This window comes from Cryobacterium sp. M96 (assembly GCF_002929845.1).
GTDB lineage: Bacteria > Actinomycetota > Actinomycetes > Actinomycetales > Microbacteriaceae > Cryobacterium > Cryobacterium sandaracinum.
In genome coordinates this window covers 1-57102 of record NZ_PJJS01000038.1, presented here as the reverse complement: position 1 = coordinate 57102, position 57102 = coordinate 1, and the positions used below count along the sequence as shown (strand labels likewise).

General features: G+C 69.0%; 49 protein-coding genes, 2 tRNA genes and 1 pseudogene (1 of these 52 only partly in view). 24 read left to right on the top strand and 28 right to left on the bottom strand.

The genetic code is table 11. The features are described from left to right. The 4 genes from CXY79_RS04395 to CXY79_RS04380 form a co-directional block, all read right to left on the bottom strand. Nucleotides 1-644, bottom strand: the 5' portion of a protein-coding gene (locus CXY79_RS04395; protein WP_104099930.1) for an ABC transporter permease. Its footprint begins 199 nt before the window's first position; the window shows 644 of its 843 coding nt (coding positions 1-644); it begins with the start codon at nt 642-644; its stop codon lies off the left edge, out of view. Next, nucleotides 641-1561: an ABC transporter ATP-binding protein gene (locus tag CXY79_RS04390; protein ID WP_104099929.1), complete on the bottom strand. Its 921-nt coding sequence runs from the start codon at nt 1559-1561 to the stop codon at nt 641-643. Before CXY79_RS04390 ends, CXY79_RS04395 begins: the two co-directional genes overlap by 4 nt. Before the next feature lie 84 nt (nt 1562-1645). Next, complete coding sequence (locus CXY79_RS04385) at nt 1646-2860, bottom strand: cysteine desulfurase-like protein (protein ID WP_104099928.1); 1215 nt, start codon at nt 2858-2860, stop codon at nt 1646-1648. Between the two features lie 79 nt (nt 2861-2939). Next, complete coding sequence (locus tag CXY79_RS04380; RefSeq protein WP_104099927.1) at nt 2940-3866, bottom strand: rhodanese-related sulfurtransferase; 927 nt, start codon at nt 3864-3866, stop codon at nt 2940-2942. Between the two features lie 119 nt (nt 3867-3985). Between CXY79_RS04380 and CXY79_RS04375 the strand changes: the two genes are divergently transcribed. The 3 genes and pseudogenes from CXY79_RS04375 to CXY79_RS04370 all read left to right on the top strand — a co-directional run bounded on the left by CXY79_RS04375 (nt 3986) and on the right by CXY79_RS04370 (nt 5164). Continuing rightward, a complete protein-coding gene (locus CXY79_RS04375) occupies nt 3986-4531 on the top strand; it encodes a YbhB/YbcL family Raf kinase inhibitor-like protein (protein ID WP_104099926.1) in 546 nt (181 codons plus the stop codon). A 77-nt stretch (nt 4532-4608) separates the two neighbouring features. Beyond that, nucleotides 4609-4686, top strand: a pseudogene (locus CXY79_RS16880) (hypothetical protein); the annotation flags it as partial. Between the two features lie 82 nt (nt 4687-4768). Beyond that, on the top strand, nt 4769-5164 hold the full coding sequence (locus tag CXY79_RS04370) for an alpha/beta hydrolase (protein ID WP_104099925.1): 396 nt from the start codon (nt 4769-4771) through the stop codon (nt 5162-5164). Between the two features lie 177 nt (nt 5165-5341). On the opposite strand, the gene CXY79_RS04365 is transcribed toward CXY79_RS04370, so the two are convergent. Then, a complete protein-coding gene (locus tag CXY79_RS04365; protein WP_104099924.1) occupies nt 5342-5980 on the bottom strand; it encodes a LysE family translocator in 639 nt (212 codons plus the stop codon). 202 nt (nt 5981-6182) lie between these two features. On the opposite strand from CXY79_RS04365, the gene CXY79_RS04360 reads away from it, so the two are divergent. Beyond that, nucleotides 6183-6746 (top strand): thioesterase family protein, encoded by a 564-nt coding sequence (locus CXY79_RS04360; protein WP_104099923.1) that lies wholly within the window; start codon nt 6183-6185, stop codon nt 6744-6746. A gap of 273 nt (nt 6747-7019) precedes the next feature. On the opposite strand, the gene CXY79_RS04355 is transcribed toward CXY79_RS04360, so the two are convergent. From CXY79_RS04355 to CXY79_RS04345, 4 genes are all read right to left on the bottom strand, one after another. Next, nucleotides 7020-7532: a hypothetical protein gene (locus CXY79_RS04355; protein ID WP_104099922.1), complete on the bottom strand. Its 513-nt coding sequence runs from the start codon at nt 7530-7532 to the stop codon at nt 7020-7022. Nucleotides 7533-7631: 99 nt separating this feature from the next. Then, nucleotides 7632-9254: an NAD(P)/FAD-dependent oxidoreductase gene (locus tag CXY79_RS04350; RefSeq protein ID WP_104099921.1), complete on the bottom strand. Its 1623-nt coding sequence runs from the start codon at nt 9252-9254 to the stop codon at nt 7632-7634. Nucleotides 9255-9325: 71 nt separating this feature from the next. Then, a complete protein-coding gene (locus CXY79_RS15890; RefSeq protein WP_158250222.1) occupies nt 9326-9484 on the bottom strand; it encodes a hypothetical protein in 159 nt (52 codons plus the stop codon). A gap of 72 nt (nt 9485-9556) precedes the next feature. Further along, nucleotides 9557-10471 (bottom strand): LysR family transcriptional regulator, encoded by a 915-nt coding sequence (locus CXY79_RS04345; RefSeq protein WP_104099920.1) that lies wholly within the window; start codon nt 10469-10471, stop codon nt 9557-9559. A 141-nt stretch (nt 10472-10612) separates the two neighbouring features. Between CXY79_RS04345 and CXY79_RS04340 the strand changes: the two genes are divergently transcribed. From CXY79_RS04340 to CXY79_RS04320, 5 genes are all read left to right on the top strand, one after another. Then, a complete protein-coding gene (locus tag CXY79_RS04340) occupies nt 10613-14233 on the top strand; it encodes a bifunctional proline dehydrogenase/L-glutamate gamma-semialdehyde dehydrogenase (RefSeq protein ID WP_104099962.1) in 3621 nt (1206 codons plus the stop codon). 173 nt (nt 14234-14406) lie between these two features. Beyond that, complete coding sequence (locus CXY79_RS04335) at nt 14407-15429, top strand: 3-oxoacyl-ACP synthase III (RefSeq protein WP_104099919.1); 1023 nt, start codon at nt 14407-14409, stop codon at nt 15427-15429. Beyond that, complete coding sequence (locus CXY79_RS04330; protein WP_233191236.1) at nt 15426-18239, top strand: alpha/beta fold hydrolase; 2814 nt, start codon at nt 15426-15428, stop codon at nt 18237-18239. Before CXY79_RS04335 ends, CXY79_RS04330 begins: the two co-directional genes overlap by 4 nt. A gap of 103 nt (nt 18240-18342) precedes the next feature. Beyond that, a complete protein-coding gene (locus CXY79_RS04325) occupies nt 18343-19311 on the top strand; it encodes an NAD(P)-dependent oxidoreductase (protein ID WP_104099918.1) in 969 nt (322 codons plus the stop codon). A gap of 146 nt (nt 19312-19457) precedes the next feature. Continuing rightward, entirely contained in the window at nt 19458-20231 is a 774-nt protein-coding gene (locus tag CXY79_RS04320; protein WP_174720184.1) for an ABC transporter permease, read from the top strand. A 62-nt stretch (nt 20232-20293) separates the two neighbouring features. On the opposite strand, the gene CXY79_RS04315 is transcribed toward CXY79_RS04320, so the two are convergent. Next, complete coding sequence (locus CXY79_RS04315) at nt 20294-20731, bottom strand: Lrp/AsnC family transcriptional regulator (protein ID WP_104099917.1); 438 nt, start codon at nt 20729-20731, stop codon at nt 20294-20296. A gap of 347 nt (nt 20732-21078) precedes the next feature. Here CXY79_RS04315 and ddaH point away from each other — a divergent pair, with 347 nt between their 5' ends. Both ddaH and rocD read left to right on the top strand, forming a co-directional pair. Then, nucleotides 21079-21957, top strand: coding sequence for a dimethylargininase (ddaH, locus tag CXY79_RS04310; RefSeq protein ID WP_104099959.1), 879 nt, complete (start codon nt 21079-21081; stop codon nt 21955-21957). An 8-nt stretch (nt 21958-21965) separates the two neighbouring features. Next, a complete protein-coding gene (gene rocD / locus CXY79_RS04305; protein ID WP_104099958.1) occupies nt 21966-23210 on the top strand; it encodes an ornithine--oxo-acid transaminase in 1245 nt (414 codons plus the stop codon). 108 nt (nt 23211-23318) lie between these two features. On the opposite strand, the gene CXY79_RS04300 is transcribed toward rocD, so the two are convergent. The 4 genes from CXY79_RS04300 to CXY79_RS04285 all read right to left on the bottom strand — a co-directional run bounded on the left by CXY79_RS04300 (nt 23319) and on the right by CXY79_RS04285 (nt 26624). After that, the gene (locus CXY79_RS04300) at nt 23319-24578 is read right to left on the bottom strand and encodes an alpha-hydroxy acid oxidase (protein WP_104099916.1); all 1260 of its coding nucleotides are present in this window, start codon (nt 24576-24578) and stop codon (nt 23319-23321) included. A 16-nt stretch (nt 24579-24594) separates the two neighbouring features. Next, on the bottom strand, nt 24595-25395 hold the full coding sequence (locus CXY79_RS04295; protein WP_104099915.1) for a FadR/GntR family transcriptional regulator: 801 nt from the start codon (nt 25393-25395) through the stop codon (nt 24595-24597). Between the two features lie 322 nt (nt 25396-25717). Further along, nucleotides 25718-26077, bottom strand: coding sequence for a glycerophosphodiester phosphodiesterase family protein (locus tag CXY79_RS16385; protein WP_233191235.1), 360 nt, complete (start codon nt 26075-26077; stop codon nt 25718-25720). Between the two features lie 151 nt (nt 26078-26228). Beyond that, complete coding sequence (locus CXY79_RS04285) at nt 26229-26624, bottom strand: sortase (protein ID WP_104099914.1); 396 nt, start codon at nt 26622-26624, stop codon at nt 26229-26231. A 116-nt stretch (nt 26625-26740) separates the two neighbouring features. Here CXY79_RS04285 and CXY79_RS04280 point away from each other — a divergent pair, with 116 nt between their 5' ends. Next, the gene (locus CXY79_RS04280; protein WP_104099913.1) at nt 26741-28207 is read left to right on the top strand and encodes a peptide MFS transporter; all 1467 of its coding nucleotides are present in this window, start codon (nt 26741-26743) and stop codon (nt 28205-28207) included. Between the two features lie 241 nt (nt 28208-28448). On the opposite strand, the gene CXY79_RS04275 is transcribed toward CXY79_RS04280, so the two are convergent. Together CXY79_RS04275 and CXY79_RS04270 are read right to left on the bottom strand one after the other, a co-directional pair. Beyond that, nucleotides 28449-29762 carry an MFS transporter gene (locus CXY79_RS04275; RefSeq protein WP_104099956.1) on the bottom strand — a complete coding sequence of 438 codons (1314 nt, stop codon included), beginning with the start codon at nt 29760-29762 and terminating at the stop codon, nt 28449-28451. Between the two features lie 5 nt (nt 29763-29767). Continuing rightward, nucleotides 29768-30172: a MarR family winged helix-turn-helix transcriptional regulator gene (locus CXY79_RS04270; RefSeq protein ID WP_233191233.1), complete on the bottom strand. Its 405-nt coding sequence runs from the start codon at nt 30170-30172 to the stop codon at nt 29768-29770. Nucleotides 30173-30364: 192 nt separating this feature from the next. Between CXY79_RS04270 and CXY79_RS04265 the strand changes: the two genes are divergently transcribed. Further along, nucleotides 30365-31216 (top strand): alpha/beta fold hydrolase, encoded by an 852-nt coding sequence (locus CXY79_RS04265; RefSeq protein ID WP_104099911.1) that lies wholly within the window; start codon nt 30365-30367, stop codon nt 31214-31216. Nucleotides 31217-31225: 9 nt separating this feature from the next. Then, complete coding sequence (locus tag CXY79_RS04260) at nt 31226-32275, top strand: biotin/lipoate A/B protein ligase family protein (RefSeq protein ID WP_104099910.1); 1050 nt, start codon at nt 31226-31228, stop codon at nt 32273-32275. A gap of 24 nt (nt 32276-32299) precedes the next feature. Here the strand turns inward: CXY79_RS04260 and CXY79_RS04255 are convergent, their stop codons facing one another. Then, complete coding sequence (locus CXY79_RS04255) at nt 32300-32632, bottom strand: GNAT family N-acetyltransferase (protein ID WP_104099909.1); 333 nt, start codon at nt 32630-32632, stop codon at nt 32300-32302. A 34-nt stretch (nt 32633-32666) separates the two neighbouring features. Here CXY79_RS04255 and CXY79_RS04250 point away from each other — a divergent pair, with 34 nt between their 5' ends. After that, a complete protein-coding gene (locus CXY79_RS04250; RefSeq protein ID WP_104099908.1) occupies nt 32667-33677 on the top strand; it encodes a site-specific DNA-methyltransferase in 1011 nt (336 codons plus the stop codon). Further along, entirely contained in the window at nt 33674-34600 is a 927-nt protein-coding gene (locus CXY79_RS04245) for an LLM class F420-dependent oxidoreductase (protein WP_104099907.1), read from the top strand. The genes CXY79_RS04250 and CXY79_RS04245 overlap by 4 nt, the downstream gene beginning before the upstream one ends. Before the next feature lie 119 nt (nt 34601-34719). Here the strand turns inward: CXY79_RS04245 and CXY79_RS04240 are convergent, their stop codons facing one another. The 8 genes from CXY79_RS04240 to CXY79_RS04205 all read right to left on the bottom strand — a co-directional run bounded on the left by CXY79_RS04240 (nt 34720) and on the right by CXY79_RS04205 (nt 46945). Then, entirely contained in the window at nt 34720-35748 is a 1029-nt protein-coding gene (locus tag CXY79_RS04240; RefSeq protein ID WP_104099906.1) for a LacI family DNA-binding transcriptional regulator, read from the bottom strand. A 40-nt stretch (nt 35749-35788) separates the two neighbouring features. Further along, a complete protein-coding gene (locus tag CXY79_RS04235) occupies nt 35789-37201 on the bottom strand; it encodes a GH1 family beta-glucosidase (RefSeq protein WP_104099955.1) in 1413 nt (470 codons plus the stop codon). A 41-nt stretch (nt 37202-37242) separates the two neighbouring features. After that, nucleotides 37243-38085 carry a carbohydrate ABC transporter permease gene (locus tag CXY79_RS04230; protein WP_104099905.1) on the bottom strand — a complete coding sequence of 281 codons (843 nt, stop codon included), beginning with the start codon at nt 38083-38085 and terminating at the stop codon, nt 37243-37245. Then, a complete protein-coding gene (locus tag CXY79_RS04225; protein ID WP_104099904.1) occupies nt 38082-39068 on the bottom strand; it encodes a carbohydrate ABC transporter permease in 987 nt (328 codons plus the stop codon). Before CXY79_RS04225 ends, CXY79_RS04230 begins: the two co-directional genes overlap by 4 nt. Before the next feature lie 113 nt (nt 39069-39181). Then, nucleotides 39182-40459: an ABC transporter substrate-binding protein gene (locus CXY79_RS04220; RefSeq protein WP_104099954.1), complete on the bottom strand. Its 1278-nt coding sequence runs from the start codon at nt 40457-40459 to the stop codon at nt 39182-39184. 140 nt (nt 40460-40599) lie between these two features. After that, a complete protein-coding gene (locus tag CXY79_RS04215) occupies nt 40600-44115 on the bottom strand; it encodes a hypothetical protein (protein WP_146068087.1) in 3516 nt (1171 codons plus the stop codon). Between the two features lie 205 nt (nt 44116-44320). After that, nucleotides 44321-45001 carry an NAD(P)H-binding protein gene (locus tag CXY79_RS04210; RefSeq protein WP_104099902.1) on the bottom strand — a complete coding sequence of 227 codons (681 nt, stop codon included), beginning with the start codon at nt 44999-45001 and terminating at the stop codon, nt 44321-44323. 165 nt (nt 45002-45166) lie between these two features. Beyond that, nucleotides 45167-46945, bottom strand: a complete 1779-nt coding sequence (locus CXY79_RS04205; RefSeq protein WP_233191231.1) for an MDR family MFS transporter — start codon at nt 46943-46945, stop codon at nt 45167-45169. Nucleotides 46946-47094: 149 nt separating this feature from the next. On the opposite strand from CXY79_RS04205, the gene CXY79_RS04200 reads away from it, so the two are divergent. Both CXY79_RS04200 and CXY79_RS04195 read left to right on the top strand, forming a co-directional pair. Beyond that, nucleotides 47095-47895, top strand: coding sequence for a M15 family metallopeptidase (locus CXY79_RS04200; protein ID WP_233191229.1), 801 nt, complete (start codon nt 47095-47097; stop codon nt 47893-47895). Nucleotides 47896-48049: 154 nt separating this feature from the next. After that, on the top strand, nt 48050-48760 hold the full coding sequence (locus CXY79_RS04195) for an amidase domain-containing protein (protein ID WP_104099900.1): 711 nt from the start codon (nt 48050-48052) through the stop codon (nt 48758-48760). A gap of 83 nt (nt 48761-48843) precedes the next feature. Here CXY79_RS04195 and pgm read toward each other — a convergent pair whose 3' ends face one another. Further along, complete coding sequence (gene pgm / locus CXY79_RS04190; RefSeq protein WP_104099899.1) at nt 48844-50460, bottom strand: phosphoglucomutase (alpha-D-glucose-1,6-bisphosphate-dependent); 1617 nt, start codon at nt 50458-50460, stop codon at nt 48844-48846. Nucleotides 50461-50496: 36 nt separating this feature from the next. Between pgm and pheA the strand changes: the two genes are divergently transcribed. Further along, nucleotides 50497-51438, top strand: a complete 942-nt coding sequence (gene pheA, locus CXY79_RS04185; RefSeq protein ID WP_104099898.1) for a prephenate dehydratase — start codon at nt 50497-50499, stop codon at nt 51436-51438. A 65-nt stretch (nt 51439-51503) separates the two neighbouring features. Here the strand turns inward: pheA and CXY79_RS04180 are convergent, their stop codons facing one another. After that, on the bottom strand, nt 51504-52499 hold the full coding sequence (locus CXY79_RS04180; RefSeq protein WP_104099897.1) for a diacylglycerol kinase family protein: 996 nt from the start codon (nt 52497-52499) through the stop codon (nt 51504-51506). Nucleotides 52500-52547: 48 nt separating this feature from the next. Between CXY79_RS04180 and serS the strand changes: the two genes are divergently transcribed. The 5 genes from serS to CXY79_RS04155 all read left to right on the top strand — a co-directional run bounded on the left by serS (nt 52548) and on the right by CXY79_RS04155 (nt 56297). Continuing rightward, the gene (gene serS, locus CXY79_RS04175; protein ID WP_104099896.1) at nt 52548-53816 is read left to right on the top strand and encodes a serine--tRNA ligase; all 1269 of its coding nucleotides are present in this window, start codon (nt 52548-52550) and stop codon (nt 53814-53816) included. Beyond that, on the top strand, nt 53813-54625 hold the full coding sequence (locus tag CXY79_RS04170; protein ID WP_104099895.1) for an HAD family hydrolase: 813 nt from the start codon (nt 53813-53815) through the stop codon (nt 54623-54625). Before serS ends, CXY79_RS04170 begins: the two co-directional genes overlap by 4 nt. A 121-nt stretch (nt 54626-54746) precedes the next feature. After that, a tRNA-Ser gene (locus CXY79_RS04165) sits at nt 54747-54831 on the top strand. Nucleotides 54832-54872: 41 nt separating this feature from the next. Further along, nucleotides 54873-56117, top strand: a complete 1245-nt coding sequence (locus CXY79_RS04160) for an LCP family protein (RefSeq protein ID WP_104099894.1) — start codon at nt 54873-54875, stop codon at nt 56115-56117. Nucleotides 56118-56206: 89 nt separating this feature from the next. Then, nucleotides 56207-56297: transfer RNA gene (locus CXY79_RS04155), tRNA-Ser, on the top strand. 138 nt (nt 56298-56435) lie between these two features. On the opposite strand, the gene CXY79_RS04150 is transcribed toward CXY79_RS04155, so the two are convergent. Further along, nucleotides 56436-57102 (bottom strand): HNH endonuclease signature motif containing protein (locus CXY79_RS04150; RefSeq protein ID WP_199186724.1); only part of this gene is annotated, 667 nt, incomplete at its 5' end.

The following is a 57102-nucleotide window of genomic DNA, read 5'->3' as shown; positions in this document are numbered from 1 at the left end:
ACGTCGGTGAACAGGGATGCGAAGCGCAGCAGCGGTTCGACGAACTGGGTGAAGGCGAGCACGATGACGATCGACGCCACTTGGCTATGCACGAGCACGCCGAGGCCCACACCAATGGTCGACCAGATGGCCATGGCGAGAACCGTGCGGCCGATCAGCGCCCAGGTAGCGCTATCGGCCAGCAGCGGGTCGACGTCGAACGCGTTGATGACGAGCGCGCCGACGCCGACGGATGCGAGCAGCGCGACGACCCCGAAGACCGCGCCGACCACGAAGAGAGCGATCGTCTTGGCCCCGAGCACCTGGGCCCGCCGGGGATTGGCGAGGAACGTGGGGGTGAGGGTCTGGTGCCGGAATTCGCCCGTAGTGGCGAGGGTCCCGAGCAGAACCGGGAAGACATAGCCGACGGATGACGCGAAGCTGTAGATCAGGGGTGGGAGGCTGCCGAACCCGGCGAGTCCCTGGGATCCGGTACCGGCGGCATCCGGGCTGATCGCGCCGCTCTCGATCCCCGCGAACAGCGCCGAGAGGCCGCCGGCGAGCAGGGCGATATAACCGAACATGACCGCGGCGAGGACCCACCACAGGCGCGTTGTGCCGAGCTTGGCGAACTCGGCACCGAGGGCGCGGCTGAAGGACGTCATCGCGACTCGCCTCCGTTTCCGTTTGCGTGGCCGTTCACGAGGGCGAGGAATGCCTCCTCGAGCCCCTTCCTCTCCCGGTGCAAAGCGCTGAGTTCCACGCCGGCCGAGAACGCGATGTGGCCGATCAGGGCCGGGTCGGGCGCAGCGGCGAACAACCCGGTGCGCCCGGTGGAAAACTCGATGCCGGCCTGGCTGAGGGCGGCCTCAAGAGCAGTGCGGTCGGGGGAGTCGACCAGGATGCGCGGCGCCGCCTCGGTCTCGAGGCTCGACAGGGTGCCTCGGTGCACGAGGGCTCCGTCGGCGATGATGATCACGTCGTCGACGCTCTGCTGCACCTCGGAGAGCAGGTGGGAGCTGACCAGGACCGTGCGCCCCTCGTCGGCCATGGTGCGGAGGAAGCCGCGGATCCATTTGATCCCCTCCGGGTCGAGCCCGTTGATCGGCTCGTCCAACACGAGCACGCCGGGGTCGCCGAGCAGGGTGAAGGCCAGGCCGAGCCGCTGCCGCATGCCGAGCGAGAAGCCGCCGACACGCTGGGCGCCGTGTGCGCCGAGGCCGACCGTGTGCAGCACCGCGTCGATGCGGGCGGAGGGCAGCCCCGCCGCGATGGCGTAGACCGCCAGGTGGTTCCGGGCACTGCGGCCGGGATGGAAGCTGGCTGCCTCCAGGGCGGCCCCGACGGTCTGCAGCGGGCGCGGCAGGTCACGGTAGCGGATGCCGTCGATGGTGGCCGTGCCGGACGTGGGCGCGACCAGCCCGAGCAGCATGCGCAGCGTGGTGGTCTTTCCGGCGCCGTTGGGGCCGAGAAAGCCGGTGACCCGGCCGGGCTCCACGGTGAAGGACAGGTTGTCCACCGCGGTGACGTTGCCGAACGTCTTGGTGATGTTGCTGAACTCGATGACCGCGCCGACCGGCATCCGTTCCCCCTTCGTTGCTGGTAGTCCCGCGCTGATAGTCGATCTCTGGGATCTGGTTCCAGCCTAGGGGCGGAGACGACCGGGTCAGGTGACGCGGAGGAAGACGCTCAGTGCGGCGAGCAGCCGGGCCACCTCATCGACGGTGTTGTAGGGGGCGAGGCCGATCCGCAGGCCGCCACGGTCGCCGAGTCCGAGGTGCCGGGAGGCTTCGAGGGCGTAGAACGAGCCGGCGGGGGCGAGGATGCCCTGCTTGCACAGGTGGCGGGACGCATCCGCGGTGTCGTGGCCGGTGAACGTGACCAGCACGGTGGGTGTGCGCACGGCAGCCCTCGAGTGCAGTCGCGCCCCCGGCAGCTCCGCCAGGCCGGCCTCCAGTTTGCCGCGCAGGGTCTCCTCGTGGTGTTCGAGAGCCTGGGACGAGCGGATCAGGCGCTCCCGCCGAGAGGCCCCGGCCGGCGCGGCGTCGCCGAGGCCGGCGAGGAATTCGACGGCAGCCGTGACCCCCGCCATCGTCTCGTAGGGGAGCGTGCCCAGCTCGAAACGCTCGGGCACCTGGTCGCTCGAGGGCACCAGCTTGTCGGGATATATTGTTTCGAGCAGCGCGGGCGCGGAAGCGAGAATCCCGCAGTGCGGACCGAAGAACTTGTAGGCCGAGCAGACGAAGAAGTCTGCTCCCAGCGCCGCGACGTCCACCGACGCGTGCGGCGTGTAGTGCACGCCGTCGACGTAGAGGAGCGCGCCGACGGAATGTGCGAGCCGGGCGATCGCCGCCACGGGCGGGCGCGTGCCGATCAGGTTGGAGGCGGCGGTCACGGCTACCAGCCGGGTGCGCTCGCTGAGGACCGCGGCGATGTCCGGGACGCTCAGCTCACCGGTGGCCGGGTCGAAGTCCGCCCAACGCACCGTGGCGCCGGCCCGGTCGGCGGCCTGCATCCACGGGCGGATGTTCGCGTCGTGGTCGAGCCGGGTGACCACGACCTCGTCGCCCGGGCCCCATCCGGCGGACAGGGCGTTCGCCAGGTCGTAGGTCAGCTGCGTGGCGCTGCGTCCGTAGACGATTCCGCGTTCTTCGGCGCCGAGCAGATCCGCCATGGCGCTCCGGAACCCGGTGACGGCGTCCTCCGCGTTCTGCTGGGAGGTACTTCCGGTTCCCCGGATCGAGAGCGGACCGGTCAGGGTCGACGCGATCGCGGAACCGACCGCCAGGGGGGTCTGGGTGCCGCCCGGGCCGTCGAAGAAGGCCGTGCCGGTGGCGAGGGCGGGAAAGCTGGGTCGGATCGTCTGCGCATCAAAGGTCACAGTGCATCCAATCACAGCCCCGCCTCCTGCCCCGGGGAAGTAGCATGTCGGCATCTGCGAGAGGGCGCACCGCGGCCGGTCAGGCCCCGGTGTGCGCGTCAGCGTGGGCGGTGGCGTGGGCCGCGCACGCCGGGGCCTTGGCAGCGACGCAGCCAGGGCAGACGACGAGCTGTTCCCGGCAGGAGGCATCTCGGCAGTTGAGCAGGTTCTTCGTCGGTTCACCGCACACCAAGCAGCGCCCGATCACGGCGGTGTGGTCGCTGAAGTCCAGCGACATCCGCTGGTCGAAGACGTAGAGCGAACCGTTCCAGAGGCCGTCGTCGCCGAAGGCCTCGCCGTAGCGCACGACGCCGCCGTCAAGCTGGTAGACCTCGCCGAAGCCGCGCTCCTTCATCAGGGAACTGAGCACCTCGCAGCGGATGCCGCCGGTGCAGTAGGTGACGACGGGCTTGTCCTTGAGGTGGTCGTACGTGCCGCTCTCCAGCTCAGCCACGAACTCGCGGGTGTTGGCGACATCCGGCACGATCGCGTTCTGGAAGCGGCCGATCTCGGCCTCGAACGCGTTGCGGCCGTCAAAGAAAACGACCTCGTCGCCTCGCTCACCGACGAGGGCGTGCAGCTCGGCCGGGGAGAGCTTGGCGCCGCCGCCGACCACGCCGCCGGCGTCGACGCGCAACTCGCCGGGTGCGCCGAAGCTCACGATCTCATCCCGCACCTTCACGACCAGCCGGGGGAAGTCGAGGCTCAAACCCTGCTCATCGAGCCCGGTGCCCTCGCTCCACTTGACGTCGAGATTCTTGAACGGGGCGTAGTCCCGAGTCTTGCGCAGATAGCGCTTGATCGCGGGAAGATCGCCGCCGACGGTGCCGTTGAGGCCGTCGGTGGAGATCAGGATTCGCCCGCGCAGGCCCAACGATTCGCACAGGTCTCGCTGCCAGAGACGCACGGCCTCGGGGTCGGCCAGCGGGGTGAAGACGTAATAGAGCAGGATCTTCGGAATAGCCACCGCGCCATTTTACCGAGTTCGCCGGCTGGTAATCGGCTGATATCCGGGTGGGTGCCTGGGTGGGGGGCGCGGGCCGGGTGGCCGGCTGGCTAAGCTTCTGGCAACCAATTGGAGGCCCAATGGCCCAGAACGATCCTCTCGCCCGGTTCGGCGCTGTACCGCTATTCACGCTGACGAGCACGGACATGACCGACGGAGTGCCCCTCACCGCGGCGCAGTACGGCACCGGCTCCGGCGGCCGGAACCTGTCCCCGCACCTGGAGTGGTCGGGATTCCCGGCCGACACGAAGAGTTTCGCGGTGACCCTGTACGACCCGGACGCTCCGACCGGGTCCGGATTCTGGCATTGGGCGGTCGTCAACCTGCCGGCCGACTGCGTGGCCCTGCCCGCAGACGCCGGCGCTCCGGGCGGCCGGCTGCTGCCGAGGGGTGCCGTGACCCTGCCCAATGAAGGCCGTCAGTCGGCTTTCGTCGGTGCGAGCCCTCCGGCCGGCACCGGCACGCACCGGTACCAGTTCATCGTGCACGCGGTCGACGTGGCCCGGCTCGACATCGACCCGGACTCCACGCCGGCCGTGCTGGGGTTCAACCTGCACTTCCACACCCTGGCGCGCGCGGTGCTCGAGGCCACGGGTGTGCACGGAGGAGCCGCCCACAACCCCTGAGCTGAGGTCTTCCGAGGTTGTCCACGGGCGACAAGGCGCCGCTGACGGAGTACGCGGCCAGCCAGGCGGTCGACGGCATGATCGTCGTCAACGCGAACTACCGGATGGCGACGCGCTTCCAGCTGAAGCACATGTTGGACGACGGCAACGAGGTGTTGTGCTGGGTGGCCCGCCACATCGAGGAGTTCGGCGGGGATCCCCACCGGATCGTGCTCGAACATCGCCGACATCTCGGTGATGTTCGAGCGCGGATTCGTGCTGAGCCTGAATCTTCTGCGGATGCTGCTGCCGGAGCGCGGCCGCGGGGTCGTGCTGCGTACCGCGGCCCGGTTCATGTCCCCGATCGAGTGGCTCGAGCGCGGGTTCCCGCCGGTGTTCGTGACCACCTCGGAGCGTGACCACTTCTACCGGGCGAACCTCAATTTCATCGCTGCGCTGCGCCGGCGCTCCATCGCGGTCGACGCGCTGATCTACGACCGGAAGCAGACCAACACGCGCCACACCTGGCAGCAGGACGCCGCACATCCGGAATCGCAAGAGGTCTACCGCCGCCTGGGTGCCTTCGTGCGCCGCGTCGCCGGGGTGCCGCTCGCGGCCGTCGCAACCGTCGCAACCGTCGCAACCGTCGCTTAGAACGTTCATGGCGCACCCTGTGGAAGCCGGCGCATGTTCTACGGTCCGCCAGCTTCCACCGGGTGCGCCGCGACCAATGCGGGCCGCAGAGAAACCTTCGGACATCGGCTCACCGGGTCCGACAGGCCCGACTTTCGGGGCCGATATCGGAACCGCGGTCGACCACCGGGGGCAAGGTCAGGCTTGGGCGCCCGTGGCGGCGAGCACGCCGCCGAGGCCGATCATCATGACGCCGCCGCCCGCGGAGAGGTGCTCCATGCGGCGGGGGGACGAGGCGAACCAATCGCGGGCCGAGCCTGCCGCGAGGGCCCACACGCTGTCGCCGAGCAGGGCAAGCAGCACGAACACAAGGCCCAGGGTCAGCAGCTGAAGCGGGACGGCCCCGGCCGAGTAGTCCACGAACTGGGGCAGCACGGCCACGAAGAACACGATCGACTTGGGGTTGCTGATCCCCACGACCGATCCCTCGGCCAGCAGGCGCCACTTCGTCTTCGGCACGCTGCTCAGACCGATGCTCCGGGCGGCCGCGTGCCGGTGCCGGATGGCCTGCACGCCGAGGTAGACGATGTACGCGGCGCCGGCGAACTTGATCGTCGTGAACACCACGATCGACCCGGTCACGATTGCGCCGAGGCCCAGCGCGACGGCCGCGACCACCGGGATCAGCCCGAGGGCGTTGCCGAGCACGCTCAGCAGGCCGCCGAGGCGTCCGAGCGCCAGGGACCGCCCGATCACGAACAGCACGGTGGGTCCGGGCAGCACGATCAGGGCGACGGATGCCAGCGCGAACGTCAGCAGGTTGGGCAATGGGACCATATACGAAAGGTTAACCCGGCCGGGAGTCCGGGGCATCCGCTGTCGCGAGTGTGCCTGGTCCGGTCGAGAGTGACCCGCGGAACGGGCACGCTCAACCGGAGGCACTGTGGTAATCGTGCAGGTTCCGGTCGTGCGGGCCCGGATGCTTGTGGCTCGCGGCAGCAGAATGCGCCCCGGCACCGCCGGTGGCTAGCCTCTCAAGATGCACATGCTCTGGCGCACCCTCCTGCACTCCGTCCTCTCCCGCTTCGGCCCGCGCCTGGGCCACTACGACGTGGCCAGCACCCGGTTCATCACTTTGCCGACCGACCAGGACATCCTTCGGCATATGAACAACGGCGTATACCTGTCGATCATGGACATCGCCCGCTTCGACATGCTGCACCGTACCGGCATCTGGGCGATCTTCCTGAAGCGCGGCTGGTACCCGGTGGTGGTGTCGGAGACGATTAGTTTCCGCAAGTCGCTGACCCTCGGCCAGAAGTTCACGGTGGAGTCGCGCATCCTGGGCTTCGACGAGAAGGCCGTCTACGTGGAGCAGCGGTTCGTGCGGCCGGACGCCGACGGAACCCCGGAGATCTACGCGCAGGGCTTCATCCGCGGACGGTTCCTGAAGCGCAGCGGAGGGGTCGTGGGCATCGACGAGCTCGTCGACGCCGTGGGCGCGGTGCCCGAGGACGTGACGGTGCCGGCCTGGCTGCTCGAGTGGAGCGCGGATGTCGCGATGCCCGCCACCCGCGCCGCCGCGCCCAGCCACTGGACCTGAGTGGGAGCGCCACGCGCCGTGTCTGCCGTGTCAGCCGAGCCCGGGGGTCCTGCGGCACCCCCGCCCGTAGCCCGAACGAATTCGACGGAGATTCTGCCCGAATCAACCCGAAACAATACGGAAATGCAGTTTTGCCCGAGAATCTCCGTCGAATTGGTTCGACGCCGGGCCTGGCGTGGCGCCTGTGCTGACCAGCGTCCACGCGGGCGACCAGCGTCCACGCGGGGCGATCAGCTCTGATCCTCCGCGAGCGACACAACCAATCGATCAGGACTAGACGGTGGGTTCGGTGGCCTTCTTGGGCGGGATGAGCTCACTGTAGTACTCGACGTGGGGCTTGTAGTGGGTCCGGGCGGGTATCGGCTGACCGGTGCGCGCCGCAACGAGACGGTCGAAGTAGTAGTCCCAGAACGGGCCGACGGTGGCGGCCTCCGCGGCGGAGTGCAGGCGCTGGCCGAAGGTGAGGGTGGTCATCCCCGCCCCCTCGACGAGGTGCAGAATCACGTGCCGGGCGGCGGCACCCTCGCCGATGTCGGCGGTGAACCGCTTCGGCGGGATGCACTTGATAATGCTCACGTACTCCCACTCGGCATCCGCTTCGTCCAACTTGAATCGCACGGCGCCGGTCTCGGGAGCGCCCGTGTAGGTTCCGATCCAGCCGTGGAGACCGGCGGACCGGCTCACGCTCGCCCACACGTCGTCCTTCGACGCGCTGAAGAGCCGGTCGAGCATGAGGTACAGACCGTCTTCGCGATAGGCAAGGCGTCCGGTTGGCTTGAATGACATGCGAACCTCCACGGTGAGTGAGGCACGGGCCTCAGTACAAAACTATGCCCTTCTCCGGGCGGGGATCAACAGCCACGCCCTCCGGCCGGGACCCGGCGCCTACCCCTCGAGCACCGCCATCGCCGCATTGTGACCGCCGATGCCGCTGACGCCGCCGCCGCGTCTGGCGCCCGCCCCACAGATCAGAATCCGCGGATGCTCCGTCGCCACCCCCCAACGCTCGGCCGCGGTGGATCGCGGCGCGTCGTCCTCGAGGAACGGCCATTCCAGAGGACCGTGGAAGATGTTGCCGCCGGGGAGGTTGAGGGCGTGCTCCAGGTCGAGCGTGGTCTTCGTCTCGATGCAGGGCCGGCCGGCGGCATCGCTCAGCAAGAGGTCCTCGATGGGTTCGGCCAGAACGGAATTCAGCGACGCCAGAACGGCGGCTTGCAGCCGGTCGCGGCTGACGTCGTTGTTCTCCTCGGTGAGCCAGCGGTGCGGGGCGTGCAGCGCGAACACCGTGAGGGTCTGCGCGCCGGCGGCGACGAGCTCGGGGGAGAGGATGCTCGGGTCGCTGAGCGAGTGGCAGTAGATCTCGCAGGGCAGCAGCTCGGGGAAGCCGTCGTGGTCGGCCTGGTCGTAGGCGCTCTCCAGCTGGGTCAGGGTCTCGTTGATGTGGAAGGTGCCGCCGAACGCGGCCTCGGGGGACACGTCCTCGTCGCGCAGCAGCGGCAGTCGGCGGAGCAGCAGGTTCACCTTGACCTGCGCGCCCTCCGGTTTGGCGTCGGGCCCCGCGCTCGGCCCGGCACTCGGGCCGGCACCCGGCTCGACGTCGGGGCGCACGGATGCCGGCGCGGCCTCGCCGAGGAGACCCCGCAGCACCCACGGGGCGACGTTGGCGAGCACGTGCCGGCCCTGAACGACCCGCAGGGCGCCGCCGTGCCGGTAGCTCACCTCGCCCTCCGGCGTGACGCCGGTGACCTCGGCCTCCGTCACGATTCGGGCGCCGGCCTGCCGGGCGGCCTTCTCCAGCTCGCCGGAGACGGCACCCATGCCGCCGACCGGCACGTCCCAGTCCCCGGTCCCGTTGCCGATGACGTGGTACAGGAAGCAGCGGTTCGCGTCGAGCTCCGCGCTGTCCAGCGACGTGAAGGTGCCGATCAGGCCGTCGGTGGCGACCACCCCGCGCACGAGGTCGTTCTGGAAGCGATCACGGAGCGCGCCGCCGAGCGGCCGCTCGAAGAACTGCTCCCAAAGCATGTCGTCTCCGAGAAGGGTCCTGGCCTCCGAGCGCGTGGGCAGCGGCTCGCAGACGGTGGGGAAGAGCGCCCGGGCAACGCTCTCCGTGTCACGGTAGAAGGCATTCCAGGCAGAAAAATCGGCGGCCGCGCCGACCCGGTCGAAGCTGGCGCGGGTGGCCGGCTCGTCGCCGCGGTCGACCAGGAGTCCGGTTCGGGTGTCGGCCGGATCGGGGGTGTACGAGGAGTACCGGCGCCGGGCCAGCCCGATCTCGAGACCGAGTTCGTCGATGATTCGCTGCGGCAGCAGGCTGACCAGGTAGGAGTAGCGCGAGAGCCGCGCGTCGACGCCGGGGAAGGCCGGGGCGGAGATGGCCGCGCCTCCGACGTGTTCGCCCTGCTCGAGCAGGAGAACGCTTTTGCCGGCCAGGGCCAGATAGGCGGCGGCCGTCAGGCCGTTGTGTCCGCCGCCGATGATCACGACATCGTGTGTGGGTTCGCTCATGCACCGAGACTACTCAGGAACCGAGGCCAGCCCGGGGCGTCGGGCCCGCGCAGCTTGACCGCCCGGCCGGGTCAGTCGGCACGTGCGAGCGTGCTGAGCTCGACGGCGTCGCCGCTCATCGACCAGGTGCCGACGAGCCGGTTGCAGCCGTCGGTGCCGGTGGAGCATCCGGTCAGGCCCAGCGCGAGGGCGACGGCGGCGAAGGCGAGCACAGCGGTTGGCTTCGTCATGGTGGGGCTCCGTTCACGGGTGTCGACGCGAGCCGTCGGACGCGCCCGTTCAACGATCAAAGCCGGGGAAGGTCAGCCTGTCACCGGGGCGGCGACCAGTTCCACGGCGCGGGCCAGGGCGTCGCGCACGGCGAGCACGCCCGGTCGGCTGGCACTCGAGCGCCGGGCCGAGGAGAATACGGTGCGGAGCGGCCCGCCGGGCAGCTCGACACCGCGAACGGTCGGCATCTTCCCGGCCCAGATCAGGTCCGGCAGGATGCCGACGGCATTGCCGGATTCGATCAGGCGGATGTGCGCGATCAGGTCGGCCGTCTCGAACCTCACGTCGGGCTCGAATCCCGCCGACCGGCAGAGCTGGGTCGCCCAGTGCCGTGAGGCGGTTCCTTCCGGCTCCATCACCCAGGGCAGATCGGCGGCGTCGGCGAGCGACGCTGCCGCCGCGCGGCCGCCGCGCGAGGGCGGAACGGCCAGCCGGAGCGCATCCGTCGCCAGGTTCACACGGTCCAGGTCAGGCCAGTGCACCCGGGTGTGCCCGGGATACTGTTCGGCGAGCACGAGGTCGAAATCGCGCGCAGACACCTCGAACAGGCCGCGCTCCGGCTCGCGCTCGGTGACCTCGACCCGCAGTTCGGGGAACTCCTCGGCGAGCAACGTGAGGGCCTGAGGGATGAGGGCGTGCGCCGCGGACTGGAACAGGGCCACGCGCACCGTGCCGGACACGGTCGTCAGCGACGCGGTCATCTCCGCCTCGGCCAGTTCCAGCCGTTCGAGCAGGTAGGTCGTGTGCAGCACCAGAACCTCGGCCTGCGGGGTGAGCCGCACCCGGCGCCCGACCTTCTGCAACAGGGAAACCCCGGCCTCTTTCTCCAGTAGCGCGAGCTGCTGCGACACGGCGGACGGGCTGTAAGCGAGGGCCTCGGCGACTCCCGCCAGGGTGCCGCGGATCTTGAGCTCGTGCAGCAGACGCAGTCGGCGCACATCCAGCATCCGTCACCCTCCTCGATCGTCTCAATACTGATCATAAATGCTAATCAATATCGATCATAAAGATTCGCTTTTGCTAAAGGAACGAAAACCTCACACTGAGATCAGCCGTCCGCCGTGAACGAAAGAACTAGCCTCGTGACCATGACCAACTCCACTCCATCCGTGCAGCACGATCTCAGCGCCGATGTGGTCGCCCTCGTGCAGAAGTGGCTCGCCGAGAGCGCCACGATCCCCGCCGACCTGTCGGCCCAGCGCCTCGCCGGCGTGCTGAAAGACCCGAACGGGCTCGACTTCACCGTGGGCTTCGTCGACGGCGTCATGCGCCCGGAAGACCTCATGGTCGCCGGCTACAACCTGCAGAAGGTTGCGAAACAGGCGCCCGGCTTCCTGCCCTCCTACCTGCGCGCGGCCATCGGCCTCGGCGGCGTGCTCGGCCCGGTGGTGCCCTGGGTGGTCATCCCCGCCGCGCGAAAGGTGCTGCGCCAGATGGTCGGGCACCTGGTCGTGGACGCCACGCCCGAGAAGCTCGGTCCGGCGATCGCCCACCTGCGCGAGTCCGGCAACCGGCTCAACATCAACCTGCTCGGCGAGGCCGTGCTCGGGGAGAAGGAGGCGCTGCGCCGCCTCGAGGGAACCCGCGCCCTGCTGGCCCGCGACGACGTGGACTACGTCTCGATCAAGGTCTCCTCCATCGCCAGCCAACTGTCGATGTGGTCCTTCGACGAGGCCGTCGACCGCGTCGTCGAACGCCTGACCCCGCTCTACGAGCTGGCGGCGGGGGGCGGTTCGACCACCGGGGGCGGCTCCACCACCGGGGCCAAGTTCATCAACCTCGACATGGAGGAGTACCGCGACCTCGACCTCACCATCGCGGTGTTCGAGCGCATCCTCGACCAGCCTCAGCTGCTGCACTTGGAGGCCGGCATCGTGCTGCAGGCCTATCTGCCCGACGCCCTCGGGGCCCTGCAGGGTCTTACCCACTGGGCGCAGGGCCGCCGGGCCGCGGGCGGAGCCCCGATCAAGGTGCGCGTCGTCAAGGGCGCCAACCTGGCCATGGAACACGTCGACTCGGCCGTGCACGACTGGCCGCTGGCGACCTACTCCACCAAGCAGGACAGCGACACGAACTACAAGCGCGTGCTCGACTGGGCCTTCACCCCGCAGAACACGGATGCCGTCAAGATCGGCGTCGCCGGCCACAACCTCTTCGACGTGGCCTGGGCCCACCTCCTGGCCACGAAGCGCGGCGTGGACGACCGGGTCGAGTTCGAGATGCTGCTGGGCATGGCCACCAGCCAGGCCGAGGCCGTGAGCCGCGACGTCGGCCGCCTCCTGCTCTACACGCCCGTCGTGAACCCGGCCGAATTCGACGTGGCCATCAGCTACCTGATCCGCCGCCTCGAGGAGAACGCCAGCCAGGACAACTTCATGTCGGCGGTGTTCGAGCTGACGAGTTCCCCGCAGCTCTTCGACCGCGAGAAGGAGCGGTTCCTGGCCTCTCTCGCGGGCCTCGACGCGGTCGTCCCACAGCCGAACCGCCGCCAGGACCGTACCCAGGTCACCCAGCTCGATGCAGCCGGCCGCGGCGAGGTACCCGCAAGCGAATCCGGCGATGACGAGGATGAATTCGGCGACGAGTCCGGCGTCGGGCTCACCGCAGCCGTGCTCGGGCTCACCCGCGGCTCGGTCGAGAGCCTGCCGCACCCCGGTTTCCACAACGAACCCGACACAGACCCGTCCCTGCCCGCGAACCGGGCCTGGGGTCGTCACATCCTGAGCCGGGTCGAGACCTCCACGCTCGGGCTGGACGCCATCCGTGACGCCCGGGTCAGCGACCCGGCCGAGCTGGACCGCCTGATTGAGGCCGCGGCGGCCTGCGGCGCCGCCTGGGGGCAGCGCACCGGAGCGGAGCGCGCCGCAGTGCTTCACCGGGCCGGGCTCGCGCTCGCCGCGAACCGCGACCGCCTGATCGAGGTGATGGCCGCCGAAACCGGTAAGACCATCGCCGAGGGTGACCCCGAGGTCAGCGAGGCGATCGACTTCGCCCACTACTACGCCGAACGGGCCCGCGACCTCGACGCCGTGCAGGGCGCGATCTTCGTGCCCTCGAAGCTGACCGTGGTCACCCCGCCGTGGAATTTCCCGGTAGCCATCTCCGCCGGCGGCGTGCTCGCCGCCCTCGCGGCCGGCTCCGGCGTCATCGTCAAGCCCGCCAAGCTCGCCCAGCGTTCCGGCGCGGTCATGGTCGAGGCGCTCTGGGAAGCCGGCGTGCCGCGCGACCTGCTCGTGCTCGTGGACCTCGCCGACCGGGAACTGGGTACCCGCCTGATCTCGCACCCGGCCGTCGACCGCGTCATCCTGACCGGGGGCTACGAGACCGCGCAGCTGTTCCGCAGCTTCCGCGAGGACCTGCCCCTCCTGGCCGAGACAAGCGGCAAGAACGCCATCATCGTCACTCCCTCCGCCGACCTCGACCTCGCCGCCGCCGATGTCATCAAAAGCGCCTTCGGGCACGCCGGGCAGAAGTGCTCGGCCGCGAGCCTGGTCATCCTGGTCGGATCGGTCGCCAAATCGGAGCGCTTCATCAGTCAGTTGACGGATGCCGCGACCTCCCTGCGCGTCGGCCGCCCCTCCGACCCGGTCACCCAGATGGGCCCCATCATCGAGCCGGCCGAGGGCAAGCTGCGCCACGCCCTCACCACGCTCGGCGTCGGCGAAAAGTGGCTGGTCGAGCCCCAGCAGCTCGACGAGTCCGGCACCCTCTGGTCGCCGGGCATCCGCACCGGGGTGCTGCCCGGCTCCTACGTGCACCTGACCGAGTTCTTCGGGCCCGTGCTCGGAGTGATGCACGCCCGCAACCTGGCGGAAGCCATCCGTTTCCAGAACGCGGTCGACTACGGCCTCACCTCGGGGCTGCACTCGCTCGACCCGGCCGAGCTGACCGAATGGCTGGACACGATCGAGGCCGGCAACCTCTACGTGAATCGTGGCATCACCGGCGCGATCGTGCAGCGCCAGCCCTTCGGCGGCTGGAAGCGCTCGGCCGTGGGACCGGGCACCAAGGCCGGCGGCCCGAACTACCTGTACGGGTTCGGCAGCTGGGTGAGCGAAGCCGGCCGCAACAGCTCGACGCTCCACCTGCGCGGCCTCGACCAAACCGTCACCGCCCTGATAGAGGCGGCGCAGACCGTGCTCGACTACGCGGACTTCGACGTGCTGCGCCGGTCGGCGCTGAGTGACGCGCTGGCCTGGCGCGACGAGTTCGGCGCGGTCAGGGACGTCTCAGACCTCGGTCTCGAACGCAACCTGTTCCGCTACCGCCCGCTGCCCGTCACCGTGCGCCTGACCGAGGCCGGCACCCTCGCCGACCTGCTGCGCGTGATCATTGCCGCGACCCTGTCGACGGCGTCGTTCGAGGTCTCCAGCGCCATCCCGGTGCCGCCGATGGTGCGCAACGTGCTCGCCGAGCGCGAGATCGCGGTCTCGGTCGAGAGCGACGACGAATGGCTGCAGCGGGCCGAGGCCGGTGGCATCCGCACCAGCCGGGTGCGCCTGATCGGCGGGGACCGCCTGACAGGGGCGCAGGCGGAGGCCTCCCGCCTGGCCCACGCGCTCGGCGGCAGCCCGGACATCGCGGTGTACGCACACCCCGTCACCCAGGCCGGCCGGGTCGAGCTGCTCCCGTTCCTGCGCGAGCAGGCGATCTCGATCACGGCGCACCGCTTCGGCAACCCGAGCACACTCTCCGAGGGGATCATCTAGGGGCCGGGCTGCGGCCCGTGCGACGGCGGTCGACCACAAGGCTAAAATAGGATTTTGGTGGCCGCAGTCTGCGGTCGACTGCACCAGCAGGAGTGCGGACAACGATCAGGCTTCTGGTGCACAATGATCGAGGCGCGGCTGACCACTGCTGCAATTCGACAGGGGATCCACAGTTGGACGGTAACGCAACGACGACGCACCGCAATGTCGCCCTGCTGTCGGTGGCGACCGAGCTCGCCCCGCAGGTCACGACCTCGGTGGACATCGATCGTCGCCTGCAGCCGGCCCTCAAACGGCTGAAGCTGCCGAGCGGCCTGCTCCAGCGGGTGGCGGGCGTGCATGAGCGCCGCAACTGGGCGCCCGGCCAGGCCTTCGACGACGCGGCCGTCGCGGCCGGCACGCGCGCCCTGGCCGCCGCCGGCATCCAACCGGGCCAGGTCGGCCTGATGATCAACACCTCGGTGACCCGCAAGCACCTCGAGCCCTCGGTGGCCGTGCGCATCCACCACGGCCTCGGCCTGCCCTCCTCGGCCACGAACTTCGACATCGCGAACGCCTGCCTCGGTTTCGTCAACGGCATGACCCTGGCCGCACAGCTGATCGACTCCGGCCAGGTGCAGTACGCCGTGATCATCGACGGGGAGGACGCCGACGAGATCCAGACCAACACGATCGAGCGCCTCGGCCGCCCGGACATCAACCGCAAGGACTTCATGAGCGAGTTCGCGAGCCTGACGCTCGGCTCCGGCGCGGCCGCGGCCGTGCTCGGTCGGGCCGACGCGCATCCGGAGGGGCACCGCATCCTCGGCGGCGTGACCCGCGCCGCCACCGAGTTCAACGGCCTCTGCGTCGGCAGCGTCGACGGCATGTTCACCGACGCCAAGGCGCTGCTCAAGGGTGGCATGGAGCTCGTCGTTTCGGCCTGGACCGAGGCCAAACGCGACTGGAACTGGTCGGGCATGGACCGGTACATCCTGCACCAGGTGTCGGATGTGCACACCGACGCGATCGTGAAGGCGACCGGGCTGGACCGCAGCCGGGTGCCGCTCACCTACCCGCTGTACGGCAATGTGGGGCCCGCGTCGATCCCGATCACCCTGGCCGAGGAAGCCGCGCGGCTCAGGACCGGCGACCGGGTGCTGCTGATGGGCGTCGGCAGTGGCCTGAACACGGCCATGATGGAACTCGCCTGGTGAAGCGCGGCTCTGCCCCCGTGTCCTACCGTCTCCCGCGCGCCGCGGCGACGCCGGCGCCCGCGTCCCTGCCGCCGGCCGGCCTGTCGGGGCTCGATGCCGCGTTCTCGCGCCTGGTGCCGGTCGTGTCGACCGCCTCCGGGCATCCGGTCACCCGCACCTGGCACCTGCTCGACAACGCGGAGCGTCTCGCCGAGCTGGGCGTCACCCCCGTGGGCACGGTGCTCTGCGTGCACGGTAACCCCACCTGGTCCTACCTGTGGCGCGAGTTCGTCACGGCGGCGACGGATGCGGCCTGTCACGGCGGCGAGGCCTGGCGCGTCATCGCCGTCGACCAGCTCGAGATGGGCTTCTCCGAGCGAAGCGGCGCGGTGCGCCCGCTCGCCACGCGCGTGCGGGACCTGGGCGAGCTCACCGACACCCTCGGCCTGGCCGGCCCGGTGGTCACCTTCGGTCACGACTGGGGCGGGTCGATCTCGCTCGGCTGGGCCGTCGACCACCCGGACGTGCTCGCCGGGGTCATGCTGCTGAACACGGCCGTGCACCAGCCGAGCGATGCGCCGGTGCCGGCCCCGCTGCGGCTGGCCCTGCGGAGCAGCGTGCTCGGCTCCGGCACTGTGGCCACGCCGGCGTTTCTGGAGACGACACTGGCACTGGCGCACCCGCCGCTTCCGGCCGCGGTGAAGCAGGCGTATCGCGCGCCCTACCGCGGCGCGGCCCGCCGCGGCGGGATCGGCGCGTTCGTCGCCGACATCCCGGTGCATGGCGCACACGAAAGCGCGGCCGAAATCGCCCGCATCTCCGGCGGCATCCGCGACCTGACCGTACCGGCCCTGATGCTCTGGGGCCCGACCGACCCGATCTTCAGCGATCGCTACCTCGACGACCTCGTGGACCGCCTGCCGCACGCGGACGTGCATCGCTTCGAGGGTGCCGGGCATCTCGTCATGGAAGACGTCGACTACGCCGCGGCCGCCCTGACCTGGCTCGGCGACCGCGCGGTGCCTGCCGCTGCAATCGCCGCTGCCGCCTCCGCCGCTTCCTCCGCTGCCCCTCAGGTTGCCGTTTCGGTCGAACAGGGTGTGGACGGCTGGGCGGCCGGCGAGCGGCATCCGCTCTGGCACTATCTGGAGGAACTGCAGAACAGCGACGAGACCGCGCTGATCGACATGGCCCCGCCCGGGGGCGGCGCACCCCGCGTCGTCAGCTGGCGCCTGCTCTCCCGGCGGGTGCGGCAGCTCGCCTGCGGCCTCGATCGTATCGGCGTGCGGAAAGGCGACCGGGTCTCGCTGCTCGTTCCACCCGGCGCCGACCTGACCGCGGTGCTCTACGCCTGCGTGCGGATCGGCGCGGTCGTGGTGGTCGCGGATGCCGGCCTCGGCCTACGCGGGCTGACCCGCGCCGTGCGCGGCGCGCGCCCCGACCACGTGATCGGCGCCGTCCCCGGGCTGCTCGCCGCCCGGGCCCTCGACTGGCCCGGCCAGAAGATCTCCGTGGCGCGGTTTCCCCGCGCCGCCATGCGCGCCCTCGACATCTCCGCCACCCTCGCCGAGCTGATCGCGCTCGGCGGGGACGAGCAGCTTCCGCCGCCGCCGGAACCCGGAGACACTGCCGCCGTGCTGTTCACCTCCGGCTCGACCGGGCCGGCCAAGGGCGTCGTCTACACGCACGGCCAGCTCGCCGCGGTCAGCCACGCGCTGTTCGCGCAGTACGGCGTGGGCCGCGGCACCGGCCTGGTGGCCGGCTTCGCCCCGTTCGCGCTGCTCGGCCCGGCCCTCGGCGCCCGCTCGGTGACCCCGGACATGGACGTGACGAAGCCGAAGACCCTGACCGCCGCATCCGTCGCCGCCGCGGTCGCCGCCATCGACGCGACCGTGGTATTCCTGTCGCCGGCCGCGCTGGCCAACGTCGTGGCCACCGCCGGCAGCCTGACCGCCGCCGACCATGTCAGCCTCGCCGGCGTGTCGAGCTTTCTCTCCGCTGGTGCCCCCGTCTCCGAGCCACTGCTCGCGGCCGCGGCCCGGCTGATGCCGTCGGCCTCCGCGCACACGCCCTACGGCATGACCGAGGGGCTGCTGATGGCCGACATCTCGCTCGACGGCATCCGCGAGGCGATGGCCACGGCGACCACGCCGGGGGTCTCGCCGTCTGCCTTGTCCTCTGCCGCGACGGCGACGGATGCCCCGGCCGGCCCCGGCGGGGTCTGCGTCGGCCGCGCGACGGCGACCACGCGCATCCGCACGAGCGCCCTCGACGCCGAGGGGCACGCCACCGGCGAGCTGTCGGAGGCCGCCGGGGTCACCGGCGAGATCGTGGTCTCCGCGCCGCACGTCGAGGACCACTACGACCGCCTGTGGCTGACCGACCGGGCCGCCCGCAGCGGCGCCGTGCCCGGTGAACGCTGGCACCGCACGGGCGACGTCGGGCACTTCGACGACGCCGGACGCCTCTGGGTGGAAGGGCGCCTGCCGCATGTGATCACGACGGCGATCGGCGTCGTGACCCCGGTCGGTCCCGAGCAGCGCATCGAGTCCGTCGCAGCGGTGGCCCGGGCCGCCGTCGTCGGGGTTGGGCCGACCGGCACCCAGCAGGTGGTCGCCGTGGTCGAGACCCGCACGCCGACCCGCCGGGTTGCGCTGGCCGACCCCGGGCTGGCCGCCGCCGTGCGTGCCGTCGCGGGGCTGCCGCTGGCCGCGGTGCTGGTCGTGCCGCACCTGCCCACGGACATCCGTCACAACTCGAAGATCGACCGCACCCGGCTGGGGCGCTGGGCCGGCGGCATCCTTTCCGGTGCGCGGATGACTCGCCCGTGAGGCGCCTCTCTCGTCACGCGCAGGCTGCGCCCCTCCGCTGCCGGCACGCCACGCGCGCAGCGGCGCAGCACCCGCGCAGCACATTTTCGCCGACGGTGCTGCCGTGAGGGTGCTTGTCACCGGGGCCAGCGGCTTCCTCGGCCGGGCCGTCGCGGCCGAGATCGCGGCCGCCGGACACGAGGTGCGAGCCTTCCAGCGGCGCCCGTCGGGCGTGCCCGGCGTGACCGACCTGCTCGGCTCGGTCACCGCGCCCGCCGAGGCCCGGCGCGCCGTCGCCGGAATGGACGCGGTCGTGCACCTGGCCGCCAAGGTGTCCCTGGCCGGCAGCCCGGCCGAGTTCGCCGCCGTGAACGTGGGCGGCACGCGCACCCTGCTGGCCGCGGCCGCGGATGCCGGAGCCTCCCGCTTCGTCTTCGTGTCGTCGCCCTCGGTCGCCCACACCGGGGCATCCATTGTCGGCAGCGAAGCCGAGCCGGCCGACCCGGCCGAAGCCCGCGGTCCCTACGCCCGCACCAAGGCCGAGGCCGAACTGGTCGCCCTCGCCGCGGATTCGGCCGCCCTGCGCGTGGTCGCCGTGCGGCCGCACCTGGTCTGGGGCCCGGGAGACACCCAGCTCGTGGCCCGGATCGTCGAGCGCGCCCGCGCCGGACGCCTGCCGCTGCTCGGCCACGGCGCCGCCCTGATCGACACCACCTACATCGACAACGCCGCCACGGCCATCGCGGCAGCCCTCGATCAGGCCGACGCCGTGCACGGCCGCTCCTACGTGATCACGAACGGGGAGCCGCGGCCGGTCGCCGAACTGCTCGCGGGCATGTGCCGGGCCGCCGGCGTGCCGGCGCCGGCCTGGCGGGTCCCGGCCGCAGTTGCCCGCGGTGCGGGGGCGCTGATCGAGGCGGCCTGGCGCATCCGTCCGGGCGCCGACGAGCCGCCGATGACCCGGTTCCTGGCCGAGCAGCTCTCGACCGCGCACTGGTTCGACCAGCGCCGCACCCGGTCCGAGCTGCGGTGGACGCCCGCGGTGAGCCTCGATGAGGGCTTCCGCCGCCTCGCCGCCTCGTACGACGGCTAGCTTTCTCGGGCACTGGCGGCCTCAACGGATGCCCAGGGCCGTCCGTGCGATCGCCAGCGCCCCTTCCGCGCGCTGACGGAGCCCAGTCGTTGACGGATTCCGATCACCGGGGCCTGCCGGGCGCGGCGGCTCGCTAGGCTCGTCACGTGACCTGGCCCCGCGACCTCCCCGCCCAGCTGGCCGGACTGGCGCCGACCCTGCTCGGGATCGCGCTGCTCATCGCGATCGTCACGCTGGTGCTGCGCGGCTACCGGGTGCCGCATCCGTTCGCACCGGCCCTCGCCGTGCTGCGCGGCGCCCTGCAGCTCGCCGCGATCAGCCTGATCCTCAGCGGCATCATCTCCGACCCGTTCTGGGTCGGCGTGGGTCTGGCGGTCATGTTCACCGCTGCGGTCGGCACGGTCACCCGCCGGATCGGCGCCACCCGGCGGCACGCGGCCTGGGTGGCCGCCTCGATGGGCCTGGGCGTGATGGTCACCCTCCTCGTGGTCTTCGGCACCGGCGCGCTCGAGTTCACGCCGCGCTACGTGTTGTCGTTCGGCGGCATCATCATCGGCAACGCCATGTCGATCGCCACGCTCTCCGGCCGGCGCTTCACCGAGGGCGTGACCGAGCACTGGGAGGAGGTCGAGGGCTGGCTGGCCCTCGGCGCCACCCCGCGCCAGTCCACCCGAGAACTGGCCTGCCGCGCGGTGTACTTCGCCCTGATCCCCTCGACCGACCAGACGAAGACCACCGGGCTGGTCACGCTGCCCGGAGCCTTCGTGGGAGCGATTTTCGGTGGAGCCTCGCCGCTCGAGGCAGGGCGGTTCCAGATCGTGGTGCTTGCCGGCATCCTCTGCGCCGGATCGATCGCGGCGGTCGCCCTGATCCACCTGCTGGCCCCCGTGACCCGGCGCCCCGTCCCGGTGCCGGGCTAGCGACACGCGCCGCGCTGATGTCCTCGGCGCCGGCCGGTCCGATCCTGCTGGGAGCCGGGCGGCTACTCGGCGGAGCGGTGAATCAGCCGGGAGAGCACGATCGCGCTGCGGGTGTGGTCCACGTTGGGTGCCAAACGCACCTTTTCCAGCGCCGCCTCCAGACCGGGGATGTCCCGGGCCCGGATGTGCACGATGGCGTCGGCGCTGCCCGTGACGGTTCCGGCGTCCACGACCTCTGGCACCCCGGACAGGATGCGCAGTAATTCCTCGGGCGCCACGGTGCCGCGGCAGAACAGCTCGACGTAGGCCTCGGTGCTCATGCCGTCGATGGCCGGATCCACCTGGATGGTGAAACCGCGGATGACGCGGTCGGCCACGAGCCGGTCGACCCGGCGTTTCACGGCCGACGCCGAGAGTCCGACGACCGAGCCGATATCGCCGTATCCCGCCCGGGCGTTCTGGCGGAGCAGGTCGAGAATGCCACGGTCGAGGTTGTCCATGCCGAGAGTCTAGGGGGCATCGTTGCGCTGGCGCACGCATTAACGCAGAAAACCCGCGCCCGATAGCGCAATTCACTGGATAGCTGCGCCGTGGCGAGCGGAGCAACGGGCGGACGTGCGGCATCCGTCATCGCCCGTTGTGGCGGAAAACTGCGTGAGGTGCCGGACGCGCGCACGTTTTCGGCGCAGAGTGGGGTGCACATCCGATTCGTGCTGTGTGAGACTAAGTATGGCGTCTCTGCCCAGGCGTTTCGTGCCGGCAGAGCTCTCGTGAGTGACCTGGTCCGCCATCCACCCCGCCAGCCGACCTCACCCGAAGGGGGCGGATGGCCGCCGAAGGAGTCACCATGTCGACCAACCTCACCGCCCCGAACCTGGACGAGCTCGTCTCGCCGACCCTCCCCGTGCGCACGCCCGTCAAGCGCATCGTGCTGATGTGCAAGCCCGAATTCTTTTCCGTCGTCTATCGCATCAACCCCTGGATGGATCCCGCCATCCCGACGGACACCGCGCTCGCCGTCGCCCAGTGGCAAACGCTTCACGACACCTATGTCGGCCTCGGCTTCGACGTGCACCTGATCGAACCCGTCGACGGCCTGCCGGACATGGTCTACGCGGCCAATGGCGGATTCGTCATCGACAACATCTCCTACGGCGCGGCCTTCACCTACGCCGAACGCCAGCCGGAAGGTCCGGCCTACATGGACTGGTTCGGTGCCAACGGCTTCGACGTGCGCGTGCCGGCGGAGATCAACGAGGGCGAGGGCGACTTCCTGCTCGTGGGCGACGTGATCCTCGCGGGCACCGGGTTCCGCAGCGCCTCGAACAGCCATGAAGAGGTGTCGGCGATCTACGGCCGCCCCGTGATCACGCTCAACCTGATCAATCCGAGCTTTTACCACCTCGACACGGCCATCGCCGTGCTCGACGCGTCGCCGGCCACGGGCAACGGCGAGATCGCCTACCTGCCGAGCGCGTTCGACGAGCCGAGCCTGGCCATCCTGCGCGAGCGATTCCCGGACGCCATCATCGTCGCCGAGGAGGACGCGGCCATCCTCGGCCTCAACTCCTATTCCGACGGCTACAACGTGGTCATCGCCGCGCGGGCGAAGGGCTTCGAGGCCCAACTGCGCGCCCGCGGCTTCAACCCGATCGGGGTCGACCTGTCCGAGCTGCTGCTCGGTGGAGGAGGCGTGAAGTGCTGCACCCTGGAGCTGCGCCGATGACCGACCCGATGACCGACCAGGCCACCGCCCCGGCCGCCGCGCTCGGACAGGCCGCGTATATCGCGCTGGAAGACGAGCACGCGGCCCACAATTACCATCCGCTGCCCGTGGTCGTCGCGTCCGGCGACGGCGCCTGGGTGACGGATGTCGACGGCCGCCGCTACCTGGACTGCCTGGCCGCGTACTCCGCGGTCAACTTCGGCCACTCCAACCCGCTCCTGTTGGACGCCGCTCGCGAGCAACTGGGCCGCATCACGCTCACCAGCCGCGCCTTCCACAACGACCAGCTCGGCCCGTTCGTGACCGCGCTCGCCGAGCTCTCCGGCAAGGACATGGTCCTGCCGATGAACACGGGCGCCGAGGCGGTGGAGTCCGGCATCAAGGTGGCCCGCGCCTGGGGCTATCGGGTCAAGGGCGTCGCCGCCGGGATGGCGAACATCATCGTGGCCGGGGAGAACTTTCACGGCCGCACCACCACGATCGTCAGCTTCTCCGACGACGAGTCGGCCCGTAAGGATTTCGGGCCGTTCACGCCGGGGTTCCGCACGGTTCCCTACGGAGACGCCGCGGCCCTCGAGGCTGCGATCGACGCGAACACGGTCGCGGTGCTGCTCGAGCCCATCCAGGGCGAGGCCGGCATCGTCGTGCCGCCGGCCGACTACCTGCCGGCCGTGCGCGAGATCACGAACCGCCACAATGTGCTGTTCATCGCCGACGAGATCCAGTCCGGCCTCGGCCGCACGGGAGCGACCTTCGCTTGCGACCTGGTGGGCGTCGTTCCTGACCTCTACCTGCTCGGCAAGGCACTCGGCGGCGGCATCGTGCCGGTCTCGGCGGTCGTCGGCAATCGGGACATCCTCGGTGTGCTCCGCCCCGGCGAGCACGGCTCGACCTTCGGCGGCAACCCGCTGGCGGCGGCCGTCGGCCTCGCCGTGGTGAAACTGCTGGCCACCGGCGAGCAGCAGGAGCGCGCGCGTGTTCTCGGCGCCCGCCTGCACGACGGGCTGACCGGGTTGATCGGCCAGGGCGTCGTGGCCGTGCGTGGCGCCGGCCTCTGGGCCGGCATCGACATCGACCCGACGCTGGCCCCCGGCCGGGTGGTCTGCGAGGCCCTCCTGGCCCGCGGCGTGCTCGCGAAGGACACCCACGGCTTCACCATCCGGTTGGCCCCGCCGATCGTGGTCTCCGAGGCCGACCTCGACTGGGCGGTCGAGCAATTGGCCGCCGTGCTCGCAGAGCTCGCCGCCGCGTAGCCGAGCCGCCGAGTTATCCCGCTTGTGCCGAGTTGACCCGCTGGAACGGGTCAGCTCGGCACAAACGCCGACACTCGGCGAGGTGCGACCGGCCGGGCGGCCACGACACTACACGCCGACGGATGCCGCCACCGGCTGCGCGATGCGGCCGAGGCGTGCGAGCTGGGTGACGTGGCCCGGCTCGAGCTCCTCCAGGCTGTTCACGCCGAGCAGTCGCATGGTGCGGGAGACCTGCTCGGAGAGGATCTGGACGGCCCGGTCGACGCCGGCCTCGCCGCCGGCCATCAGGCCGTAGAGGTAGGCGCGGCCGATCAGGGTGAAGCGGGCACCGAGGGCAACGGACGCGACGATGTCGGCGCCGCTCATGATGCCCGTGTCCAGGTGCACCTCGTATTCGCTGCCGACCTCGCGCACGACGTTCGGCAGCAGGTGGAACGGGATCGGGGCGCGGTCGAGCTGGCGCCCGCCGTGGTTGGAGAGGATGATGCCGTCCACGCCGAGGGCGGCGAGCGTGCGCGCATCCGCCAGGCTCTGTACGCCCTTGACGACGATCTTGCCGGGCCACTGCGCCTTGATCCAGGCCAGGTCCTCGAAGGTGACGGTGGGGTCGAACATGGTGTCGAGCAGGTCGGCGACTGTGCCGCTCCAGCGGTCCAGGCTGGCGAAGGCGAGCGGTTCGGTGGTGAGGAAGTTGATCCACCACTCCGGCCGCGGCAGTGCGTTGATGACCGTTCCGGCGGTCAGGGCCGGCGGGATCGAGAAACCGTTGCGCTTGTCGCGCAGGCGCGCGCCGGCCACGGGCACGTCCACAGTCACCAGCAGGGTGTCGTAGCCGGCCTTCGCGGCCCGGTCCACGAGCGCCATCGAGCGGTCGCGGTCCTTCCACATGTAGAGCTGGAACCAGTTGCGCCCGTGGGGGTTCGCGGCCTTGACGTCCTCGATCGACGTGGTGCCCATGGTCGACAGGGAGAAGGGAATGCCGGCCCGGGCCGCGACGTGGGCGCCCGCGATCTCACCCTCGGTCTGCATCATCCGGGTGAACCCGGTCGGGGCGATTCCGAAGGGCTGGGCCACGGGGGCGCCGAGCACGTCCCAGCCCGTCGACACGGCCGACACGTCCCGCAGGATCGACGGGTTGAACTCGATGTCCTCGAAGGCCTGGCGGGCACGGCCCAGCGACAGCTCAGCCTCGGCGGCGCCGTCGGTGTAGTCGAACGCGGCCTTGGGGGTGCGCTTCTTGGCGATGTCGCGCAGGTCGTAGATGGTGAGCGCGCCCTCGAGGCGGCGCTTCTTCGCGTTCAGTTCGGGGGTCTTGAAGTGCATCAGCGGGGCAAGGTCTTTGATCTTCGGGATGCGTCGTTGAACCATGGTCGAAGGGTCCTTTCTATCGGGCCACCGGGTGCCCGTTGGCATCCGTGTGGTCGTTGGCGAAGAGGTCGGGCAGGTGGTTGGCAAGGTGGGTTTCGGCGTAGTAACCCGCGATATGGGACTGCACGAGGCTGCGGGCGGCCGGGGGATCGCCGGCCTCGATCGCGCCGAGGATCGCGCGGTGTTCGGTGCGGAGACGGGCGGAGGTGTCGGGCCAGGAAGTGAGGCTGGTCGCGCCCGCCCGCACATAGCCCTCGATGGCACTGCGCAGCCCCGCCATCGTGGCGGTCACGACCTGGTTGCCCGATGCGGTGGCCAGGGCCAGGTGGAACGCGGCGTCGAGGGCCAGGAATTCCCCCTCGGTCAGCGCGGGAGACTCCATGGCGCAGAGCAGCAGCTCGGGCGTCGTCAGGTCGGGGTGCAGGGAGGCGTTGGCGTCCATGGTGGAACTGGCCTGGGCGGATGCCTCCGCCAGCTCGGTCACGACCGAGGCCTCGAGCACCAGCCGGGTCTTGACCACGTCAGAGACGGGGAACCCCTGCGCCGCCACCTGCAGACGCATCAGCGCCGACATGCCGCCGCCGGGCAGGGCCACGATGATCGCACCCGCCGTGGGCCCCGACCCGGCGGACGTGCGAAGCAGCCCGAGCACTTCGAGCACCCGGATGGCCTCGCGCACGCTGGACCGTCCGACGCCCAGCTCGGCGGCGAGGGCCCGCTCGGGCGGAAGATGGTCACCCGGGCGTAGTCGCCCACTGAGGAGATCCAGCTCGATGTTCTGCAACACGACTTCCCAGGCACGGCGTTCGATGCTCATGGGCTCCTCCTCGACGTTGGGGTGGCATGCGGTGTGCCCGGCGGGGATCATGCGTCGGGCGGTGTGGTCTGACCACACGCTACACGACGCGCCCGATGCGCACCAGCGCCCGCGGCGCATCAGTCACCGGGTATACGCCGCCGGCACCTTCAGGCCGCACTCAGGCTGGTCAAGTCCGCGGTCTCGTTCACCGTCCACGGGACGACTGGGAGGCCGAGGCCGCCCAGGTTCGGGCTGGATTCGGGCTGCCCGACGCCCGGTCAGGAATCCCCGCTCGATCGGGCCCCCAGGGTCAGATCCGGGGCGATTTGCCGGGTGAGGTTCAGTGACGCCCAGTCGAAGCTCTGCAGGACTGACCGATCCGACTGCCGGGGGTGTTCGCCTGCTCAGGGAAGCCCGGCGACTGCTGGTAGCCGCAGTCCAGGGTGCGGATCTCGGCCAGGCTCAGGTCGCGCACCCGGTCGTCGGCATAGGGAAAGGCCGAGTCGCCGGGGAACGCGGGAGCGGCGTCGGCGCATTTGCTGGACGTCATCACGTCGTCGTGCCACACCACCACCTGGTTGGCACTGGACAAATGGGTGTCCAGCTCGAGTGTGCTCACACCCAACTCGGGAGACCCGGCGAAGGCGGTCAGTGATTCCTCGGTCCACTGGCCGCGGCCGCCGCGATCAGGATTGAGCACATTGCGTGGTTCCCCTGGAGTTGCGTGAACCGGCGGCAGTCCGCCTCCGGTTCTCCACGCTGCGAACCGGACGTGGCCGGGGTGGAGAGATCGTTCCGAGCGCTGACCGGGCCTGGTCACGGCGGCGGGCTCCGTGCGAACGCAGAGGATCTCAGATGAAGAGCAGCACGATGCCGAGCACGCCGGACGCGGCACCGATGCCGAGCAGGATCAGGCCGGTCAGGCGCAGTGCCCGGCCCTCGGCCTCCGGGGTGTGGGTGCGACACCGGGAGGGGGTGCGGAGGCTGAACCAGACCGGCACGTCGTCGCCGGGCGCGAGCCCGTGCGTCTCGTGTGTGTTCGCCGGGCACTCGTGCACCTCGCCGTCACGGTCGAACCAGCGGATGACCGTTCCGGCCCGGGAGGACGCGATGACGCCATCCGTCAGTACCCAGCGACCCTTCACGCCGCGCGCGACGAGACCGGCCGCGAAGAGTGCCCCGCCGACGGCCAGGCCGATCAGGGTCAGCACCTCGCTGAGGAGGGAAACGAGCGAGAAAGTATCCACGTTGCCCCTTCCCGGTCGTCGTAACGGTACGGGCAAAATCGTACCGTGCCCTCCGGGCCGGATGCCGCGACCCTGCCGATGCCCCCAGGTCTGGGGGCACACGGTAAGGTCAAGCAATGAGCTCGGTTGTTGAACAATCTCCCACCCGTGACGACCGAAGCTTCCTCGGACAGCCTCGCGCCCTCGCCAACGTGTTCGGCGTCGAGATGTGGGAGCGGTTTTCGTTCTACGGGATGCAGGGCATCCTGCTGCTCTATTTGTACTACTCCGCGGCCGACGGCGGCCTCGGGATCCCGCAGGCCACCGCGGCAGGCATCGTGGGGGCCTACGGCGGCGGCGTTTACCTGTCGACCATTCTGGGAGCCTGGGTGGCCGACCGCCTGGTGGGCTCGGAGCGGGTGCTCTTCTGCAGCGCCATCGTGATCGCGGTGGGGCACGTGGCACTCGCTCTCCTGCCGGGCATCGGCGGCGTGGCGACCGGGCTCATCCTGATCGCGCTGGGCAGCGGCGGGCTCAAGGCCAACGCGACCAGCGTCGTGGGCGCGCTCTACGCCAAGGACGACCCTCGGCTCGACGCGGGCTTCTCGCTCTTCTACCTCGGCATCAACCTGGGTGCCTTCTTCGGGCCGGTCCTGACCGGCCTGCTGCAGACGACCCTCGGCTTCCACTACGGGTTCGGGCTCGCCGCCGTGGGGATGGCGATCGGCCTGGTGCAGTACTCCTTCGGCCGCAAGCGCCTGCCGGCCATCGTGCACGAGGTGCCGAACCCGCTGCCGGCGTCGCGCCACGCCGGCTACCTCTGGGCCGCGATCGCAACGACCGCCGTGATCGTGGTGCTGGTCCTGCTCGGCGTGATCACGGCATCCGGCCTGGTCACCATCGTTATCGCGCTGACCCTGATCGCCACGGTCTGCTACTTCGTGGTCATCCTGCGCAACCGTCAGATCACCGCCCTCGAGCGCAAACGCGTCTACGCGTTCATGCCGCTGTTCGTGGCCAGTGCCGCGTTCTGGTCCCTCTCCCAGCAGCAGTTCACGGTGGTGACCATCTACACCGACGAACGGCTCAACCGCGACGTGTTCGGCTGGGAGCTGCCGGTGTCGTGGGTGCAGTCGTTCAACCCGGTCTTCATCATCCTGCTCTCGGGTGCCTTCGCCGCGCTGTGGACGCGCTGGGGTTCCCGTCAGCCGTCCACCCCGGTCAAGTTCGCGTTCGGCACCGCGCTGATGGGTTCCGCGTTCCTGCTGTTCCTCCCGTTCGTCGACGGCGGCCCGAATTCGACGCCACTGCTCGCGATGATCGCGATCCTGTTCGTGCTCACGGTGGCGGAGCTTCTGATCGGACCGGTCGGCCTGGCCGTCACGACGCGGCTCGCCCCGGAACCCTTCAAGACCCAGATGGTCGCGCTGTTCTTCCTCTCGATCGCCCTGGGCACCGCGGTGTCCGGCTGGCTCGCCGAGTGGTACACATCGGTGTCGGAGACGGTCTACTTCAGCGTGATCGGCGGGGTCGCGATCGTGCTCGGGCTGTTGCTCGCACTGATCGCCCGACCGATCCTGCGGCTGATGAACGGCGTGCGCTGACCGGCATCCGTCAGCCGAGTGGATGCCAAGCGATTCGTTGTGTTGCGCCCCACAGGCTCAGAGCCGGCTGCACCGCGCGGACTCTGTTCAGCAAGGGGGGCGCGGTGTCCGGTGTTGAACCAATTCGACGGAGAATCTGAGCGAAACCTGCTTTTTCGGGCCTTATGGCAACGATTTGGGCAGAATCTCCGTCGAATTCGTTCGGGGAGAACTGCCGCCAGGCTCGTCGGGTCTCACTCCGCTAGCGCGTCGCCGTGGCCTCGACGATCGCGATTTCGCGGGTGGCGGTCTCGGCGGTGCGGCCGTCTCCGTCGTGGTGCACCCGCATTCGTGGGGTCATGCCCCGGCGGAACCGTACCCGCAGGCTGCGGTAGCGCACCATCCAGAAGAGCACCGCCCCGGCCGCGAGGAGGCCCGAGAGCGCGGCCACGCCCAGCGCCCAGCGCGGGCCGAACTGGTCGGCTACCCAGCCCACCAGGGGCGCCCCGAGTGGCGTGCCGCCGGCGAAGATCGCCATATAGAGCGCCATCACCCGGCCGCGCATGGCCGGCCGCGTCGTGGTCTGCACGTAGGCGTTCGCGGTGGTCATCAGGGTCAGCGAGGACAGGCCGACGAAGGTCAGGGAGATCGCGAAGGTCAGGTAGTTGGGCATCACCGCGGCCACAGCGCAGGACAGGCCGAACGCGAAGGATCCGACGATGACCAGACGCAGCCGCGGCCGGCCGCGACGGGCGGCCATCAGCGCGCCCGCGACGGAGCCGATGGCCATGATCGAACTGAGCAGCCCGAACTCGCTGGCACCCATGCCGAACTCGACCGTGGCCATCGTTGCCGTGAAGATCGCGAAGTTGAAGCCGAAGGTGCCCACCAGGAAGACGGTGATCAACACGACGATGATGTCTGGCCGGCGGGACACGTACCGGAAGCCAGCCATCAGCTGTCCCCGCTCGCGGGTGGCCCGCGGCTGCGGCCTCAGCTGAACGGTGCGCAGAAGAGTCATCGCGAGCACCGTCGCCGCGAACGTCGCCGAGTTGATCATGAAGACCCAGCCGGCGCCGACGGCGACCGTGAGCAGCCCCGCGGCGGCCGGTCCGATCAGCCGGGCGCCGTTGAACGATGCGGAGTTGAGGGCCACGGCGTTCGGGAGGTCGTTGTCGGAGACCAGCTCCGACACGAAGGTCTGGCGGGCGGGGGCGTCGATCGCCGCGACGATCCCGAGGCCCAGGGCGAAGAGGTAGACGTGCCACAACTCCGCGACTCCGGCGACGGTGATCACACCGAGGCCGAGGGCGAGCAGGCCCATCAGGGTCTGCGTCAGGATGAGCAGTCTGCGCCGGTTGAACCGGTCCGCGATGAGGCCGGACCAGGGCATCAGCACGAGCTGGGGCCCGAATTGCAAAGCCATCACGATGCCCACCGCGGTGGCGTTGTAATCGGTCAGTTCGGTCAGCACGATCCAGTCCTGGGCCGTGCGCTGCATCCAGGTTCCGATGTTCGACACGAGGGCCCCCGCGAACCAGATTCGATAGTTCGGGATGCTCAGGGAGCGAAACATGTTGTTCAACTGTTGGCGAGTTCCTTCATGATGTCGACGGCCTCGGTGAGGATCCGGCGCTGGTCGGGGCTGAGCGTGACGATGCGCTGGGCGAGCCAGGCATCCCGGCGTTTGCGCGTCTCCCGCATCAGGGTGCGCCCCTGGTCGGTCACCGTGAGCACCACCTTGCGGCCGTCGTCGGCAGAGCCGGCCCGGTTCACGAGGCCAGCCTCGACCAGCGCGTTGACCGTGCGATTCATCGACGGCGGCGTGACCCGCTCGCGTTCGCTGAGCTCGCGGAGGGTGAACGGGCCATGGAAAAACAGGGTGCCGAGGGCCGAGAACTGGCTCGAGCTGAGCTCATTGTCGGCCTTCTCCTGCCGCAGGCGGCGGGCCAGCCGGCCGTTGGCCAGCCGGAAATCGTGACTCAACTCGGCTACCGTCGCACGTCGACCAGGGGAGACCTCCGGCGCAAGCACGTGAGATGTCGGTGAAGATTCCATAGCTACCCACCCTAACCACTTAGCCTCGCTAAGTATTCCCTGCTCGCAGCCTAGTTCAGGATCGACGGCAAAGAACCGGAATCCAGAGACGCGCGGGGCGAGTCCTGCCAGACTGGCCTCGTGCCTACCTACACGGATGACTTTGGCGTCTCGATCACGTATTTCACCTGGCCGGTCGATCGCCCGCGGGCAATCGTGCAGCTCGCTCACGGGGTCGGTGAGCATGCGCAGCGGTATGCGGAGCTCGCCACCCGACTGAACACGGCCGGCTACACGGTCTACGCCGACGACCACCGCGGCCACGGCCAGACCGGAGTGCACCAGTATGACGGCGACCTGTCCCGCCTCGGCCGCCTCGGCCCCGGCGGACTGCGCGCGGCAGTGGCCGGCGTACGCCAGCTGAGTGGGATCATCCGCGCCACTCACCCTGACCTGCCGCTCGTGCTGCTCGGCCACAGCTGGGGGTCCTTCATGGTCCAGATGATCGTCAACGCGCACGCCGCCGATTACGACGCGGTCGTGCTCAGCGGCACGGCCTACCGGATGCCCGGCTACCTGGACAGCGGCGACCTCAACCGCCGACACAAGCACCTCGGCGACACCGGGGTGGAGTGGCTCAGCCGCGATCCAGAGGTGGCCCGCGCTTTCATCGCCGACCCGCTCACGACCACGACCCCGCTGGCCAAGCTGTTCGGGCTGCGAGAGGCGGCGCGCCTCTTCGGCAGGCCGGGCCGCGACCTGCCGCCGGGCCTGCCGCTGCTCATCCTGGTCGGCGGTGACGACATCGTGGGCGGGGAGCGCAGCGCTCGCAGGCTGGTTCGGGCCTATTCCGGGCGGTCGGGACTTCGGGACATCCGGGTCATCACCTACCCCGGTGCCCGCCACGAGGTGTTCAACGAGACGAACCGTGAGGATGTCTTCGACGACCTGATCGGGTGGCTGGCCAAACGTTTTGCCGTGCGCGCCGATTAGGCTGGCGTCATGCACGGTGAATATAAAGTTCCAGGCGGCAAGCTCGTCGTCGTCGATCTCGATGTCGTTGACAACACGATCGTCGACTTCCGGCTGGCCGGTGATTTCTTCCTCGAGCCCGACAGTGCGCTCGGCGACATCAACGCGGCCGTGAACGGCCTGTCCGCCGACAGCGACGCGGTCAGCATCGCCGCCGCAGTGCGCGCCGCGCTCCCGGCCCATGCCACGCTGCTCGGGTTCTCGCCCGAATCGGTGGCGGTGGCCATCCGTCGCTCCCTCGCCCAGGCCAGCGGCTGGCGCGACTACGAGTGGCAGCTGATCCACACCAAGGCTGTCGCTCCCGTCATGCAGATGGCGCTTGACGAGGTGCTCGCGATCGAGGTTGGCGAGGGGCGCCGCAACCCCACGATGCGGATCTGGGAATGGACGGAGCCGGCCGTCGTCATCGGCAGCTTCCAGTCCCTGAAGAACGAGGTCGACCCGGTCCAGGCCGCCAAGCACGGCTTCACCGTCGTGCGCCGGATCAGCGGCGGCGGCGCCATGTTCATGGAAGCCGGCTCGGTCATCACCTACTCGATCTACGCACCGACCGACCTCGTTCAGGGCATGACGTTCGCTGACTCCTATGCATTCCTCGACGAGTGGGTGCTCACGGCGCTCAAATCCCTCGGCATCGACGCTTACTACCAGCCGCTGAACGACATCACGAGCCCCAAGGGCAAGATCGGCGGGGCCGCGCAGAAACGTCTCGGCAGCGGCGCCGTGCTGCACCACGTCACCATGAGCTACGACATGGACGGCGACAAGATGGTGCAGGTGCTCCGCATCGGCCGGGAGAAACTCAGCGACAAGGGCATCACGAGCGCCGCGAAGCGCGTCGACCCGCTGCGCAGCCAGACCGGCCTCAGCCGGGATGCGATCATCGACCGGATGAAGGCGACCTTCACCGGGCTCTATGGCGCCGTCGCCGGAGAGATCACCGAAGCGGAATATGCCAGGGCGACCGAGCTGGTAGAGACCAAGTTCGGCACCGAAGAGTGGATCGGGCGGGTTCCCTAGGCCACGGGGCCGTCAATGCGCGGGCTACCGTCCGCGCGTGAGCAGGTCCTGGTACTCGGCGTGCAGGTCGATCCAGCGCACAACGTAGGGGCACACCGGCACGACCGTGAGCGTGGTGCGGGTGCGAACATCGTCGAGCGCCTGCTCGACGAGGATGCCCGCCAGACCTTCGCCCCGGTGCGCCGGGTCCACCTCGACGTGGGTGAACAGCACATCCTGGCCGGCGACCTCGTAGTCGGCGAAGCCCACGGTGGTGCCGGCGAGCTCGAGCGTGTACCGGGCCAGGGCCGGTTCGTGACGGAATACGACCGAGTCGGATTCCCCGGTCGTTTCCGGGGATGCTGCATCTGGTGTCATCCCCTCAGCGTAGGCTGCCTGACACAATGAAGGAATGCCGATCGCGTGGTCTCCCTCCTCCCCCAGCCGTGTCGTCCACGCGAACAACCTCGAGGTTCTGCCGCAGCTGCCCGACGCGGCCTTCACGCTGATCTACCTGGACCCGCCGTTCAACACGGGGCGCAAGCAGAACCGGCAGACCACGACGTCGGTGCGCGCACCGGCGAGCCCGGTATCCGTCGCCCTGGGTGCGGACGCCGCGGGCATCATCACCGGCTTCAAGGGCCAGCGGTATGAGCGGATCAAGGGTGACCTGCTCGGCTACGACGACCAGTTCGAGGACTATTGGGCCTTCCTCGAGCCGCGCCTGATCGAGGCCTGGCGCCTCCTGTCCGATGACGGCACCCTCTACCTGCACCTCGACTACCGCGAGGCGCACTACGCCAAGGTGTTGCTCGACGCCCTCTTCGGCCGGGACTGCTTCCTGAACGAGCTGATCTGGGCCTACGATTACGGCGCGAAGTCGAAGAACCGCTGGCCGACCAAGCACGACACGATCCTGGTCTACGTGAAGAACCCGGCCCGGTACTACTTCGACTCGACCACGGTCGACCGTGAGCCCTATATGGCGCCCGGTCTGGTCACCCCCGAGAAGGTCGCGAAGGGCAAGCTGCCGACGGATGTCTGGTGGCACACGATCGTGTCGCCCACCGGCAAGGAAAAGACCGGTTATCCCACCCAGAAGCCCGTCGGCATCCTGCGCCGTATGATCCAGGCGTCCAGCCGCGAGGGGGACTGGGTGCTCGACTTCTTCGCCGGCAGCGGCACGACGGGTGCGGTTGCCGCGGCCCTCGGCCGCCGCTTCGTGCTGGTGGACCAGAACCCCGAGTCGATCCAGGTCATGCGCACGCGCTTCGCGCTACTGCCCGCGGTGGAGTTCCTGCCCGGCGGATTCGAGCCGGCCGTGCCCGAGCCGGCCGTGCCCGAGCCGGCCGCGCCGGAGCCGGCCCAGCCGGCGCTGTTCGATTTCGGCGCCGACCGGCCCGGGGCGAGGCTGGGAGCATGAGACTTCGCATTTTCACCGAACCGCAGCAGGGTGCCTCCTACGACGACATCCTCGCCGTGGCCCAGGCCACGGAGACGCTCGGCTTCGACGCGTTCTTCCGCTCCGACCACTACCTCGCGATGGGAGACACGGCTCCCGTGCTGCCGGGGCCGACGGATGCGTGGACCACCCTGGCGGGCCTCGCCCGGGAGACCCGGCGCATCCGCCTCGGCACTTTGGTCTCGTCGGTGACCTACCGTCCGCCGGGGATCCTCGCGATCCAGGTGGCGCAGGTCGACCAGATGTCGGGCGGGCGGGTCGAGCTCGGCCTCGGCACCGGCTGGTTCGAGCAGGAACACCTGGCCTACGGCATCCCGTTCCCGGCCAGGCGGTTCGGCATGCTCGAGGAGCAGCTGGAGATCGTGACCGGGCTCTGGGAGACCCCGGTCGGCGACCGCTACAGCTTCGCCGGCGAGCACTACACGCTCGTCGACTCGCCCGCCCTGCCCAAGCCCGTGCAGGCCCGCATCCCGGTGATCGTGGGCGGTGGCGGCGCCAGGCGTACCCCGGCCCTGGCTGCCCGCTTCGCCACCGAGTTCAACCTGCCGTTCCCGGATTTCGCGGATGTCCCGGCCAAGTTCGCCGGCGTGCGCGCTGCATGCGCGGCCATCGGTCGCGATCCCCGTGAGCTGGTGTACTCGGCGGCGCTGATCGCCGTCGCGGGCGCGAACGAGGCAGACTTCATTCGCCGGGCCGCGGCCGCGGGCCGGGAACCGGCCGAGCTGCGGGCGCACGGCGTGGCCGGCACGGCGTCCGAGGTCGTGGACCGCCTCGGCGCCCTCGCCCACGACGGGGTCGAGTGCGTCTACCTGCAGATCATGGACCTGTCCGACCTCGGCCACTTGGACTTCATCGCCCGCGAGGTCATGCCTCAGCTGGCCTGACCGCCCTGCCCGTCCTGCCGGTCCCGCCGGTATTGCCGGTGCGCGGGTGCTGCGCCGCTACGCTGCCGGCGCGCCACGCGCGCAACGGCGCAGCACCCGCACCGGGGAAGCCGCGCGTGTCACGCCGACTCGCGTAGTACCAAACGGGTCGGCATGAGGGTGCGGTGCGGCATGCTCTCGTCGGCGGCGAGCCGGCGCAGCAGAATGTCCGCCATCGCGTAGCCCATTTCCTCGGAGGGCTGGCTCACCGTAGTCAGCGGCACCGGGCCGCTCGTCGCGGCCGGGCTGTCGTCGAACCCGACGATGGCCACGTCGCCGGGCACAGAGCGGCCGAGCTCACGCAGCACATCCACCGCCCCGGTGGCCATCAGGTCGCTCGCCACGAAGAGGCCGTCGATGTCGGGGCACCGCTCCAGCAGCCGGCGGGTGGCTGCCGCGCCACCGGCGGCTGTGAAGTCGGCGAGTTCGACGGCATCCGCGGGCAGCCCGGCCCGCTCCAGCGTGCGCTCGAACCCGGTGAGGCGGTCGATGCCGGCCGGCATGTCCACCGCGCCGGCGATCGAGCCGATGCGGCGGCGCCCGATGTCGACGAGGTGCTGGGTGCCCGTCTCGGCACCCGCCGCGTTGTCGACGTCAACGAAGTAGGCGGCGAGGTTGTCCGCGTTCGACGGCCGGCCGCCGAAGACCACCGGCATGGTCTTGTCGAGTTCGGCCACGAAGTCGTCGCCGGTGTGGTGCGAGATGATGAGCGCTCCGTCGACGTTGCCCGAGCGCAGGTAGCGCAGAGTCTTGTGCCGTGGGTCGCTCGACGCAACGAGCAGGTTGAGCGTGTAATCACTTTGGTCGAGTCGGCGGGTGATGCCCTGCACGACCGCGGCGAAGTAGGGATCACCGAAGAACCGGGTCATATCCTCAGGCACGACCAGGGCCACGGCCTCGGTCTGCCGGCTCGCGAGCGAGCGGGCCGCCCGGTTCGGAACATAGTTGAGCTGGTTGATGGCGTCCGTCACCGAGGCGACGATCTCTGGGCTGACCCTGGTGGACCCGTTCACGACCCGGCTCACGGTGGCCCGGGAAACCCCGGCCACCTCGGCCACCATTTCCAGGGTGGGCTGCGAAGGACGGACCTGGCGCACACTCGTTATCATGACGCCATTATATTTTGCCCGCATCCCTCGCGGTTCCGGTTCAGGAGAGGGCGCGGTTGCGGATGATCTCGGCGTAAGAACGTCCGCTGTCCTTGACGGTGCGCTCCTGGGTCTCGTAATCGACCCGCACGATGCCGAAGCGCTTCTCGTAGCCCCAGGCCCACTCGTAGTTGTCCATCAGCGACCAGTAGAAGTAGCCCTTGACGTCGACTCCCTCATCGATCGCGTCAAGGATGGCGCCCAGGTGGTCGGTCAGGAATACGGTGCGCCGGGCATCCGGAACACTGCCGTCCGCGGCGACGACGTCGTCGAACGCCGCGCCGTTCTCGGTGACGTAGAGGCTCGTGCCGGTCGGGGCGGCGTAGTCGGTGTTCACGCGAACGAGCAGTTCGCGTAGCCCGTCGGGCTGCACCTCCCACTCCATGGCGGTCAGCGGCAGCCCCTGCGGGTGGTCGTAGACGCCGTCGGCCGCCGGGAACGGCGACCGGGTGGGGCGGTCGGTCGGGGCCTGGGCGAGCAACGGATGTTCGGCCGGGCGATCACTGACCAGGTCGCCGTGGTAATAGTTCACGCCGAGGGTGTCGATCGGCTGGTTGATCTGGGCCAGGTCTCCCTCGTGGATGAAATCGGTCAGCCCGTACTCGGCCACGTCCTGGAGCACATCCTCCGGGTAGAAGCCGCGGAAGACCGGGTCGAGGAAGATCCGGTTGAACTGCCCGTCGATGCGGCGCGCGGCATCCACGTCGCCCGCATGCGTCGGATCGACAGGCTTGGCGACGGTGAGGTTGAGCGTGATGCCGAGCTCGAGCTTCGAGTCGCGTTCGCGCAGCGCCTCGACGGCGAGGCCGTGCCCCAGGAGCAGGTGGTGTGCGGCGGCCAGGCCGTCCCGGGGGCTCTGGCGCCCGGGCGCGTGGGCGCCGGCGGTGTAGCTGAGGAAGGAGGAGCACCACGGCTCGTTGAGAGTGGTCCACACGCCCACGCGGTCGCCGAGGGTGTCGTGCACGGTGAGGGCGTAGTCCCGGAAGCGTGCGGCGGTGTCGCGGTTGGTCCAGCCACCCTTCTCCTCGAGGGCCTGCGGCAGGTCCCAGTGGTAGAGGGTCAGCCACGGCTTGATGCCGGCGCCGAGGAGCTCGTCGACCAGGCGGGAGTAGAAGTCCACGCCCTTCGGGTTGACCGGCCCGCCGTCGGGACGCACCCGGGCCCAGGAGGTGGAGAAGCGGTAGGTCTGCAGCCCCAGGTCCTTCATCAGGGCGACGTCGCCCTGATAGCGGTGGTAGTGGTCGCAGGCGACGTCGCCGTTGTCGGCCTTGAGGACAGCACCCGGCACGCGGCTGAACGTGTCCCAGATGGAATCCGTGCGGCCGTCCTCATGGGCGGCGCCCTCGATCTGGTAGGCGGCCGTCGCCGCCCCGAAGAGGAACTCGGGCGGGAAGGAACGAACGTGTGAGGTCATACCCATATTCTCGGTGATTGTTTCGAGTGTTCCGAACGAGGTCATCCCTTGACCGCGCCCTGCATGATTCCGGCCACGAGCTGCTTACCCAGGAAGATGAAGACCAGGATCAGCGGGATGATCGAGAGCACCACGCCGGCCAGCACGAGCGAGTAGTCGACGTAGAAGGCGGCCTGCAGCTGCTGCAGTGCAACCGGGAGGGTCGGGTTGCCGGGGCCGAGCACGATGAACGGCCAGAAGAAGTTGGTCCAGGTGCCGATGAACGTGAACAGGGCGAGCATCGCCGCGGCCGGGCGGGCGGCCGGGAGACCGATGTGCCAGAAGCTGCGGATCATCGACGCTCCGTCCATGCGCACCGCCTCGATCAGCTCGTCGGGCAGTGCGTCGCGCAGGTACTGGGTCATCCAGAACACGCCGAACGCGGTCACCATGGCGGGCGCGATGACGGCCCAGAGGCTGCCGGTCCAGCCGAGCCTTGACATGACGATGAACAGGGGCACGACGCCGAGCTGGGTCGGCACGGCCATGGTCGCGATCACGAAGATGAGCAGACCTTCCCGGCCGCGGAACTTCAGCTTGGCGAAGGCGTAGCCGGCGAGCGTCGAGAACATCACGACGCTGAGCGACACCACGGACGACACGATGATGCTGTTGCCGAGCGCCGTCCAGAACGGGATGCTGTCGATGACCGTGGCCGCGTTGGCGATGAAGTTACCGCCCGGGATCCACATCATCCCGTTCTGGTTCAGCGCGGAGGCATCCTGGCTGCCGATCAGGAACGACCACCAGATCGGGAAGGCCGAGCCGAGGATAACCGCGATCAGGATGCCGTAGACCCAGAGGGACGGCCGACGGTCGTGCCCGCCGATGATGGTCTTGCTCATGAGATGCCTTTCGCGCGGACGCGCAGCTTGCGGTCGCCGGTGCCCGCGATGCGACGGGTGATGAGGAAGTTGATGACAGCGATGAGGATGATGATCAGGAACAGGAGCCAGGCCACGGCGGACGCCCGGCCGAAGTTGCGCTGGTTCCAGCCGAGTTCGTAGATGTACAGGGTGAGCGTCTGCCACTGGCGACTGGCTCCGCCCTGGCCGACGTTGTCGAACATGCGTGCCTCGTCGAAGATCTGCAGCCCGCCGATCGTCGAGGTCAGGATGACGAAGATGATGATCGGTCGCAGCAGCGGCAGGGTGATCGACCCGAAGGTGCGCCAGCGGTTGGCGCCGTCGATGATGGCGGCCTCGTAGTAATCGCGCGGGACGGCCTGCATGGCGGCGAGGAAGATAAGGGCGTTGTAACCGGTCCAGCGGAAGTTCACCATTGTGGCGATGGCGAGGTGGCTGGGGATCACGTCGACGTGCCAGCGCACGGGCTCGAGGCCCAGGCTCATGATCGCGCTGTTGATCAAGCCGAACTTGTCGCCGAAGAGGTCGTTGAAGATGAGTGCGACGGCGACCGGGGCCACGACGTAGGGAAGGAGCACGCCCATGCGCCAGAAGGTCTTTCCGCGCAGGTTGAAGTCGAGCACGGCGGCGATGCCGAGCGCGACGATGATCTGGGGGATGCTCGAGAGCAGGAAGATGCTGAAGGTGTTGCGCAGGGAGTTCCAGAAGTATCCCTGGCTCAGCACCGTGACGAAGTTCTCCAGGCCGACGAAGTCGCCCTGGCCGCCGATGAGGTTCCAGTCGTGCACCGACACCCACGCCGTGTACAGCAGCGGGAAGAGGCCCATGACGGCGAAGACGAGGAAGAAGGGGGAGATGTAGAGGTAGGGCGAGAAGCGCACATCCCAGCGGCTCAGTGTGTGGCTGAGGGCGATGCGGCGGATGCTGCGGGCATTCACCTCGACAGCGGCAACGGTAGTCATGAAAGTCCTTCGGTGGTTGAGCTTGTCGAGGCCCGGGTGAGCCGGTCGAGACCGGGGTCGGGCCGGCCGGGACCAGGTGGTCTCGACAGGCCCGACCGGTGGGATGGTGCTGGTTAGCCGAGCGACTCGACGTCGGTGACCCACTGAGCCCACGACTCGTCAGCCGTCATGGTGCCGTCTTCGACGCGGGTGAGCGCCTGCTGCATGGCGTCGTTGATCGCGAAGTAGAACTCGCCCTTGTACGGGGTCACGTCGACAGCGGCGGCGCGGTTGGCAAGGATCTCACCGGTCGGCGCGTTGTTGAAGAACTCGTTCGTGGCGCCGAGGAGTTCGTCGCTCTCGAGGGCTTCGAGCTGGCTCGGAAACGTGCCCTTGGACGCGAACGCCTTGAGCTGCTGCTCCGGGGCGGTCAGCCAGGAAGCGAGCTTCTGGGCCTCGGCCTGGTTCTTGGATTGCTCGGGAACGGTCAGGTACGAGCCGCCCCAGTTGCCGCCGCCGCCGGGGAACGTGTCGGCGATGTCCCAGCCGGCGACGCCTTCAGCGTTGCCGGAGATCACGCCGAGCATCCAGCCCGGGCAGAGCATCGTGGCGAAGCCGTCGTTCTGGAAGCTGGCGGTCCAGTCGTCGCTCCACTGTCCGAGGTGCGCGGACAGCGTGCTGCTGGCCTCGAGCACGCTCGTGTAGGCCTTCTTCACCTCCGGGTTCCCGGTGGCGATGATGGTGCCGTCTTCTTCTTCATAGGCGTTGGGGATCTGGTTGACGACGCCCTGCCAGGTGGCTCCGGCAGAGTCGAACCACGGCACGTTCGTGCCGGCAGCAGCGAACTTCTCACCGGCTGCGTAGTAGCTCTCCCAGCTGGTGCCGAGGAGTGCGGCGACCTCGGCGCGGTCGGTCGGAAGACCGGCGGCGGCGAACAGGTCGGAGCGGTAGCAGACGGCTTCCGGACCGATGTCGGTGCCGTAGGCGATCAGGCGGCCGTCGGCATCCGTCGCGGCCTCGGTCTTCCAGTCGAGCCAGCGCTCGTCGACGTCGTCAGAGGCGAGGTCGATGAACTGGTCGGAGTATTGGAGCAGTTCCGGCAGCCAGTCGACCTCGATGGCCTCGATGTCGCTCAGGCCGCTGCCTGCGGCGAGACGGGTCGTGAGGTTGTCGCGGGCCTCGTTGGAGGTGGCAGCCTTCTTGTGCGTGATGGTGACGTTCGGGTTGGCCTTCTCGTACTCGGCGAACAGGTCGTCATAGCCGAATTCGTTGAACGTCGCGACGGTCAGTTTGACGTTTTCGTCGGTCGACTGCTCTCCGCCGGCGTTCGCTGAACAACCGGATAGAACCAGTGCGAAGGATGCTGCTCCGGCGACTGTTACTGCAAGTGTGGTGCGCGGGAAACGCTTCACGGTCACTCCCTTGTGTGCGTGCTGATGGGTGGATGCAAGGTCGCTCTCATTGTGCCGTGAGAGCGCTCTCACGTGGTGGTGCTTACGTTAGTGCGCGCATCGATGGTTTGTCAAGAGAGCGCTCTCTCCTGGCTCGGCGGTCAGAGTCCGTCTTGGTCCGGTACGGTCACCGTGAGGGAGCGCACCCGGCCGTCGCGGCGGAAGACGCTCGCGCTCACGTCGGCGTCGAGCGTGCCGCCGGGACCGGGCACCTGGGCGCCGTCGGCGAGGTGTGCGACCATCTCGAGCGGGCCGCCGCGGTGGAACACGACCGGGACCTGACAGAACGTGAACGCGAGCGTGTCCGCGGGCAGCTCGACGCTGTGCTGCTCGCCGAGGACATCCCGGTAGGCGAACGTGCCGGGAGCCGTGGTCCACTCGCCGGCCCGCAGCAGGGTGGGCCGCAAACGGATGCGACCGCCTTCGACCCGCAGGCCGAGCTCGCCCAGGCGGGTGAGCACCTCCTCTTTGACCTGCCCGGTCATCCCCGGCTGCCGGGCGCCCTGGCCGGCGGGCGTGTGCGAGTAAGGATCGGTGGGGAACGCACCGTAGGTGAGCGGATCCTTGCGGTAGCCGATGCCGGCACGCACGTCCTCGTACGCCGCCATCAGCCCCTGGATCGAAGTTTCATCCGCCTGCTCGGCGACGGCCCGGTCGAGTGTCTCCTGCACCGCGAGCAGCAGCTTCGCGACCATGTGCCAGTAGATGCTGCCGAGGCCCTCGTAGGCGAAGAACGAGCCGGAGCGCCCGGTGAATTCCGCATGCCGGAAGACTTCCTCGAAGATGGTGAGCAGTTCGGCCCGGTCCTGTTCCACGGCGCCCTGCAGCGTCGGGTCGGCGCTGAGCCGGTCGAGCGCATCCGAAACGCCCCTGGCGTTTCGGATGTGGGCGGCGAAGTGCAGGTCGCCCTGAACATCCCGCACAACTATGCTGCGGTCGCCGGCAGCGATGAGGCGCAGGGCGAGAGGGCAGTCGGCGGCCCGTGCCGCACTGAAGGTGTTGCGGGCGAGGAAGGACGAAAGGTCCTTGTCGGGATAGAGGATGTAGCTGTGCTGGTCGGCGCGGTACAGCCGGCTCGTGCGCAGGGCACCGAGCAGGTCCAGCGTCTCTTCCGGGCCGAGCAGGCCGGAGGAAAGGATGGCGACCTGGCCCTCGAGCATCTCCGCGAGCCGACGCACATCGGCCCCATCGTCCCCGAACTCCAGCACGTTGTAGGAGTGCACGAGCCCGTCGTCCCGCCGGTTGGCGTGCAGGCCGGACTCGATGAAGCGCCGAGCCAGATCGAGCAGCTCGGCGACGTCTCCCGCGGCGACCGTCGACCGCTCCCCATCGAACCCCGCGTAGACCCGCTCGCGATAGGAGGTCCCTGCCTCGCCCAGGCCGTCCATCACGGCCCGGCGGCGAGTGGAATCGAACCCGCCGGCCAGGCCGTCCGCATGCTCGAAGAGCACGTCGCGCACCGCGGTGAGCAGTCCGGCGAGCTCGCTCGAGAGCTCGACGTCGACCGTCAGGAGGTCCTGCACGAAGACGAGGTAGCGGCGCAGATAGGCGAGGGTGACCACCGACAGGCCACGGCCGACGAGCGCGTTGTTGGCGTCGTTCCATTCCGGGCGCTGGGTCGTCATCCAGATGCCGCCGTCCGGCACCAGATTGACGAGCTTGGCCAGCAGGAGCAGCAGCACCTTCTCGGCCAGCGTTACCCGCACGAGGTCGCCGTCGGCACCGTGCACGAGCCGACCGTCCGAGCCCTCCTCGGCGACCCGCCGCGTGATCGTGCGCTGCCGCTCGTCGTCGAAGGTGATGGTGTTGTACGGGTCCGTGAGGATGTCCGCATAGGCGGCGATCCGGTACGGCACGTCGGCGTGGGTGAAGGCCGCCCGGTTGATGAGCGCGTCGAGGCGCCCCGGGTGGAATCGGCGGGAGGTCTCGAGCAACTTGAGCAGGTAGATGATCTGGTGGTCGCTCCAGTAACCGATGTTGGCCCAGGGGTCTTCGGGCTCGGGGACCTCCCAGTCGATGCCCTCGCGAGAGATCCGGTACGGGTTGTAGCCGTCGGCGGTCGTGGCGTCAAGGAAGATCGTGACCATCGACTCCACGTATTCGGGGAATGACCAGGCCAGCGCCTCCCAGTTCTGGAAGATGTCCCGCCAGTTGCCTTGGTATTCCAGGCGACGGATGCCACTCTCGTCTTTCAGAACGATCCGGAACTGATTCCACGGCCGGCTCGGATCGCCGTGCCGGCGGCTGAACGTGAGCGGCAGGTATTCCGTGGCGAGGCGCCACAGGTCTACGTCGCCGTACTCCTGGGCGATGGCGATGAGTTCGTCGGAGCGCAGCCGCTCGGGCAGCGCCGCCAGCACGCCGGCGCAGCGCTGGGCGGTCGACTTACTCCGCTGAATGATGAACGCCCGCACGTCGCTCAACTCCACCGTGTAGCCCTCGGCCGGAACGCCGCCGCGCATCGTGTTGAAAAGCACGTTGGCGGTGTGGTGGATGGTCGCGAGCTCGTCGCCGCTGTGCTGGGCGGCGTCGGTGGCCGCGAGGATCGTCTCCAGGTCGGACCGGGTGCCGACGATGTCGGCCGCGAGCTCCTCGGCGAGCCCGGCAGGATCTCGCAGCTTCTCGCGCAGGGCGACGACATCGGCCGCGTCCTGGTTGACGTCGGCGACGATCTGCCAGCGCTGCGTGCTTCCGGGGGCCAGCGTGATCCGCGCGTGCACGAGGTAAGCGCCGCGCTGGCCGCGGACATCCGTCTCGGCGGTGATGCCCCGGCCCCGGGCGAAGGCAGCCACCTGGCTGATCGAGAGCAGGTGCTCGGCGTTGCCCAGCCCTACCTGCCAGGCCACGTTGGCCTGCAGCGACTCGCTGGGCTCGGCGAGGTCGGAGAGCGTCGCGTTCAGCGTCAGCAGCCCGAGGCCCGTCGAAGAGTCGAGTTCGGCCCGCTTGTAGGCGTCCAGCAGCACGCTCAGCTCGTTCTGCGTCTTCTTGAGGGCTCCGGCGGGAAGGATGTTCACCAGGCCGTCGAGGAGGTCGACGTCGAGCGTTTCGCCGAGCTGCTCGCCGGTGAGCTTCTGGTCGGTGAGCGAGGTCAGGGCGCAGCTGCGCACGACGCCGAAGCGGGCACTCGTCTGCCAGGTCACGCGCAGGCGCAGGCCGAGATCCGGGCGGGTCTCCTCGAAGACCAGGGTCGTGCCGAGGGCGTCCTTGTACAGCGTGCGCTGCACGGCCTGATCGCCGGGACGCACCTCCGCGAACGGCTGCCAGTGAATCCCGGTCCCGTCGGGGCGTCGAACGAGCAGCACGCTGAGCCCACCGGTTCGGCCGCCGCTCTCGGTGACCTTGTCGTCGGTGTAATACGGGAACAGGGCCCGATCGGCGTCGACCCGTCCTGCCGTCAGGCCGCCCGTGCTCGAGATGAAGAGCCAGACGTTGCTCGCGCCGACAAGGGTCATGAAGAACGGCGGCATCTGGTCGTAGGCCTCGATCCGGTAGAACCGGCGCCCGTCCAGATCGACCGGTCCGCCCCGGACGGTGCCCTCCGCAGGGTCAGTGCCATCTGCGGGGTCGAACGGGATCTCGCCCCGGCCGATGGGCTGAATGATGGTCTCGAGGGGCATGCGATCCTCCATTGGATTCACTCCGGCGGATGTTCCGGCCGGCGAGTGCTCCACCATCTCACTGATGAGAGCGCTCTCACAGACTGCCAGACATCTACCGCGCATTCAAGCGCCGGCCCCCCGCGGTGTTGTGCGGAGGGCCGGCGCTGGGTCGGCTGAAGGTGCACCGGGTCGACCGGCGGGGGCCCGCCTGGCGGCCGAAGCCTTAGGCGAACGCGGCTACGGCAACAGCGACGGGTTCGTCGCCGGAGACCAGGTGCAGCACCCGGCGCTCGGCGGCGCCGGTCTCGATGAGTGCGGCCAGCACGGCCGCGACGTCCGCGCGGGGCACAGTCGCGCGATCTTCCGGCAGGCCGGGGCCGGCCGGGTTCAGGCGCACCAGTCCGGTTCCTGCGTCGTCGACGAGGCCGCCGGGGCGAACGATCGTCCAAGCCAGGGGCCGAGCGATCAGGTCTTCCTCGGCCGCCAGTTTGGCCTGCAGGTAGCCCAGGAAGTCCGCCGGTACATCCGCCGGGGTCTGACCGTCCCGCACCTTCTCGGTGCCGGTCGACGAGATCTGGATGAAGCGCACCACGCCGGCGGACTCAGCCGCGTCGGCCAGTCGCACGGAGCCGCCGAAGTCGACGGCCTGACGGCGCTCCTCGCTGCCGTCGGCTCCGGCGCCCGCGGCGAACACCGCGACGTCGGCACCGGCCAAGAGGTGCGCCGCCTCGGCCGATGAGGTCTTTTCGAGGTCGAACACCACCGGAACGGCTCCGTCAGCGACGAGGTCCGCCCTCTGTTCCTCCGTGCGGATCAGCCCGAGGACCTCGTGGCCGTTCTTCGTGAGCTCCCGCGTGAGCTGCCGGGCGATTTTTCCATGTCCACCTGCAATAACAATGCGCATTACCAATACAACGCCCCGACGGTCCCCACAATTCCCCAACGCCCGGACCGGGCCATCCGTGACTGCGCGCCCTGTGCGCATTCGACGGAGATTTTGCCACAAAGTGACGATTTGAGGCCTAAATGGGGCGGTAGGAGCAAAATCTCCGTCGAATTCGTTCGGGTGCTAGCGGGGCTGGGTGCGGGCCTCGCGCTCGAACTCGTCGACGTCGATCCCCGGCTCGACCAGGGCGCCCATCCTGTCGGCGGCCCGCTGCGCGTCCCGGGTCAGCTCGGCCTGCGCGGTCAGCTCGGCCGCGTTCTCGTCCGCGGCCTCCTGCAGGGCGGAGGTGTTGCGCAGCGGCGGCGCCGTGAGGAAGAAGCTCAGTACGAATGCGACCAGCACGACGGCCAGGCTCACCCAGAAGACGGTGACGGATGCGTCGTTGAAGCCGACGAGGAACGGCTCTGCGAGCCGCGGGTCGGCCGTGTTGAGGAACGAGGTGTCGCCGTCGAGGGCGCCGCCCACGCTGCCCGGGTTGGCCAACAGGGCCAGGATGCCGGTGTTCGCCGGGTCGGCCTGCACGGCCGGGTCCGTTGCAGCGTCCCTGACCCCGGAGACGATGGTCGGGTTGTCGAAGGCCGCGCCGATCGTGTCGGGGATGCGGGTGAACAGCACCGAAAAGAGCACGGCGGTGCCGAGCGTGCCGCCGATCTGGCGGAAAAACGTCGCGGCGGATGTGGCCACGCCGATATCCCGAGGGCCGACCGAATTCTGGCTGGCGATGGTGAGCGTCTGCATCAGCTGGCCGAGGCCGAGGCCGATCAGGAGCATCCCGGCCATCATGAATCCGACCGGCTTGTCGGCGGTGGCGAATGTGAAGAGCAGGAAGCCTGCCGACATGAAGGCAGTGCCGATGGTGGGGAAAACCTTGTAGCGGCCGGTACGGGCGATCAGCTGGCCGCTCACAATGGAGGAGATCATCAGGCCTGCGATCATCGGCAGCATCAGGAAGCCGCTCTCCGTCGGGGTGGCCCCGTTCACGAGCTGCAGGTAGAGCGGCACCGTCATCATGGCGCCGAACATGCCGAAGCCGACGAAGACGCCCAGGATGGTCGCCATCCTGAACGTGGACGAACGGAACAGTTTCAGCGGGATGAGCGCGTCGTCGCCCATCAGCCGCTCGGCGAGGATGAAGGCCGCGATGCTGAAGAGTCCGATCACGTAGCAGGCGATCGAGGGGATCGAACCCCAGCCCCAGGTGCGGCCCTGCTCGGCCACGAGCAGCAGCGGCGCGGCTGCAAGGATCACGGTCACCGCTCCCCACCAGTCGATGCGAACGGGCCGGGCGAAGTGGGGAACGTGTAGAAACTTCAGCACGATTGCGAGGGCGATGATGCCGATCGGGAGGTTGATCAGGAAGACCCACCGCCAGCCCGTGATTCCGAGGATCGTGTCCGAGCCCGACAGGACGCCGCCGATGAGCGGGCCGATCACGCTGGAGACCCCGAAGACGGCCAGGAAGTACCCCTGGTATTTCGCCCGCTCCCGGGGTGCCAGCATGTCGCCCATGATCGTCAGGGGGAGAGCCATCAGGCCGCCGGCGCCGAGCCCCTGGATGGCCCGGAAGATCGCGAGCTCGTACATCGAGTTCGCCAGGCCGGCCAGGAGCGAGCCGATGAGGAAGATTGTGATCGCGATCAGGAACAGCGGGCGGCGCCCGAAAATGTCGCTGAGTTTGCCGTAGATCGGCGTGCTGATGCACGACACGATCAGGTAGGCGGTCGTCACCCAGGCCTGCAGCGCCATGCCGTCGAGGTCGTCGGCGATGGTGCGCATCGATGTTCCGACAATGGTCTGATCGAGGGCGGAGAGGAACATTCCGGCCATCAGTCCGAAGATGACGAAGAGAATCTGCCGGTGGGACATCAGCGGCGGGGCGGCGAGAGCGGGAGAAGTTTGCATTGTGCGCAAAGTTACACGATGGGCAAACAATCTTCAAGCGCCTGCGGGCCGTCGGAGGCTGGGGGAACCCGCTCCGGTCTATGCTCAGCATCGTGTGGGCAGATCGGGCAGTGGGGGTCGCGCATCCGTTACGGCGGAGGCGTATCGTCGTGCTGTCCATCGCCATCTCTGTACTCGCCGCCGGTGCGGTGGCGGCCGGAGCCCTGACCGGGGAAACCGCGCCGCCCGTCGTCGGTTCCGCCGTCGCTCCGACGCTGATTGCCCGTGTCGAACCGAGCGCCACCCCCACCCCGCCTCGTTCCGCCCCGACAGGTTCCCCGGAGCCGGCCGTGATGCCTACCTTTGACCGTTCCGCGCGCTCACTCGACGACCCGGCCAGCCTCTGGGTCGTCGTTGACAAGACCCGCCCGCTGAACCCCACCGACTACGCTCCGACCGACCTCGTCGACGTCCCGGTGGCTCACGTCTGGAGCCCGCAACTTCGCCGGGAGGCGTCGGACGCAACCGTGGCCCTGTTCTCCGCGTTCGAGGCGGAGACCGGGCTGAAGCTGCAGTCCCACAGCGCCTACCGGAGCTTCGCGGCCCAGGTGATGGTCTACGACGCGGATGTCGCCGCGAACGGACAGGCGTTCGCCGACACCAGCACGGCCCGGCCGGGAAACAGCGAGCACCAGACCGGTCTGGCCATCGACATCAGCGCACTGCCCCGGATCTGTTCGCTGGATGCCTGCTTCGGCGACACCCCACAGGGGCAGTGGCTTGCCGGGAATGCCTGGCGTTTCGGGTTCCTGCTGCGCTACCCGGCCGACAAGGTGGCCATCACCGGCTACGGCTACGAGCCCTGGCACTTCCGCTACATCGGAACGGAACTGGCCACGGAGATGCACGCCACCGGAACCGCCACCCTCGAGGAATTCTTCGGGCTCCCGGCGGCTCCCGGCTACCACTGATCTCGTTCCCCAATCCCGTTTCCTGATCGGCGCAGGGCCGGTGTGTCGTCCACCCGGGCATTTCCCGGATAAGTGTGATTGTCTGGGAACCGTCCCCCGAACAGGGCGTGTCTGCCACACACCCCGGTGGCACCCCGAACGAAGAGAGAAATCTGTGGTTCTGACCCGACGCTTCCGCATCGTCGCTGCCGTCCTCGTTCTGGGCGGTCTCGTGGCCGGAACGGCCGCCGTGGCCGGGATGACTGGGGATGAACCCGTCGTCTCGGCGACTCCGACCCCGGCTGCTGACTCCACGCAAACGGCGCCGAAGGCCGATGCGGCCGCGTCTGACGCGACGGCTGCAGATCGGGTCGCCCCCGCGGAGGCCGCAGAGCCGGTTCCCATCGACGCCCAGGTGCAGGCGCAGGTGAGTTACATGCTCGCCCACTGGACCGACTACAACACGGATGGCTACGGCGTCATCACCGACAACGACTGCGTCAATTTCACCAGCCAATCCCTGATTGAGCGGGGCTGGACCATGGACGACCAGTGGTACGCAGAGGGAATCGGCTCCGACTTCGACACCTCGTCACCGTGGATCAGCTCAACCGCGTTCCGGGACTACGTCGCGCAGTCCGGCCGCGCCACCGCCCTCACGGATGACCAGCGCGACCAGGTCAAGCTCGGCGACGTCGCCCAGTTCGACTGGGACAACTCCGGGGACCGCGACCACACCGGGGTCGTCACCCGGATCGAGGGGTCGGGCGACGACATCCAAATCTACTATGCCGGCCACACCGACGACACCGACTTCCGGTCGGTCGACTACGCGATCACCGAGAAGCACCCGGGCGCCACGGCGTACTACTGGAGCATTCCCTAGGTACCGAAGCACTCCCTACTGCTGATCTCCGGTCCCGACAGGCTCGACCGCCGCGGTGGTCAAGCCGGTCCGGACCAGACGCGTCAGGCGATGGCGCCGTCAACGATGGCCTTGGCCTCGATCTGAACCTGCTTCAGGTGTTCCGGGCCAGTGAAGGACTCGGCGTAGATCTTGTAAACGTCCTCGGTGCCACTCGGCCGGGCCGCGAACCAGGCGTTCTCGGTGACGACCTTGACGCCGCCGATTGCCGCACCGTTGCCGGGAGCGTGACTCAGCTTGGCGATGATCTTCTCGCCGGCGAGTTCGGTGGCCGTGATGGCGGCTCCGTCGAGCTTGGACAGCTGCGCCTTCTGGGCGGGCGTCGCGGCCGCGTCCACGCGAGCGTAGGCCGGGTCGCCGAAGTGCTCGGCCAGCTCGGCGTAGCGTTGGCTGGGCGTCTTGCCGGTCACGGCGAGAATCTCCGAGGCGAGCAGGGCCAGCAGGATGCCGTCTTTATCGGTGGTCCAGACGGTTCCGTCAAAGCGCACGAAGCTGGCGCCGGCGCTCTCCTCGCCGCCGAAGGCGACCGAGCCGTCGATCAGGCCCGGAACGAACCACTTGAATCCGACCGGCACCTCCCAGAGGTCGCGGCCGAGGAAACCCGCGACGCGGTCGATCATGGTGGAGGAGACGAGCGTCTTGCCGATCGCGGCATCCGCCCGCCAGCCTTCGCGGTGGCTGTACAGGTAGTCGATGGCCACGGCCAGGAAGTGGTTCGGGTTCATCAGCCCGCCGTCGGGGGTGACGATACCGTGCCGGTCGGCGTCGGCGTCGTTGCCGGTGACGATGTCGAACTCGTCCTTGTGGGCGGCGACGGATGCCATCACGGACGGGCTCGACGGATCCATCCGGATCTTGCCGTCCCAGTCCAGGGTCATGAAGCGCCAGGTGGGGTCGACGTGGGGGTTGATCACGGTCAGGTTGAGCTCGTAGCGGTCGCGAATCGCACCCCAGTAGCCCACGCTCGCGCCGCCGAGCGGGTCGGCTCCGATACGAATGCCGCTGGCCTTGATGGCGGCCATGTCGATGATGTTCTCAAGGTCATTCACGTACCCACCGCGGAAGTCGTAGGTCTCGACCGCGCTGGGCTCGCTTTTTTTGACATCATTGAGCCCGGCGGCGATGAGTTCGTTGGCCCGGGCGGCGATCCACGAGGTGGCGTCGCTGTCGGCCGGTCCGCCGTGCGGTGGGTTGTATTTGAAGCCGCCGTCGGAGGGCGGGTTGTGGCTCGGGGTGACCACGATCCCATCGGCCTCGTCGCTGTTCCCGGCCCGGTTGTAGGCCAGGATCGCGTGCGAGAGGGCCGGAGTAGGCACATAGTCGTCGAACTCGTCGACCAGCACGCGCACGCCGTTCGCGACGAGCACTTCGAGGGCGGTCGTATAGGCTGGCGCGCTCAGGGCGTGCGGGTCGGTGCCGATGAAGAGCGGCCCGGTGATGCCCTGCATGGCGCGGAATTCAACGATCGCCTGCGTGGTCGCGATGATGTGGTCTTCATTGAAGGCCGTGTTGAGGGAGCTCCCTCGGTGACCGGAGGTGCCGAAGGCCACTCGCTGGCCTGGCACCGTGACATCCGGTTTCAGGTCGTAGTACGCCTTCACCAGCGCTTCGACATCGACAAGGTCAGATTCCAGGGCCGCTGTGCCCGCGCGTTCGTTCATGGTGTCCAGTCTTGCACTGCAACTAGGCTGATCTGCATGTCCGAGTCGCGCAATGTCAGCTACAGCTTCCTTGGGCCGACGGGCACCTTCACCGAGGCAGCCCTCACCCAGGTCGTCGAAGCCCAGGGCAAGCCGTGGCGGGCCGTGAACAATGTCGGCGAGGCGTTCGACGACGTCGTGTCCGGCCGTAGTGTGGCCGCGATGATCGCGATCGAGAACTCCGTCGACGGTGGCGTGTCCGCCACGCAGGATGCCCTCGCGAGCGTGCCCGACCTGCGCATCATCGGCGAGTACCTGGTTCCGGTGAACTTCGTCCTGGTGGCTCGCCCGGGCACCGCGCTGGCCGATGTGAAGATCGTCAACGCGCATCCGGTCGCCTATGCGCAGTGCCGCCGCTGGCTGGAATCCAATCTGCCGCACCACGGCCACCTTCCGGCGTCGAGCAACGTGGCCGCCGCCGCGTCGCTGGTCGAATCAGGGCAGGCGGATGCTGCCATCGCCCCGCCCGGCATCGAGAAGCACCACGATGTGGTCGTGCTCGCCCGCAGTATCGGCGACAACGCCAACGCGGTCACCCGCTTCGTGCTCGTCAGCCGAACCACCACCGTGCCGCCCCGCACTGGCGCCGACAAGACCAGCCTGATCGTGGAGCTGCCCGAAGACCGCTCAGGCGCCCTGCTCGAGATGCTCGAGCAGTTCGCCACCCGGGGCGTCAACCTCAGCCTGATCCAGTCGCGCCCCATCGGCGACGCCCTGGGGCGCTACCGGTTCGTGATCGATGCCGACGGTCATATCCACGACGAACGCGTGGCCGACGCGCTGCTCGGCCTGCGCCGGTTCAGCCCCCAGGTGATCTTCCTCGGCTCGTACCCGCGGGCCGACAAGCAGCCGATCGAGTTCACCTCGCGCTACAACGACAACGTTTTCATCGGTGCGCGCGCCTGGCTGCGCGGCCTGCTCGGCGAGCCCGCGGTCTGACGGTCCCACCAGCCCTGCCCAGCCCAGCCCAGCCCAGCCCAGCCCAGTCCAGCCCGGCCCGGCCCTCAGGCCGCGACGGGAACCCGCAGGACGAGGGCGGCAGGGTCGGTGCGCAGGGACACCGAGCGCACCGGGCCGAGCGCGTCGCCGTCCACCTCGAACTCCTGCGCCTCGACCAGCACGATCCGGATATCGGCGGCGTGCAGCGTCGTCAGCACCCGTGCAGTGGTCGATTCGGTTCGCTCGATGATGCGACGCCCGGCCGCCGAGCGGCGCAGAACGCCGTTCTCCCACGTCACCCGGCGCCAGATTGTGAGCCAGCCGAGCACACCCTTGGGCTGCAGCATGGCGATGTCGAGGATGCCGTCGTCGAGGCGGGCATCCGGCAGAATCTGGATATTTCCCGGCAGCAGGCCGCAATTGCCGATCAGGATGGTGCTCACGTGCGCCGGCCGGTGCGGGCGCCCGTTCAGGCTGTACCGGATCTGGAACGGCTTGACCCGGGGGAGCACGCGCGCCACGGCGTCGACGTAGGCCAGCCAGCCCACCGCCCGCTTCAGTTCGGGCCGCGTGCTCACGACCATCTGGGCGTCGATGCCGATGCCCGCCATCACGAGGAAGACGTGGTCGGCCAGGGCGCCGTCGTCGGTGCGCACGGATGCCACACCCACGTCGATCGGCTTGTTTCCGCCCGTGAAGGCAACCATGGTGGCCTCGTCAAGGTTCGACAGCGGCAGGCCCAGGTTGCGGGCCAGCAGATTGCCGGTGCCGAGGGGCACGATGGCCAGGGGCACACCGGAGCCACGGAGCACGTCGGCGATCGCGCGAATCGTGCCGTCGCCGCCCGCCACGAGCACCAGGGACGCACCCTTCGCCAGGGCGAGCCGGGCGGCTTGCCTGCCGGCGTCGTCCGCGGCGGTCGGGAGCCAGAGCGAGCCGGCCCAGTCCGACGCGGTCTCCGCGCGGGCCACGCTCGCCCGCAGGCGGTCCAGGTCGACTTTGGTGGGGTTGTAGACGATTGCCGCCCGCCGAACAACTGTCGGTTGATCGGGAGTATCCACGCGGTAAGGCTAGCAAGGTGCCGGACCATGCGCTTGTAGACTGATTCGGTGATTGATCCTGTGCTGCTGCGAGAGAATCCTGACCTCATCAAGCGTTCGCAGAAAGCGCGCGGTGCGTCGGTCGAGGCGGTCGACGACGCGCTCGCCGCCGACGCGGAGCGTCGCGCCACTATCCGGGCGTTCGAGGCGCTGCGTGCCGCCCAGAACCAGTTCGGCAAGCAAGTGGCCTCCGCGCCTCCCGCGGAGAAGAAGGCCCTCGTCGCCCAGGCACAGAGCCTCGCTGCCGACGTCAAGTCCGCCGCGGCCGCCTCGAGCGAGGCCGAGGCGCTGTTCACCGCGGTCGTGCGCACCCTCGCGAACCCCGTCATCGACGGCGTACCGGCCGGCGGTGAAGAGAACTTCGTCACCCTCCGCACCCATGGCGCCGTGCCCGCCTTCGACTTCGAGCCGCGCGACCACCTCGAGCTGGGCGAACTGCTCGGTGCCATCGACATGGCCCGAGGGGCCAAAGTGTCCGGCGCCCGGTTCTACTTCCTGCGCGGCATCGGCGCCCGCCTCGAGATCGCGCTGATGAACATGGCGCTCGACCGGGCGCTGGCGGCCGGCTTCATCCCCCTGATCACGCCCACCCTGGTGCGGCCCGAGATCATGGACGGCACCGGGTTCCTCGGCGAGCACGCCGACGAGGTCTACTTCCTCCCCGCCGACGATCTCTACCTCACCGGCACCAGCGAGGTCGCGCTCGCCGGCTACCACTCGGACGAGATCCTGGACCTGTCCGGCGGACCGCTCCGCTACGCCGGCTGGTCCACCTGCTATCGGCGCGAGGCCGGTTCGGGCGGCAAGGACACCCGCGGCATCATCCGGGTGCACCAGTTCAACAAGCTGGAGATGTTCACCTACGTGCTGCCGGAGAATGCCGAGGCCGAGCACGACCGCCTCGTCGCCCTGCAGGAGGACATGCTTCAGGCGCTCGGCCTCAGCTACCGCGTCATCGACGTGGCCGCCGGCGACCTCGGCTCCAGCGCCGCCCGCAAGTTCGACATCGAGGCGTGGGTCCCCACCCAGAACGCCTACCGCGAACTGACCAGCACGAGCAACTGCACGACCTACCAGGCGCGCCGGCTCGATATCCGTTACCGCACCGAGTCGGGCAAGACCACGCCGGTCGCAACCCTCAACGGCACCCTGGCGACGACCCGCTGGATTGTGGCCCTGCTCGAAACGCACCAACAAGCGGATGGCTCGGTACTCATCCCCGAGGCGCTGCGCCCCTGGCTGGGCGGCCTCGACGTCATTCGGCCGGTGGGCGCATGACGACGCCGACGGATGCCCCCTGGCTGGTGGCCCTCGACATCGACGGCACCACCATGCACGAGAATGGCACGATCAGCGACGGCGTCCTCGACCAGGTGCGGCGGCTCGCCGCGGCCGGTCATGAGGTCATGCTCGCCACCGGGCGCTCGTCCGCCACCACGCTCCCCGTGCTCGAGCGCCTGGACATCACCCCGCGCTTCGTGGTCTGCTCGAACGGTGCGATCACCCTGCACCGCGACCCGGCTTCCCCCACCGGGTACCGGCGCGAATGGGTCGAGACCTTCGATCCGACCGATGTGTTGATGCAGATCCGCTCGCACCTGGTCGGTGCCAGGTACGCCGTCGAAGACGAGCGCGGCTTCTACCGCTACACGGAGCCGTTCCCGGATGCCACGATCGGGCTGGATAGCGAGCACGTCGAGTTCGACGATCTGCTGCGCCAGGACGCCACCCGGGTGGTCGTCATCTCGCCTGACCACGACATGGAGGATTTTCTTCAGATCGTCGACCGGATGGGGCTGAACCGGGTGAGCTACGCGATCGGCTGGACTGCCTGGCTCGATATCGCCCCCGACGGCGTGAACAAGGCCACCGCCATGGAGCGGGTGCGCGCCGAGTTCGGGATTCCGCGGAGCCGCGTGATGGCCGTCGGCGACGGGCGCAACGACATCGAGATGCTGCAGTGGGCGTCGGTCCAGGGTCGGGGAGTGGCCATGGGGCAGGCTCCGCACGAGGTGCTCGCGGCGGCCGGCGAGATCACCGGCGCCGTTCACGAAGATGGGCTCGCGCTCGTTCTGAGCAGCCTGTAGGCGGTGCCCAGCCCGCTGCCAGCATCCTCTGGCACTGTGGTGAGCCTGCAAGCGGCTAGAATCGGTCGGTATTCGTTAGTCCGCGACCGCGTGTTATACCAGCGCCGCGGGCAGCGAACCGGGAGGGCTGTCCGAGCGGCCGATGGAGCCAGTCTTGAAAACTGGTGGGCAGAGATGTCTCGTGGGTTCGAATCCCACGCCCTCCGCACCTCGATTCTGCACGACCTGCACAAACGAAGGGACCTGAGTGAGCGACGAATTACGCCCCCGCTCGACACGATCGAAGAAGCTCAGTACCATCGCCCGCCATGGCCGGCTGCGCCGCTCCAACCCGTTCGTGACCGTGGCCAAGGTGCTCGCCGCGTCACTGGCCGTGCTGCTCGTGAGTGGTGCATCCGTCGCCGCGATCGCGACCTACGATGTCGCGTCGAGTGTGCAGGAGAGCGTGCCCCTGGCCAACGAGACCGAGGGTCCCGCCCCCAAGATCGATGCGATCCCGGGCGGCGTGAACCTGCTGGTGGTCGGCAGTGACAGCCGAAAGGGTCAGGATGCCTCCTTCGGGCCGGAGGATTCCACCGGCGACCTCAACGATGTCACCATGCTGCTGCACATCTCCGAAGACCACACCAACGCCTCCGTGATCAGCTTCCCCCGGGACATGTATGTTCCCATCCCCGAGTGCCCGGACCCTGCCGGCGGCACCTTCGACGCGATGAGCAGCCAGAAAATCAACACCACGCTCACCTACGGTGGCCTGGCTTGCACCGTGCTCACGGTCGAGAAGCTCACCGGTTTGAGCATCCCCTACGCGGCAGAGGTGCAGTTCGACGGCGTCATGGCCATGTCGACGGCCGTCGGCGGCGTGCCGGTCTGTGTCGCCGAAGACATCGAAGACGAGTACACGAACACCTACCTTCCGGCCGGAATGCACACGCTCGAGGGTCTGGAGGCGCTGCAGTTCCTGCGCACCCGCCACGGCGTCGGCGACGGCAGCGACCTGACGCGGATCAGCAACCAGCAGGTGTTCCTGTCCTCCCTCGTACGAACCGTGAAGAGTGCGTCCACACTCTCCGATCCCGTCAAGGTGTACTCGCTGGCCAAGGCCGTCACGGCCAACATGAACCTGTCCACGAGTCTCAACGACGTCTCCACCCTGGCGTCGATCGCCGTGGCCCTGAAGGACATCGACCTCAGCAAGGTGGTCTTCGTGCAGGCCCCGACCGGCAATGTTGACGGCGGCGTGGAACCCATCCAGCCGGACTTCGACGACCTGTTCACCGCCGTCGAAGATGACGACTCGCTCCAACTGGCCGGAGACCCGGCTGCGGAGGACCCGGCTGCGATCCCGGATCCCGATGCCACGACCGATCCGGCCGCACCGGTCCCGGATCCGGCCGCGACGCCCCCGACCGCAGTGCTTTCCGATTCAGTCCAGGGCCAGACCGCCGGAGACGTCACCTGCTCTGCAGGCCGGTCGCTCGAGGACCAGTAGTCTCCGGGCGGCGCCCGCAGTCCTCGGTTCGTGCGGATGCCGTCAGTACCGTTATGCTTGCCTACGTGGGTTTGCGCTGCAGACCCCAAGGAGACGTCGCATAGTACGGCTTAGTGCACCACCCTGCTAAGGTGGAGTACCCTTCACGGGGTACCGTGGGTTCAAATCCCACCGTCTCCGCGCTTCTCGTTCCTCCGCATCCCGGTTTTTCTCACTTGGTGCGGGGGTTTTTCTGTCCCGGAACGCACCTGTGACTCGATTCCGGAGGCTCTAACCAACGTCCGTGTCTGAGCCATTTGGTGACCCGATCCCGAAAAATCACGCCAACGTTGGTTGAGCCTGTCGAGCCCCCAACCGGTCCCCTCCCCCAGGCCGCCAGGTGCGGGTGGGGTCGTAGCAGTAGGGTGCCCTGACTTCGGGTGTGCCGCGGATCATGCGGATGTTCCAGCCGGAGGTGTCGATGCTGTGGTGGTGGTACCAACACAGCAGGACCCCGTTGGTGATCTCGGTTTTTCCGCCGCGGTACCAGGGGGTGACGTGGTGTACTTCGCACCAGGCGGCGGGCACGGTGCACCCCGGAATGGTGCAGCCGCCGTCGCGGGCGGCGATGGCGCGGCGTTGGGCCCGGTTGAAGAAACGATTCTCGGTGCTGAGGCTGAGGACCTCGTTGTGCGGCCCGAACCGGATCTCCTGAAATCCGCCGGCGCAGAGCGCCTGCTTCACACTTGTCAGCGAGATCGGCGCTTCGACGCCGTCGATCCAACCCACCCCATGGTCGGCGGTCAGGTCGGCCTGGTTGACGTGGATCATGACGGTGGGGGCGGCGCCGCCCATGGTCGGGGTCCCCGGGTCACGGGTGGCGGCTTCGAACACACCACGGAGGATGTCGGCGCGTTTCTGACCGCCGTTACGGTCGTCGCTGAGGGCCGCGGCCTCCGCCCCCGGGATCAGCTGCCCGGCCGCCATGCGCGCTTGTTCTTCTTCG

Bases quoted from the DNA above. Each gene is read 5' to 3' on its own strand.
- CXY79_RS04360 (WP_104099923.1), top strand. From the start codon at position 6,183: ATGCACATGCTCTGGCGCACCCTCCTGCACTCCGTCCTCTCCCGCTTC.
- pgm (WP_104099899.1), bottom strand. From the start codon at position 50,460: ATGAACGAACGCGCGGGCACAGCGGCCCTGGAATCTGACCTTGTCGAT.
- CXY79_RS04210 (WP_104099902.1), bottom strand. From the start codon at position 45,001: ATGCGCATTGTTATTGCAGGTGGACATGGAAAAATCGCCCGGCAGCTC.
- CXY79_RS15890 (WP_158250222.1), bottom strand. From the start codon at position 9,484: ATGACGAAGCCAACCGCTGTGCTCGCCTTCGCCGCCGTCGCCCTCGCG.
- CXY79_RS04295 (WP_104099915.1), bottom strand. From the start codon at position 25,395: ATGAGCATCGAACGCCGTGCCTGGGAAGTCGTGTTGCAGAACATCGAG.
- CXY79_RS04375 (WP_104099926.1), top strand. From the start codon at position 3,986: ATGGCCCAGAACGATCCTCTCGCCCGGTTCGGCGCTGTACCGCTATTC.
- rocD (WP_104099958.1), top strand. From the start codon at position 21,966: ATGACCGACCAGGCCACCGCCCCGGCCGCCGCGCTCGGACAGGCCGCG.
- CXY79_RS04365 (WP_104099924.1), bottom strand. From the start codon at position 5,980: ATGGTCCCATTGCCCAACCTGCTGACGTTCGCGCTGGCATCCGTCGCC.
- CXY79_RS04230 (WP_104099905.1), bottom strand. From the start codon at position 38,085: ATGAGCAAGACCATCATCGGCGGGCACGACCGTCGGCCGTCCCTCTGG.
- CXY79_RS04235 (WP_104099955.1), bottom strand. From the start codon at position 37,201: ATGACCTCACACGTTCGTTCCTTCCCGCCCGAGTTCCTCTTCGGGGCG.
- CXY79_RS04350 (WP_104099921.1), bottom strand. From the start codon at position 9,254: ATGAGCGAACCCACACACGATGTCGTGATCATCGGCGGCGGACACAAC.
- CXY79_RS04245 (WP_104099907.1), top strand. From the start codon at position 33,674: ATGAGACTTCGCATTTTCACCGAACCGCAGCAGGGTGCCTCCTACGAC.
- CXY79_RS04300 (WP_104099916.1), bottom strand. From the start codon at position 24,578: ATGGTTCAACGACGCATCCCGAAGATCAAAGACCTTGCCCCGCTGATG.
- CXY79_RS04345 (WP_104099920.1), bottom strand. From the start codon at position 10,471: ATGCTGGATGTGCGCCGACTGCGTCTGCTGCACGAGCTCAAGATCCGC.
- CXY79_RS04370 (WP_104099925.1), top strand. From the start codon at position 4,769: ATGTTCGAGCGCGGATTCGTGCTGAGCCTGAATCTTCTGCGGATGCTG.
- CXY79_RS04315 (WP_104099917.1), bottom strand. From the start codon at position 20,731: ATGGACAACCTCGACCGTGGCATTCTCGACCTGCTCCGCCAGAACGCC.
- CXY79_RS04240 (WP_104099906.1), bottom strand. From the start codon at position 35,748: ATGATAACGAGTGTGCGCCAGGTCCGTCCTTCGCAGCCCACCCTGGAA.
- CXY79_RS04170 (WP_104099895.1), top strand. From the start codon at position 53,813: ATGACGACGCCGACGGATGCCCCCTGGCTGGTGGCCCTCGACATCGAC.
- CXY79_RS04215 (WP_146068087.1), bottom strand. From the start codon at position 44,115: ATGCCCCTCGAGACCATCATTCAGCCCATCGGCCGGGGCGAGATCCCG.
- ddaH (WP_104099959.1), top strand. From the start codon at position 21,079: ATGTCGACCAACCTCACCGCCCCGAACCTGGACGAGCTCGTCTCGCCG.
- CXY79_RS04355 (WP_104099922.1), bottom strand. From the start codon at position 7,532: ATGTCATTCAAGCCAACCGGACGCCTTGCCTATCGCGAAGACGGTCTG.
- CXY79_RS04280 (WP_104099913.1), top strand. From the start codon at position 26,741: ATGAGCTCGGTTGTTGAACAATCTCCCACCCGTGACGACCGAAGCTTC.
- CXY79_RS04255 (WP_104099909.1), bottom strand. From the start codon at position 32,632: ATGACACCAGATGCAGCATCCCCGGAAACGACCGGGGAATCCGACTCG.
- CXY79_RS04250 (WP_104099908.1), top strand. From the start codon at position 32,667: ATGCCGATCGCGTGGTCTCCCTCCTCCCCCAGCCGTGTCGTCCACGCG.
- CXY79_RS04390 (WP_104099929.1), bottom strand. From the start codon at position 1,561: ATGCCGGTCGGCGCGGTCATCGAGTTCAGCAACATCACCAAGACGTTC.
- CXY79_RS04260 (WP_104099910.1), top strand. From the start codon at position 31,226: ATGCACGGTGAATATAAAGTTCCAGGCGGCAAGCTCGTCGTCGTCGAT.
- CXY79_RS04275 (WP_104099956.1), bottom strand. From the start codon at position 29,762: ATGTTTCGCTCCCTGAGCATCCCGAACTATCGAATCTGGTTCGCGGGG.
- pheA (WP_104099898.1), top strand. From the start codon at position 50,497: ATGTCCGAGTCGCGCAATGTCAGCTACAGCTTCCTTGGGCCGACGGGC.
- CXY79_RS04205 (WP_233191231.1), bottom strand. From the start codon at position 46,945: ATGCAAACTTCTCCCGCTCTCGCCGCCCCGCCGCTGATGTCCCACCGG.
- CXY79_RS04225 (WP_104099904.1), bottom strand. From the start codon at position 39,068: ATGACTACCGTTGCCGCTGTCGAGGTGAATGCCCGCAGCATCCGCCGC.
- CXY79_RS04340 (WP_104099962.1), top strand. From the start codon at position 10,613: ATGACCAACTCCACTCCATCCGTGCAGCACGATCTCAGCGCCGATGTG.